Source organism: Leptotrichia hongkongensis, assembly GCF_041538065.1.
Taxonomy (GTDB): domain Bacteria; phylum Fusobacteriota; class Fusobacteriia; order Fusobacteriales; family Leptotrichiaceae; genus Leptotrichia; species Leptotrichia hongkongensis.
This window is the reverse complement of record NZ_JBGORW010000002.1, coordinates 173,014-230,684: the sequence shown is the minus strand read 5'-3', so window position 1 is coordinate 230,684 and position 57,671 is coordinate 173,014. Positions and strand designations below refer to the sequence as shown.

The 57,671-nt window shown below is 29.6% G+C and carries 57 protein-coding genes, 5 tRNA genes and 1 pseudogene (2 of these 63 only partly in view); 52 read left to right on the top strand and 11 right to left on the bottom strand.

Going from position 1 to position 57,671, the window contains the following annotated elements:
• The 13 genes from rpsQ to ACEG17_RS02615 form a co-directional block, all read left to right on the top strand.
• Nucleotides 1–198, top strand: the 3' portion of a protein-coding gene (rpsQ, locus tag ACEG17_RS02675) for a 30S ribosomal protein S17 (protein WP_018451266.1). 63 nt of this gene lie to the left of the window's left edge; only the last 198 of its 261 coding nucleotides appear in the window; the start codon falls outside the window, past its left edge; the stop codon is at nt 196–198.
• A gap of 95 nt (nt 199–293) precedes the next feature.
• On the top strand, nt 294–662 hold the full coding sequence (rplN, locus tag ACEG17_RS02670; protein ID WP_021744156.1) for a 50S ribosomal protein L14: 369 nt from the start codon (nt 294–296) through the stop codon (nt 660–662).
• Nucleotides 663–677: 15 nt separating this feature from the next.
• Nucleotides 678–1,061 (top strand): 50S ribosomal protein L24, encoded by a 384-nt coding sequence (gene rplX / locus ACEG17_RS02665; protein WP_012806358.1) that lies wholly within the window; start codon nt 678–680, stop codon nt 1,059–1,061.
• A gap of 25 nt (nt 1,062–1,086) precedes the next feature.
• Complete coding sequence (rplE, locus tag ACEG17_RS02660; RefSeq protein WP_021744158.1) at nt 1,087–1,641, top strand: 50S ribosomal protein L5; 555 nt, start codon at nt 1,087–1,089, stop codon at nt 1,639–1,641.
• Between the two features lie 30 nt (nt 1,642–1,671).
• Nucleotides 1,672–1,959: a 30S ribosomal protein S14 gene (gene rpsN / locus ACEG17_RS02655; protein ID WP_012806360.1), complete on the top strand. Its 288-nt coding sequence runs from the start codon at nt 1,672–1,674 to the stop codon at nt 1,957–1,959.
• Between the two features lie 21 nt (nt 1,960–1,980).
• Nucleotides 1,981–2,376, top strand: coding sequence for a 30S ribosomal protein S8 (gene rpsH, locus ACEG17_RS02650; protein ID WP_006806076.1), 396 nt, complete (start codon nt 1,981–1,983; stop codon nt 2,374–2,376).
• 32 nt (nt 2,377–2,408) lie between these two features.
• Nucleotides 2,409–2,942, top strand: coding sequence for a 50S ribosomal protein L6 (gene rplF / locus ACEG17_RS02645; protein WP_021744159.1), 534 nt, complete (start codon nt 2,409–2,411; stop codon nt 2,940–2,942).
• A 13-nt stretch (nt 2,943–2,955) separates the two neighbouring features.
• Nucleotides 2,956–3,318, top strand: a complete 363-nt coding sequence (gene rplR, locus ACEG17_RS02640) for a 50S ribosomal protein L18 (protein ID WP_147004755.1) — start codon at nt 2,956–2,958, stop codon at nt 3,316–3,318.
• A gap of 18 nt (nt 3,319–3,336) precedes the next feature.
• Nucleotides 3,337–3,846 (top strand): 30S ribosomal protein S5, encoded by a 510-nt coding sequence (gene rpsE, locus ACEG17_RS02635; RefSeq protein WP_021744161.1) that lies wholly within the window; start codon nt 3,337–3,339, stop codon nt 3,844–3,846.
• Nucleotides 3,847–3,867: 21 nt separating this feature from the next.
• A complete protein-coding gene (gene rpmD, locus ACEG17_RS02630; protein ID WP_006806072.1) occupies nt 3,868–4,047 on the top strand; it encodes a 50S ribosomal protein L30 in 180 nt (59 codons plus the stop codon).
• Between the two features lie 5 nt (nt 4,048–4,052).
• Entirely contained in the window at nt 4,053–4,667 is a 615-nt protein-coding gene (gene rplO / locus ACEG17_RS02625; RefSeq protein WP_372582444.1) for a 50S ribosomal protein L15, read from the top strand.
• 46 nt (nt 4,668–4,713) lie between these two features.
• On the top strand, nt 4,714–6,021 hold the full coding sequence (gene secY, locus ACEG17_RS02620; RefSeq protein ID WP_299575053.1) for a preprotein translocase subunit SecY: 1,308 nt from the start codon (nt 4,714–4,716) through the stop codon (nt 6,019–6,021).
• A gap of 319 nt (nt 6,022–6,340) precedes the next feature.
• Complete coding sequence (locus ACEG17_RS02615) at nt 6,341–7,057, top strand: outer membrane beta-barrel protein (protein WP_372582443.1); 717 nt, start codon at nt 6,341–6,343, stop codon at nt 7,055–7,057.
• 71 nt (nt 7,058–7,128) lie between these two features.
• On the opposite strand, the gene ACEG17_RS02610 is transcribed toward ACEG17_RS02615, so the two are convergent.
• The 6 genes from ACEG17_RS02610 to ACEG17_RS02585 all read right to left on the bottom strand — a co-directional run bounded on the left by ACEG17_RS02610 (nt 7,129) and on the right by ACEG17_RS02585 (nt 13,289).
• Complete coding sequence (locus ACEG17_RS02610) at nt 7,129–7,935, bottom strand: PhnE/PtxC family ABC transporter permease (protein WP_039901265.1); 807 nt, start codon at nt 7,933–7,935, stop codon at nt 7,129–7,131.
• Nucleotides 7,936–7,964: 29 nt separating this feature from the next.
• Nucleotides 7,965–8,759 (bottom strand): PhnE/PtxC family ABC transporter permease, encoded by a 795-nt coding sequence (locus ACEG17_RS02605; RefSeq protein ID WP_299570989.1) that lies wholly within the window; start codon nt 8,757–8,759, stop codon nt 7,965–7,967.
• Between the two features lie 23 nt (nt 8,760–8,782).
• The gene (gene phnC / locus ACEG17_RS02600) at nt 8,783–9,526 is read right to left on the bottom strand and encodes a phosphonate ABC transporter ATP-binding protein (protein WP_021744166.1); all 744 of its coding nucleotides are present in this window, start codon (nt 9,524–9,526) and stop codon (nt 8,783–8,785) included.
• An 84-nt stretch (nt 9,527–9,610) separates the two neighbouring features.
• Nucleotides 9,611–11,125 carry a hypothetical protein gene (locus ACEG17_RS02595; protein WP_372582442.1) on the bottom strand — a complete coding sequence of 505 codons (1,515 nt, stop codon included), beginning with the start codon at nt 11,123–11,125 and terminating at the stop codon, nt 9,611–9,613.
• A 190-nt stretch (nt 11,126–11,315) separates the two neighbouring features.
• Nucleotides 11,316–12,197, bottom strand: coding sequence for a peptidylprolyl isomerase (locus tag ACEG17_RS02590; protein ID WP_372582441.1), 882 nt, complete (start codon nt 12,195–12,197; stop codon nt 11,316–11,318).
• Nucleotides 12,198–12,317: 120 nt separating this feature from the next.
• Complete coding sequence (locus ACEG17_RS02585; protein WP_372582440.1) at nt 12,318–13,289, bottom strand: site-specific integrase; 972 nt, start codon at nt 13,287–13,289, stop codon at nt 12,318–12,320.
• A 523-nt stretch (nt 13,290–13,812) separates the two neighbouring features.
• On the opposite strand from ACEG17_RS02585, the gene ACEG17_RS02580 reads away from it, so the two are divergent.
• From ACEG17_RS02580 to upp, 39 genes and pseudogenes are all read left to right on the top strand, one after another.
• Complete coding sequence (locus ACEG17_RS02580; RefSeq protein ID WP_372582439.1) at nt 13,813–16,965, top strand: helicase-related protein; 3,153 nt, start codon at nt 13,813–13,815, stop codon at nt 16,963–16,965.
• On the top strand, nt 16,966–17,679 hold the full coding sequence (locus tag ACEG17_RS02575) for a DUF4391 domain-containing protein (RefSeq protein ID WP_372582438.1): 714 nt from the start codon (nt 16,966–16,968) through the stop codon (nt 17,677–17,679).
• Between the two features lie 15 nt (nt 17,680–17,694).
• The gene (locus ACEG17_RS02570; RefSeq protein WP_372582437.1) at nt 17,695–19,665 is read left to right on the top strand and encodes a site-specific DNA-methyltransferase; all 1,971 of its coding nucleotides are present in this window, start codon (nt 17,695–17,697) and stop codon (nt 19,663–19,665) included.
• A gap of 32 nt (nt 19,666–19,697) precedes the next feature.
• Nucleotides 19,698–20,405, top strand: a complete 708-nt coding sequence (locus tag ACEG17_RS02565) for a hypothetical protein (RefSeq protein WP_372582436.1) — start codon at nt 19,698–19,700, stop codon at nt 20,403–20,405.
• Between the two features lie 191 nt (nt 20,406–20,596).
• A complete protein-coding gene (locus ACEG17_RS02560; RefSeq protein ID WP_372582435.1) occupies nt 20,597–20,998 on the top strand; it encodes a hypothetical protein in 402 nt (133 codons plus the stop codon).
• Between the two features lie 99 nt (nt 20,999–21,097).
• The gene (locus ACEG17_RS02555; protein ID WP_006805581.1) at nt 21,098–21,280 is read left to right on the top strand and encodes a hypothetical protein; all 183 of its coding nucleotides are present in this window, start codon (nt 21,098–21,100) and stop codon (nt 21,278–21,280) included.
• Nucleotides 21,258–21,860 (top strand): GNAT family N-acetyltransferase, encoded by a 603-nt coding sequence (locus tag ACEG17_RS02550; RefSeq protein WP_372582434.1) that lies wholly within the window; start codon nt 21,258–21,260, stop codon nt 21,858–21,860. Before ACEG17_RS02555 ends, ACEG17_RS02550 begins: the two co-directional genes overlap by 23 nt.
• 79 nt (nt 21,861–21,939) lie before the next feature.
• The gene (locus ACEG17_RS02545; RefSeq protein ID WP_372582433.1) at nt 21,940–25,005 is read left to right on the top strand and encodes a restriction endonuclease; all 3,066 of its coding nucleotides are present in this window, start codon (nt 21,940–21,942) and stop codon (nt 25,003–25,005) included.
• Between the two features lie 16 nt (nt 25,006–25,021).
• Nucleotides 25,022–25,939 carry a hypothetical protein gene (locus ACEG17_RS02540; protein WP_372582432.1) on the top strand — a complete coding sequence of 306 codons (918 nt, stop codon included), beginning with the start codon at nt 25,022–25,024 and terminating at the stop codon, nt 25,937–25,939.
• A 66-nt stretch (nt 25,940–26,005) separates the two neighbouring features.
• On the top strand, nt 26,006–26,329 hold the full coding sequence (locus ACEG17_RS02535; RefSeq protein ID WP_372582431.1) for a hypothetical protein: 324 nt from the start codon (nt 26,006–26,008) through the stop codon (nt 26,327–26,329).
• 169 nt (nt 26,330–26,498) lie between these two features.
• Complete coding sequence (locus ACEG17_RS02530; RefSeq protein ID WP_372582430.1) at nt 26,499–27,149, top strand: hypothetical protein; 651 nt, start codon at nt 26,499–26,501, stop codon at nt 27,147–27,149.
• Between the two features lie 255 nt (nt 27,150–27,404).
• Nucleotides 27,405–27,509, top strand: a pseudogene (locus ACEG17_RS09965) (IS481 family transposase); the annotation flags it as partial.
• Nucleotides 27,510–27,865: 356 nt separating this feature from the next.
• Entirely contained in the window at nt 27,866–29,695 is a 1,830-nt protein-coding gene (glmS, locus tag ACEG17_RS02525; protein WP_372582429.1) for a glutamine--fructose-6-phosphate transaminase (isomerizing), read from the top strand.
• 49 nt (nt 29,696–29,744) lie between these two features.
• Nucleotides 29,745–30,056 (top strand): hypothetical protein, encoded by a 312-nt coding sequence (locus ACEG17_RS02520; RefSeq protein ID WP_299571003.1) that lies wholly within the window; start codon nt 29,745–29,747, stop codon nt 30,054–30,056.
• Between the two features lie 367 nt (nt 30,057–30,423).
• Nucleotides 30,424–31,188, top strand: coding sequence for a site-2 protease family protein (locus ACEG17_RS02515; protein WP_372582428.1), 765 nt, complete (start codon nt 30,424–30,426; stop codon nt 31,186–31,188).
• 132 nt (nt 31,189–31,320) lie between these two features.
• Entirely contained in the window at nt 31,321–32,202 is an 882-nt protein-coding gene (locus ACEG17_RS02510; protein ID WP_299571007.1) for a hypothetical protein, read from the top strand.
• A gap of 17 nt (nt 32,203–32,219) precedes the next feature.
• Complete coding sequence (locus ACEG17_RS02505) at nt 32,220–33,374, top strand: hypothetical protein (protein WP_372582427.1); 1,155 nt, start codon at nt 32,220–32,222, stop codon at nt 33,372–33,374.
• A gap of 210 nt (nt 33,375–33,584) precedes the next feature.
• Nucleotides 33,585–34,175 carry an IMPACT family protein gene (locus tag ACEG17_RS02500; RefSeq protein WP_372582426.1) on the top strand — a complete coding sequence of 197 codons (591 nt, stop codon included), beginning with the start codon at nt 33,585–33,587 and terminating at the stop codon, nt 34,173–34,175.
• A gap of 118 nt (nt 34,176–34,293) precedes the next feature.
• Nucleotides 34,294–34,368, top strand: a tRNA-Glu gene (locus ACEG17_RS02495).
• 44 nt (nt 34,369–34,412) lie between these two features.
• Nucleotides 34,413–34,488, top strand: a tRNA-Val gene (locus ACEG17_RS02490).
• 4 nt (nt 34,489–34,492) lie between these two features.
• Nucleotides 34,493–34,569 (top strand) — tRNA-Asp (locus ACEG17_RS02485).
• A gap of 6 nt (nt 34,570–34,575) precedes the next feature.
• Nucleotides 34,576–34,651 (top strand) — tRNA-Thr (locus tag ACEG17_RS02480).
• A gap of 23 nt (nt 34,652–34,674) precedes the next feature.
• A tRNA-Tyr gene (locus tag ACEG17_RS02475) sits at nt 34,675–34,759 on the top strand.
• A 67-nt stretch (nt 34,760–34,826) separates the two neighbouring features.
• Nucleotides 34,827–35,186, top strand: coding sequence for a YbaB/EbfC family nucleoid-associated protein (locus tag ACEG17_RS02470; RefSeq protein WP_021743723.1), 360 nt, complete (start codon nt 34,827–34,829; stop codon nt 35,184–35,186).
• A 29-nt stretch (nt 35,187–35,215) separates the two neighbouring features.
• The gene (locus ACEG17_RS02465; protein WP_372582425.1) at nt 35,216–35,503 is read left to right on the top strand and encodes a TM2 domain-containing protein; all 288 of its coding nucleotides are present in this window, start codon (nt 35,216–35,218) and stop codon (nt 35,501–35,503) included.
• Nucleotides 35,504–35,585: 82 nt separating this feature from the next.
• Nucleotides 35,586–36,776, top strand: a complete 1,191-nt coding sequence (locus tag ACEG17_RS02460; RefSeq protein ID WP_372582424.1) for an MFS transporter — start codon at nt 35,586–35,588, stop codon at nt 36,774–36,776.
• A gap of 80 nt (nt 36,777–36,856) precedes the next feature.
• A complete protein-coding gene (locus tag ACEG17_RS02455) occupies nt 36,857–38,575 on the top strand; it encodes a phospho-sugar mutase (RefSeq protein WP_372582423.1) in 1,719 nt (572 codons plus the stop codon).
• Nucleotides 38,576–38,728: 153 nt separating this feature from the next.
• Complete coding sequence (gene hemW / locus ACEG17_RS02450; RefSeq protein WP_372582422.1) at nt 38,729–40,105, top strand: radical SAM family heme chaperone HemW; 1,377 nt, start codon at nt 38,729–38,731, stop codon at nt 40,103–40,105.
• Nucleotides 40,106–40,161: 56 nt separating this feature from the next.
• Complete coding sequence (locus ACEG17_RS02445) at nt 40,162–40,845, top strand: YggS family pyridoxal phosphate-dependent enzyme (RefSeq protein WP_372582421.1); 684 nt, start codon at nt 40,162–40,164, stop codon at nt 40,843–40,845.
• 11 nt (nt 40,846–40,856) lie between these two features.
• Nucleotides 40,857–41,396: a cell division protein SepF gene (locus tag ACEG17_RS02440; RefSeq protein ID WP_372582420.1), complete on the top strand. Its 540-nt coding sequence runs from the start codon at nt 40,857–40,859 to the stop codon at nt 41,394–41,396.
• 264 nt (nt 41,397–41,660) lie between these two features.
• Entirely contained in the window at nt 41,661–42,854 is a 1,194-nt protein-coding gene (locus tag ACEG17_RS02435) for a M50 family metallopeptidase (protein WP_372582419.1), read from the top strand.
• A gap of 17 nt (nt 42,855–42,871) precedes the next feature.
• On the top strand, nt 42,872–44,515 hold the full coding sequence (locus ACEG17_RS02430) for an ABC1 kinase family protein (protein ID WP_372582418.1): 1,644 nt from the start codon (nt 42,872–42,874) through the stop codon (nt 44,513–44,515).
• A 70-nt stretch (nt 44,516–44,585) separates the two neighbouring features.
• The gene (locus ACEG17_RS02425) at nt 44,586–45,257 is read left to right on the top strand and encodes a DUF1269 domain-containing protein (RefSeq protein ID WP_372582417.1); all 672 of its coding nucleotides are present in this window, start codon (nt 44,586–44,588) and stop codon (nt 45,255–45,257) included.
• Nucleotides 45,258–45,783: 526 nt separating this feature from the next.
• Nucleotides 45,784–46,410 (top strand): TetR/AcrR family transcriptional regulator, encoded by a 627-nt coding sequence (locus ACEG17_RS02420; RefSeq protein WP_372582416.1) that lies wholly within the window; start codon nt 45,784–45,786, stop codon nt 46,408–46,410.
• A gap of 21 nt (nt 46,411–46,431) precedes the next feature.
• Nucleotides 46,432–47,706, top strand: coding sequence for a TolC family protein (locus ACEG17_RS02415; protein ID WP_299571157.1), 1,275 nt, complete (start codon nt 46,432–46,434; stop codon nt 47,704–47,706).
• A gap of 36 nt (nt 47,707–47,742) precedes the next feature.
• The gene (locus ACEG17_RS02410; protein WP_372582415.1) at nt 47,743–48,858 is read left to right on the top strand and encodes an efflux RND transporter periplasmic adaptor subunit; all 1,116 of its coding nucleotides are present in this window, start codon (nt 47,743–47,745) and stop codon (nt 48,856–48,858) included.
• A gap of 52 nt (nt 48,859–48,910) precedes the next feature.
• Nucleotides 48,911–51,985, top strand: coding sequence for an efflux RND transporter permease subunit (locus ACEG17_RS02405; RefSeq protein WP_372582414.1), 3,075 nt, complete (start codon nt 48,911–48,913; stop codon nt 51,983–51,985).
• A gap of 105 nt (nt 51,986–52,090) precedes the next feature.
• Entirely contained in the window at nt 52,091–52,387 is a 297-nt protein-coding gene (locus ACEG17_RS02400) for a PG0541 family transporter-associated protein (RefSeq protein ID WP_372582413.1), read from the top strand.
• 59 nt (nt 52,388–52,446) lie between these two features.
• Complete coding sequence (upp, locus tag ACEG17_RS02395) at nt 52,447–53,070, top strand: uracil phosphoribosyltransferase (protein ID WP_060918116.1); 624 nt, start codon at nt 52,447–52,449, stop codon at nt 53,068–53,070.
• Nucleotides 53,071–53,148: 78 nt separating this feature from the next.
• Here upp and ACEG17_RS02390 read toward each other — a convergent pair whose 3' ends face one another.
• The 5 genes from ACEG17_RS02390 to msrB form a co-directional block, all read right to left on the bottom strand.
• Nucleotides 53,149–54,831 (bottom strand): sensor histidine kinase, encoded by a 1,683-nt coding sequence (locus tag ACEG17_RS02390; RefSeq protein ID WP_372582412.1) that lies wholly within the window; start codon nt 54,829–54,831, stop codon nt 53,149–53,151.
• Nucleotides 54,828–55,610, bottom strand: a complete 783-nt coding sequence (locus tag ACEG17_RS02385; RefSeq protein ID WP_021743703.1) for a response regulator transcription factor — start codon at nt 55,608–55,610, stop codon at nt 54,828–54,830. The genes ACEG17_RS02390 and ACEG17_RS02385 overlap by 4 nt, the downstream gene beginning before the upstream one ends.
• Nucleotides 55,611–56,081, bottom strand: coding sequence for a redoxin family protein (locus ACEG17_RS02380; protein WP_021743702.1), 471 nt, complete (start codon nt 56,079–56,081; stop codon nt 55,611–55,613).
• Between the two features lie 113 nt (nt 56,082–56,194).
• Nucleotides 56,195–56,833: a cytochrome c biogenesis protein CcdA gene (locus tag ACEG17_RS02375; RefSeq protein ID WP_372582411.1), complete on the bottom strand. Its 639-nt coding sequence runs from the start codon at nt 56,831–56,833 to the stop codon at nt 56,195–56,197.
• A 24-nt stretch (nt 56,834–56,857) separates the two neighbouring features.
• On the bottom strand, nt 56,858–57,671 hold the 3' portion of the coding sequence (gene msrB / locus ACEG17_RS02370; protein WP_372582410.1) for a peptide-methionine (R)-S-oxide reductase MsrB. The gene runs 266 nt beyond the window's last position; the window shows 814 of its 1,080 coding nt (coding positions 267–1,080); its start codon lies off the right edge, out of view; the stop codon is at nt 56,858–56,860.

Here is a 57,671-nt window from a genome sequence, read left to right as displayed (position 1 = left end):
AAAACTGTAGTTGTTCTTGAAGAAACAATGAAATTACACAAACTTTATAAAAAGAGAGTAAAAACTTCTAAAAAATATAAAGCACATGATGAAAACAATGATTGTGGAATCGGAGATAAAGTGCAAATTATGGAAACTAGACCATTAAGTAAAGATAAAAGATGGAGAGTTGTTACAATCTTAGAAAGAGCTAAATAATTTAATCTTATTAAAAAAATTGCTTGATGTTTTATTTTCAATATTAAAACGGAAGAAGATAGTGTGAGTTAACATTTGAGAGGAGGAAATTTTAAATGGTTCAACAACAAACGATACTTAATGTTGCTGATAACACTGGAGCTAAAAAAATCATGGTTATTAGAGTATTAGGTGGATCAAGAAGAAGATTCGGTAAAATAGGAGACATCGTAGTAGCAAGTGTAAAAGAAGCTATACCAAACGGAAACGTAAAAAAAGGTGATGTAGTAAAAGCTGTAATCGTTAGAACTAGAAAAGAATTAAAAAGAGCAGACGGTTCATATATAAAATTTGATGATAATGCGGCTGTTATATTAAATACAGCATTAGAAGTAAGAGGAACAAGAATTTTTGGACCTGTAGCAAGAGAATTAAGAGCTAAAAACTTTATGAAAATAGTTTCTCTAGCACCAGAAGTATTATAGGAAGGAGAGTTAAACGTGGCTAAACCAAATTTAAAATCAGTACCTAAAAAATTACATGTTAAAACTGGAGATACAGTTATTGTGATTAGCGGTAGATCAAAAGATTTGTTGCGTAATGAAAAGAGTACACAAACTGGAGATAAAGGAAAAATTGGAAAAGTATTAAAAGTATTCCCTAAAACTGGAAAAATAATTGTTGAAGGTGTAAATATCAAAAAAAGACATATTAAACCTAATGCAATGAACCCACAAGGCGAAGTTGTAGAAAGAGAAATGCCAATCTTCTCATCTAAAGTAATGCTTTGGGATGAAGGAGCAGGGAAACCTACAAGAGTAAGAAAAGAAATAAGAGATGGTAAAAAAGTAAGAATATCAGTTGTATCTGGTAACGAAATATAATATTTTAGAGAGGAGGATGTCATAAATGGCTGAAAAATATATTCCAAGATTACAGAAATTATACAAAGATGAAATTGTTTCATCACTAATGAAAGAATTAAACTTATCTAATGTTATGCAAGTACCTAAACTTGATAAAATCGTAGTTAATATGGGGATTGGAGAAGCAGTAAGCAATTCTAAATTAATCGATACAGCAATTGCTGAATTATCACAAATTACAGGGCAACAGCCTGTACCAAGAGCAGCTAGAAAATCAGAAGCTGGATTTAAATTAAGAGAAGGACAAAAAATTGGAGCAAAAGTTACATTAAGAAAAGAAAAAATGTATGAATTCCTAGACAGATTAATTAGTATCACATTACCAAGGGTAAGAGATTTTGAAGGTGTTTCACCTAAAGGATTTGATGGAAGAGGAAACTATACATTGGGATTGAAAGAACAAATCGTATTCCCTGAAATCGAAATTGATAAAGTAGATAAAATCTTCGGATTAGGAATTACAATTGTATCTACAGCACAAAATGATGAGCAAGGAAGAGCTTTATTAAAAGCATTCGGAATGCCGTTTGCAAAATAGTATTATTTTGAAGGAGGTGTAATTTAATCAATGGCTAAAAAAGCAATGGTTGAAAGAAACTTAAAAAGACAAAAAACAGTTGATAAATATGCAGCTAAAAGAGCTGAGTTAAAAGAAAGAGCTAAAAAAGGTGATAGAGAAGCAGTTTTAGAATTATCTAAATTACCAAGAAATGCTTCGCCTACAAGAGTTAGAAATAGATGTCAAATTAACGGAAGACCAAGAGGATATATGAGAGAATTTGGTATTTCAAGAGTTATGTTCAGACAATTAGCAGGAGAGGGAGTTATCCCAGGAGTAAAAAAATCAAGTTGGTAATTTTGAGAGGAGGAAGAATTAATGTATTTAACAGATCCTATTGCTGATATGCTTACTAGAATCAGAAACGGAAACATGGCTAAACATGCACAAGTTGCAGTACCATTTTCAAGAATTAAAGAAAGTATAGCAAATATATTAAAAAATGAAGGATATATAAACGGTTACGAAATTAAAGAAGAAGGAGCTATAAAAAATATAGTTGTTTCTTTAAAAACTGTAGATGGAGAAGCTGTAATTAAAGGATTGAAAAGAATTTCAAAACCTGGAAGAAGAGTTTACACATCTGTAGAAAATTTACCTAAAGTTTTAGGTGGATTAGGAATTGCCATTGTCTCAACACCACAAGGTGTTATTACAGACAAGGAATGCAGAAAGCATAATGTTGGTGGAGAAGTTCTTTGCTACGTGTGGTAATTTACGCATTTTATAAATTAGGAGGATAAACAATGTCAAGAATAGGTAAGAAACCTATAACTATACCTGCTGGTGTTGAAGTTAAGCAGGATGGGAACACTTTTACTGTAAAAGGGCCAAAAGGACAATTAGTAAGAGAATTAAGCAGTGAAATTAAAGTAAATATTGATGGTAACGAAATTACGTTTGAAAGACCAAATGATTTACCAAATATCAGAGCTCTTCATGGAACTACAAGAGCAAACTTAAACAATATGATTGTTGGAGTAAGTGAAGGATTTACTAGAGGATTAGAATTAGTCGGAGTAGGTTACAGAGTACAAGCTAGCGGAAAAGGATTAACTTTATCTTTAGGATATTCACATCCAGTTGAAATTGAAGCAGTAGAAGGAATCACTTTTAAAGTTGAAGGAAATACTAAAATTTCTGTTGAAGGAATTGATAAACAATTAGTTGGACAAGTTGCTGCAAACATCAGAGCTAAACGTCCACCTGAACCATATAAAGGAAAAGGTGTTAAATACGCTGATGAAGTAATTAGAAGAAAAGAAGGTAAGAAAGGATAGGAGGTAGATTTTAATGGTAAAAAAACTTGATAGAAATAAATTAAGACAAAAAAAACATAGAAGTATTAGAAGAAAAATCGTTGGAACTGCTGAAAGACCTAGACTTGCTGTGTATAGAAGTTTACAAAATATCTTTGTTCAAGTAATTGATGATACTACAGGAAATACTTTAGTTTCTGCGTCAACTATTGAAAAAGGTGCAAAAATTGAAAAAGGTTCAAATATTGAAGCAGCTAAACAAATAGGAGAAAGAATTGCTAAAAAAGCATTAGATAAAGGGATTACTGCTGTTGTATTCGACAGAGGAGGATACGTGTACACAGGAAGAGTTAAAGCTGTGGCAGATGCTGCAAGAGAAGCAGGATTAAAATTCTAAAGATAAGGAGGATTTATTTTGGCTAGAGATAGAGATAACAGAGAAAGAGAAAGTGAATATAAAGAAAGACTTTTAAGAATAAGCAGAGTTTCTAAAACTGTTAAAGGAGGAAGAAGAATTTCATTCTCAGTATTAGCAGCTGTTGGAGATGAAAAAGGAAAAGTAGGTATCGGTTTAGGAAAAGCTAACGGTGTACCTGATGCAATCAGAAAAGCCATCGCAAATGCTAAGAAAAACTTAGTAAATGTTTCATTAAAAGGTGGAACATTACCACATGAGCAAATTGGTAAATATAATGCAACATCTGTATTATTGAAACCAGCTTCAAAAGGGACAGGAGTTATCGCTGGTTCAGCAACCAGGGAATTATTAGAGTTAGCAGGTGTAAAAGACGTGCTTACAAAAATTAGAGGTTCAAAAACTAAAGATAACGTTGCAAGAGCAACTTTAGAAGGATTAAAACAATTGCGTTCTCTTGAAGATGTAGCAAGACTTAGAGGAAAATCAGTTGAAGAAATTTTAGGATAATAAGGTTAGGAGGTAAAATTAATGTCTAAAGTAAAAGTAACGCTTGTAAAAGGAATTAATGGAAGAAAACCTAATCATGTTGCGACTGTAAAATCACTTGGATTAAGAAAAATCAGTCAAAGTGCAGTTCATAATAAAACTGCTGATATTGAAGGAAAAATTAAATTAGTTTCTTATTTACTTAAAGTAGAGGAGGTTTAAAATAGATGAATCTTAATGAATTAAGACCTGCTGCTGGATCGAAAAGAGAAAGAAGAAGAGTAGGAAGAGGACACGGAACTGGTTGGGGAAAAACAGCTGGTAAAGGTCACAATGGACAAAAACAAAGATCAGGTTCTTATGTATCACCTATATTTGAAGGTGGACAAATGCCTATTATTAGAAGAATCCCTAAAAGAGGATTTTCTAATTCACCATTTAAAAAAGATATAATAGCAATTACATTGGCTGATATCGTAGAAAAATTTAACGATGGAGATGTAGTTAGCTTACAAACATTAGTTGAAAATGGAATAATTAAAAACCCTAAATTTATAACAAAATATTCTGATGGAGCTTTGAGAAATGTAAAAGGTAGAAAAGCAGTAAAAGAGTATTTAAATGCAAATATTGAATCTTATGTTAAAGAAAAAGATTTTACAAGTGTTTTAAAAATTATAGGGAATACAGAAGTTAACAAAAAATTAACTGTAAAAACACATAAAATTTCTAAGACAGCTAAAGAATTAATTGAAAAAGCTGGAGGAAGTGTAGAATTAGTAGAAATAAAATCATATTCAGCTAAAGCAGGAAATAATAAAAAAGAAGATGGGAATAAGTAAGATTTAATATCTTGCTTTTTCTTCATATACTAAAGGAGTGATAGAATTGACTCTAGCTGAAGCAGTAACAAGCAGGGTAAAAGCTATTTTTAATATACCCGAACTAGAAAAAAGAGTAACATTTACATTACTTATGATAATGGTTGCAAGAGTTGGAATTCATATAGCAGTTCCGGGAATTAATACAGAAGCTTTTAAAAATTTCCAGCAGGGAAATGCAATTGCTCAATTTTTAAACTTATTTTCGGGTGGAGCTGTTGAAAGAGCTTCAATTTTTGCTTTGGGAATTGTCCCATATATTAATGCTTCCATTGTATTTCAATTGTTAGGAGTAATTTTCCCTAAAATAGATGAAATGCAAAAGGAAGGTGGAAAAGAACGTGATAAAATTACGCAATGGTCGAGATATGTAACGATTGTGCTGGCAGTAATTCAATCATTTGGAATTGCAGTATTAATGCAAAATCAAGGATTGGTTTTAGAACCAGGTCCTAAATTCATACTTAGTACAGTAGTTCTTATTACAGGTGGAACTTCGTTCTTAATGTGGATTTCTGAGAGAATTTCAATAAGAGGTATTGGAAATGGTACATCAATGTTAATTTTCTTAAATATTGTTGCAGGACTTCCATCTGTTATTAGTGCAATGTTTAATGGTTTACCTAGTGGAATGGGAAAAGTTCTATTAGTGTTATCAATCGTAGCATTTGTGGTATTTATTGCATTAATGGTAATTGTACAGCTTGCTGAAAGAAGAATTCCTATTCAATATGCAGGGAAAGGAAGTCTTGGATTTGGTGGAGGACAAAGTACTGTTGGGAAAAGAACATATTTACCATTAAAAATAAATATGTCTGGAGTAATGCCGATAATCTTTGCGTCAGTATTGATGGCAGCACCGCCGTTTTTAGTTTCAATGATGAAAGCTGGAAGTTTGAAAAACTTTTTGACAGCTCAGTTTGAACCAAAAGGTGTTTTATATCTATTATTATTTGCAATATTAATTACAGTATTTTCATTTTTCTATACTCTTACAATTGCTTTTGATCCTGATAAGGTTGCTGATGATTTGAAGCAAAGTGGAGGAACAATTCCTACAGTAAGGGCAGGAAGAGAAACTGCTGACTATTTAGAAAAAGTTGCAACAAGAGTAACATTTGGAAGTGCAATATTCTTATCATTATTAGGTATTATGCCAAATATCTGGTTTGGATATGTTTTAAAACTTCCAGTTATGCTTGGAGGAACAAGTTTACTAATCTTAGTTGGGACAGCAGTAGAATTATTGTTACAAATAGATTCTTACCTAGCGGTTAAGCAAATGAAAGGTTTTATAAACAAAAAAAATCGTTAAGAATAGTATAAATAAAATATTTTTGAAGTACACTTAATTGTGTACTTTTTTATTTTTTTGGAAGGATTATTCATTGCGGTAAATATTCATTTTTGATAATTAAACTTGTAATAAAATTATCATAGAACAGACTAATTCTTTCTATAGTTATCTATAGTTAAATAAATAAAAGTTCTGTCTACTAGTTGAAATTATATTTTAAAATAGTTAATAAGTATCAAAAAATCCCACAATAAATTTGTATATAAAAATATTTTTGAAATTTTAATTTATATATGATATACTAATAAAGTAAATAAAAAATAATAGGAGGATTATTATGAAAAAATTAATTTTATCGATTTTTATGATCACAGCATTAGCTTCTTTTGCTGAAGGAAATACAGTTGATGTTAGAGCAGGGTTTGATTTCAGTTCAAAAGCAAAAATCAAAGATGAAAATGGAAGTTTTGATTTATTAAAAAGAGGGTTTGAACTTGGTGCAGAATATAGAAAAAATTTAGGAACAGGATTTGAAGTTGGAGGAGGTATATTTTATAAGACAAACAGCTTTAAGAAAAATGCCATTGATGAAGCTCTTATTGACGATGGTACAACAGGAGATGTATATCCAACAAATGTAACAAGTAAAAAATTCAATGCATTTCCAATTTATGCAACTGCAAGATACAATTTTACTACACCTTCAGAAGATATAGTTCCTTATGTAAAAGCTAACTTAGGATACTCAATAAATTCAGGTAAATTAGAATCTAAATATACAACAAATACTTCGACATATCCAGATGTAGCAGGAAGAATAGATGAAAGTTATAAATTAAAAAATGGATTGTATTATGGACTTGGTACAGGATTAAAATACAAAAATTTCTTTGTTGATTTATCTTACAATGTAATTAGAAGTAAAGTTGAAAATAGATTTATGAGTTCTGCTCAATCTATTGGTGGTTCTACAACATATGAATATGATAAATGGAATACAAAAGTTAATAACAAATTTGTTACATTAAGCTTTGGATATAGTTTCGGATTCTAAAATAAAAAGATCTCTAATTTAGAACAATTTCTATTTTAGAGATTTTTTATTTACGATTCTTAATTGTGAATTTAATTTTTTAAATATTTTTTTCTCAAAAAATATGAAATAAATTCCAATATAATTGCTACACCAAATATTAGATATACAAATACCCCAATTTCTCTTATATCAAAGTACATGGTTCCAGCCATAAACATATCATAACCAATTCCTCCTGCTCCAGCTGCAGCTCCTACTAATACAGCATTTGTAAAGTTTATTTCAAAACGGATGAATGTCCAGGATAGAATGGAAGTTACAGTGCTTGGTAAAATTCCTTGAAAAATAATTTTCCAGAATGATGCTCCAGTTGCTTTTAGAGCTTCTATAATACCGTTATCTATTTCTTCGATACTTTCAGAATAGGCTTTTACAAGGTAGGCGACACTATGGAAAGTCATACCAATAATAGCTGCTTCAACACCAATATTTGCAACGACTGAAAATACCATAACCCATAATATTGTTGGAATTGCACGAATAAATGTAATTCCTATTTTGACAGCTTTTGATATATACGAGCTTGATAAATTTTTAGCTGCAAAAAACGAAAAAAACAATGCAATAAATGATCCGATTATTGTGGTAAGTACGGCAAGGGCGATTGTTACAGCAAGGCTAAGAAATACTTGGCTATATGTGTATCTGTCAGACAATCTTGGGGAAAAGAACATTGTCTTTAAGTCTTTAAAAAAATGTACAGTTGCTTTAGCAATATTCACATTATCAAAATCCATTGTAATTAATGTATAAATTGTAATAATTGACAAAACAGATAAAGTTGTGTATAGATAGAATCTTGATTTTGTAAATTTTCTAATTTTTATTTTTTTCAAAGGATATTCACCTTCTTTCTGTTTGATATTTACATCAGTTCATTTCTAAGTTTGTTTGAGAGCATTTCTATTCCGATTACAATAACGGTAACAACTAGAATTACCAGTCCTGCGGCATCGTAACGAAAACTTTTATAATACAGGCTGAATGTAAATCCAATTCCAGTTCCTGTTAAAATACCAACTAAAGTTGATTCACGAACTCCAGTTTCAATAAAGAAAAGAAGCCATGATACAAGTTGTGAAGAGACACTTGGAATAACTCCACAAAATATTATTTGAAAGTATGAAGCTCCTACTGATTTTAGGGCTTCAATTACGTCGCCCGCAACATCGTCAATTGTTTCAGAAAAGGCACGTGTAAGATAGCCAAATGTAATTAGGAATAATGCGAGAAAGCCTGTAAATTGGCTCTGTTTGAATGAAAATACCAGTATTAATGCCCATGCTACGATTGGAATATTCCTAAAAAAAGAAGCAATTACTTTTGTTATAACTTTGGTAAAAATATTTATTCCAGTCGAGTTTGAACCAATTATTGCAAGAAAAAGGGCAAAAATTGATGAAATCATTGTGGAAGTTATAGCAAGCAGGACAGTCTTTAATGCTGAATCTAAAATTTCAGGAAAATACTGCAGAGCATTTTGTGTAGGAATAAATTTTTGTAAAAGCCAAAAGATTCCAGCTGGAATTGAAGAAAATGCCATTCCATTCTGGAAGCCTGAAATAACAGATGAAATCCCGTAAAGTATTACAATTGTTGATAACAGTATAATTTTTGAATAAAATCGCTGTTTAAAAATATCTTTTTTTGTTAAATTCATAAAATCTCCTTATTTTATCAAATTTATTCTTCATCCTTATAAATAAATTCAACCATTTTTTCTGTAAGTTTTTCTGCCTTATCATCAAAAATTTTTTCTCCTTTGTTAAGTGCAATTATTCTATCTGAATATTTTTTTGCAATGTCAACTTGATGAAGATTTACAATACACGTAATTTTTAGTTCCGTAACAATTTTTTTTAGATAATCCATTATGTTTTCAGCAGTTTTTGGATCAAGTGAGGCGATTGGCTCATCACAAAGAAGCAATTTTGGTTTTTGCATGATTGCCCTTGCAATACCGACACGCTGCTTTTGTCCACCTGAAAGTTCACTACATTTTTGATAAGCGTATTTAGTCATATTTACTCTTTCTAGAAAGCTAAAAGCTTCTTTTTTTTCTTCCTCTGAATAAATACCCAATATTCCAGCAATTATTGATTTATAACCAAGCCGTCCATGAAGTACGTTTTCAATAACAGTTAGCCTTTCCACAAGATTATAACTTTGAAAAATCATTCCAATTTCTCGTCTTACAAGTTCGATTTGTGTTTTTTTCAAGCTCTCAATATTTTTATCTTCAAATAAAATTGAGCCTTGTGAAATATCAATCATTTTGTTGATACTTCTAAGTAATGTTGATTTTCCAGAACCTGATGGACCAATAACCGATATAAATTCTCCTTTTTCTACATCGAATGAAATATTTTTCAAGGCATTTGTTCCGTTATTATATTTTTTTGAAACATTTTTTATACTTAATAACATAAAAAATTCCTTTCTAAATGATTTTACTATACAAATAATATTTTAAAAAATAAGGCATATCAATCTTGGTATGCCTAAAAACTTTTATTTATTTCCAATATTAATTTTGCTAGTGTTCTGATTGCTATTTTGTTTTTCTGTATTATTATTTGTGTTACTGTTATTGCTATTGACAGAGCTTGGATTACTTAAAACATTAATAGTAGAATTATTATTTTGACTATTATTTTCAGCAGTTTCATTGGCTGTCTGTTCAAATGTGATAATTGTTCCTAGTGATAGCAAGTCTCTTTGAAGTTTATCAAGTTTATTTTTTTGGACATATACATTATCAATTAATGTTTCGATATTTTTGTTGTCTTCTTCATATTTAGACATAATTTGCTGATAATTATTATTTCTTAGGTTTTCAATTTTTTGAGTCAGCAATGTTTTTTCCTCGTCAGTTAATACAGTATGATTTAAATTTTTGAAATTGCTGTTTTCTAAAATAAGTTCTGAGGCAAGTTTTACAATTCTTCCTTCAAGTAAATCATTTTTTGAATATTCAATAAGAGAACTTATTTTATTGATTGCAAATAAAGTTTTGGAAGTGAAATTATCTTTGTTATAAGTAATTTCATAACCATTATTAAGCCCTTTTATCAATGCTTTTGAATTATTTTCCAATAAAACTTCTCCATTTATCTGCGAGTTGTTTCCATTTAGCCCTTTAACCACAATTTTACCATCATTAATATTTATATCCGAAATTCTTATGTTTAAATCCTTTATCTCTTTTATAAGGGAAGTAGCTTTTAAAGCTGTATTTAATGAAGTTTCTAAATTTTTTCCTTTGTCTAGGAATATATATAGATTCATATTTTGAACATTATTGTTAGAATTATTGTTAAAATCATTCAATGAAATCTCTTTTTCAAGCTTAGTCAAATTATCAGAAACATTTGCAAGTGCAATATCCCTTTCAAGCTCAATTTCAGAAATATTTTTTTCAATGTTCTCTTTTTCAGAATTGATAGATTTTATTAATGGCTTAATTTCGTTATTTAATTCTACAATTTTTTGAGCCTTGCTCTTCAAGTCTGTAAGCCCTACATAGTCTTTTTTCAGAACATTAATTTTTTCAATATTCTCTTTCCATTTGCTGTTAATAAGGTTGTTTGTATTATTTGACAATGTTGTAACCTTATCAGTTGTTTCCTTGATAAAATCTGCAGTTGTTTTGTCAGATTTTTCTTGAGAAGTAAGAGAATTTATTTTTTCAGTAAAAGTGTCAATCTGAGAATTTTTTTCTTTATATATGCTTTCAAGATTTACATCATCCAATTTCAAATTAGATAATGTTAATTTTGGTACAAGGTTAAATAGTCCGCTTTGTACAATGCCAACTGTAGCTCGACCTTTTCCAAGACTTTTTCCATTGACTACAAAATTATCGAAAGTCATTTCACTGTTTCTTACAGAAAATTTTACATTTTCAAATTCCGAATTTTTTGATTTTGTCATATATGTGACAATATTGCTGGAAAACATCACGCCAAAAAGCATCATAACCAAAGCTATTAATATAAGACTTAATAAATATTTCAAAATTTTCACAAAAAACCTCCTTTTGAGATATGTTAAAACTTTTTAATATCAAGCTTCTATAAGATTAAATAATTAACTTGAAGCTTGGGTTTAAAGAAGTTTTACTATAGTTTTTACATCAAATAAGCTGTCAAAAATAGATGTTATAAATTTATATCTATTTAAAACAGCTCCTTTCCAAATTTTTAAAAGTTTTAGATTATTTAATATTTTTTAATGCTTCATCCATATTTGATAATTTAAATTCATCAGAAATCGATTTTAGGTAAGTTTGTTGTTCAATCTGCCTTTTCTGATTTCTTAACTGAGTTTTGATACCTTCTTTAACGCTTTCAAAAGGTATCAGTCCTTTAGGATTTCTTTCAAGAACTTTCACGATATACAAACTTTTTCCATCATTTACAACTTTGTTAACAACTTGTCCTGCCTTAACATCCTTGATAGCTTCACTTACTGACCCAAATCGGCTTGCTAGCTGGCTTAGAAGAATTGATTGTGTCTGTCCGCTTTGTTCAGTTCCAGGATTGTATTGATTTACGTAAGCAGTAAAATTATTAGGATTTGCAACAGCTTCCTTTAATGCCTGCTCAGCTTTTGCTGTATCAGTAGGCTGGAATACTATAACTTGCAGTCGTACTGAATCTTCAGGCTGTGTAAAACTAGCTTGGTTGGCATCGTAGGCAGCTTTAGCATCAGCATCTGTAATTTTGGCTCTTTCGTTGATTTCGCTTAATGTTGCAAGGCTTGCCAGTAATTGTTCCTGTAAAATTTCTTGGCTTTGTGTATATTTCTTGTCTTTATCAAGTTTTTTTTCTTTTGCTTTCAGGGCAAGAGCTCTATTTAGAGCGATATTTTTAATAATAGAATGTTTCATTTGTGTAATTTGCTCAGGAGTAAGCTCTTTTTCAGAAATTCCACTAGAAAATAGACTTTTTTCCAGTTCGTTATTAACTTCCTTTTCATAAACTTTTATTTTTTTGTCTGACGATTCGAATAGTACTTTACCTCCGTTACTATTTCCACAAGATAACGCAAGTGTGCATAATGCTGTCAAGATAACTATTTTAAATTTATTTTTCATTTTTTCTTTTCCTCCAAAATGGTTTTATGTTTTTAAGATTATGTCTTTAGTATATCATAACATTACAAACATTTCAAACTTTATTAAAAAAACAACAAATGAAAATAGATTAAAGAAAATTTATTCATTTTTCAGTTTTTTGTAAATTAAATCAAGGCATTTGCGTTTATATTCAGTCTTTGGATGAACGTAAAGATTTAGAGTAGTATTCATGTTGGCGTGTCCTAAAATTTCAGAAATGGTCTTGCAGTCAATTCCAAGTTCAACGGCCTGTGTTGCGAAAGTATGGCGAAGGCTGTGAAATTTGAGTTTTGGGAGATTTAGAAAGTGAAGAAGTTTTTGATAGTAATATCGGTAGCAATGAGGCTTTAAATAATTCGTGCTATTTGTAATAAAGTAGTTATTTTTATTTTGTTGAAACGGTTTTATTAAATTTATAAAATCAATATTAAGAGGAATTATGCGATTGGAAGTTTTTGTTTTTGGAGTGCTAATAATTGTTTTAGAGTAGGATTTGTTTTTTTCTTTTATATAAATTTTCTGTAAAGTTCTGCAAATAGTCAGAGTACTTTTTTCTAAATTTATATCCTGCCATTGTAGTCCACATATTTCCCCAAGTCGCAGTCCTGTTTGCAGACAAAGTAAAATTCCCAGATTTTTTGAATTCTGATTATTTATCAAATATTTAAAAAGTATCTTTTGTTCTTCAACAGAAAAAGTTTTTAAATGTGATTTTGAAAAGGAAGAGGGGAATTTGCATTGAAAATTTTGAAAAGGTATCAGTTTATTTTGAGTTGCAGTCTTTAAAGTATTCTTTATAAGCACAGTCATATCCTTGACAGTCTTTAGTGCAAGCCCTTTTTCCAAATTTTTCTTTGAAGTGCTTAGTTTTAAGATAATAAAATTTTGTAAATCTTCATTTGTAATATTATTGATTTTCTTTTTTCCAAGCACAGGCTTTAAGTGATTTTCGATAATATTAGTATAAGTTGCATAAGTCGATTCCTTTATAAAAAATCTTTCTTTTTCCATCCAAATATCTAGCCATTCTTCGTATTTCAAGTTTTTGTTTAAATGTTTTTTTGCAGCCATATTTTCCTCCTAAATTTAGTTTTTTATATTTTACTAAATTATTGGAAAAATGTTTAGTAAATTTAATTAAGTTTATTACTTAATTCATAAAATTTATTTCACTAAGTATTATACCATAAAATCATATATTTTTGTTATTTTTTTCATACTATACAAATGAAATTAATAGTCTTTTCTACTAAATCTTATTTTTACTGTTAATAAATATTCTTCCTATAATTTTTATATTTTTTCTTTTTTATAAAGTAAAGGGGATCAATCGCCATCCCCTTTACAATCCCCGCTTGTCTCAGCATTTTTTGAAAACAAAATTGAAACTCGCTACGTTAAACTTCGCTCAAACAGTCAATTTTATTTCCAAAAAATCACGACATTCTTAATTTAACTATGAAAAATAATTTAATAAAAACAAATATTGAGCAAAATTAATTAAATATCCTTACATAAAGAATTAAGTAATAAACTTTGTTGAAAGAGGGAAATTCGAGGTTGTAAAAACTAAAATGTAGAGGATATTGAGAGAATGGGAAATTCAGCAAAAAAATTTATTGAAAAAATAAATGAAGTTTTGGCAGAAAAAGAGAATGCTGTGGTAAATATCATTAATGATAAATTAACCATATCAGTTTTTACGGCATTGGAAAAAAATTTGAAAAATGTGAAGGAAATAAATTTTATTATAAGAGATACAAAGTTTATTCCTAAAAATAATGAAATATCAAGGGAATTTGAGATAACGCCTAATGATATTTTGTATAATTCTTATGATATAAAGGAGAAAAATAAGTTAAAGCATTTTGCTAAGGCAAAGGCTATGTATGATTTTATAAAAAATAACGTAAATATCAGAAAAGTAAAGCCATATCAGAAAGTAAACGGAAATATTTTAATAATTGATGATGATTTTATGATTCAGGGAACATCATCACTTGAAATATACGAAAAAAGGACAAATCGCTATGATTTTGATACAACAATAAAAGGAGAATCAGAAAAATCCCAGATACTTGGCATGTCGAGAATATATGATGAAATTTGGAATAATAATGATGTAACACAGGATTATAAACAGGAATTATTAGAAAGCCTTGAATTTGTTTATAAAAATTATGATCCTGAATTCTTGTATTACTTTACGTTAAATGAGCTTTTTGGAGATAAGCTAGACAGTGGAGTTGAGAGATTTGAAAAAGACAGTGATAAATTTAAAAAAACTGAAATATGGAATTCGCTTTTTGATTTTCAGAAGGACTGTGTTGTTTCGGCTATACAGAAATTACAGAAATATGGAGGATGTATAATTGCTGATTCAGTGGGATTAGGAAAGACTTTTGAAGCTTTGGCAGTAATCAAGTATTTTGAAATAAGAAATGATAATGTATTAGTTCTTACACCGGCAAAACTTTATGATAACTGGCGTTCTTTTACTGGAAGTTATAAAGATAGCTTTTTGGATGAAATGTTTAATTACAAAATTATGTTTCATACAGATTTATCGAGAACTAAGGGAGAATCAAAATCAGGATATGAATTGAGCAGATTTGACTGGTCAAAATTTGATTTGGTAGTTATTGATGAGTCACATAATTTCAGAAATAGAATTGCAAAATATGATGAAAATGATGAGTTAATAATGAACAGATACTTTAAATTACTTCATAATGTAATAAAAAATGGAAAAAATACAAAAGTACTACTGCTATCGGCGACACCAGTAAATAATAGCCTTGTGGACTTGAAAAATCAGATTTCCATTATAACAGGAGATAATGACAATGCTTTTAATGAAGAAGGTATTTCAAGCGTGGGATATTTATTGAAAAAGGCGACACAAGTTATAAATGACTGGGAAAAAGAAGGAAGCCAGAAAAAAGATGAGTTACTGGATAACTTGCCATCAGATTTTTATAAACTGCTGGAAATGATGACAATATCAAGAAGCAGAAAACATATTACAAATTATTATGGAACAAAGAATATAGGAAAATTCCCACAAAAAAACAAGCCGATAACTTATTATTCTGAAATTGATAAAGAAAATGAACTTTTAGACTTTAAATATACAAATTCACTTTTGGAAGAACTGAATTTATCAGTATACACACCGACTAAATTTATAAAAAGTGAAAAATTAGCCTATTATATCAATAAATATAAGTTATCAGGAAATCGTGGCGGGAAACTGGACTTTGATACACAATCAAAAGGGCTTATTTACTTGCATAGAGTGAATTTATTTAAAAGGCTGGAAAGTTCTGTTTATTCTTTTTCTGAAACGTTGAAAAGACTGATTGAAAATATTGACAAGACAATAAATAACTTACAGAGAGGACAGCCGATTGAAGAAAATCTTGATGTGGAAAATGAAGATGAAATCTATATTGAAAGAAGTAAATATGAAATAAAGGTAGAAGATTTGAGAATAAATGCCTATCTTGAGGAGTTGTATAACGATAGAGATATTGTAAAAAAAATATATGATGAAACATTGATTTTATTGAAAGAAGATAGGGATAACAAGATTCATGAACTGGAAAAAATTGTGGAAAATAAGGTTGAAAATACACCATATAATGAAGGGAATAGAAAAATACTTATTTTTACAGCATTTGCAGACACAGCAGACTATATCTATTCTGAGCTGTTAAAAAAATTCGATTGTAAAGATATTAGCATTGCAAGTGTTACAGGTAAAGGAGTGAAAACTTCAAATAAAAAAGTAAGAGAAGACTTTCATAGCATTTTGAGTGCATTTTCGCCAAAGTCCAAAATGAAAATTGAAATTCCACAAGATGAGCAGATAGATATTATAGTAGGAACAGACTGTATTTCAGAAGGACAGAATTTACAGGACTGTGACACTGTAATAAACTTTGATATTCAGTGGAATCCTGTGTCGCTTATTCAGAGATTTGGAAGAGTGGACAGAATTGGAAGTAGAAATGACAAAATACAGATGATTAATTTCTTTCCGAATGCAGATCTGAATGAATATTTGGACTTGGAGAGAAGAGTAAAAGGGAAAATGACAACATTAAATATCGCTTCTACTGGGGATGAAGATATGCTTAATCCTGAAATGAATGATTTTAACTTTAGGAAAAGACAGCTGGAAAAACTGAAGGATGAAGTGATAGATATAGAAGATACGAATGAAAATATTTCATTGACAGACCTTAATATGAACGAATATCTGTATGAACTTTCAAATTATGTGAATAATCATAAGGAAATAAACAAAATACCAAAAGGAATTTATTCTGTAACTGAAGGTGAACAGAAGGGAGTATTGTTCTGCTTTAAACATAGTAAAAATGATGCTAAACCTAAAAATGATAGTTCCCTTTATCCTTATTACCTGATTTTTGTAGGAAATAATAAAGAAATTTTATTTAAAAACAGTCAGGCAAGGGAAGTTATAAAACTTTTCAGGCAGCTTTGCTATGAAAAAAATGAAGTTCAGGAGAAAGTTTTAAAGGAATTTTTTAAAGATACGAAAAATGCTACTGAAATGGGATTTTATTCAGAATTGCTTAATACAGCAGTAAACAGCATAAAAGGTGAAGAGGAAGAAAAGGCTGTTCAGACAGTGTTTGATTTTTCAGGATTTAACAACAATTTTAAAGATGACACAACAGATGATTTTGAGTTGGTATCTTTTCTGGTGGTGGGTTAAATGATAAATATGCCCGAAAGATATGAAGTAAATCAGGAAATAAAATTGAAAAATCTTATTCTGAAGGAATTTAAACCTATTGAAAAAAAGAAAATAAAAGAATACATAAAATCAGTAACATTGAAATATATGATAAATAATGAGGAGATTCCAAGTGTAGAAGATGAAAAATATAATTTTAAGGTAATTCAGTATTTTGATTTTGAAATAACTGATATAAAAAAAGCTGGATTTCTTGCCAATCTATATCAGGAATCAATAAAAACACCTTGTGTATTAAGATTTTACGATAATTCAAAAGAGTTGTATTCATTAGCTTTAAAAAGATTAAATCAAAATGACAGAAATGAAATAGTTGTTACAGATACTGTAATGACTGAAATATTTGACTTGTCAATGTCAAGTTCAGCAAAAAGGGAAGTGGAAGAAGTTTTAGACTATTCTAAAACACTGAATCGAACTAACAAAGTTAATTTTTATTCAGAAATATTTATAAAAAATTACATTTTAAAAAATCGGAAGTATTATCAGAAATCAGGAAATATTTTAGAAAGTTTAATATGGTATGACAGAAACAAAATGATTAATGTTTTTGAAAATTTTAAAAATCTTGTGATGTACAAGGAAAAAATAAAATCAACTATTAGAAATAGTGAGAAAATAGAAATTAATAAAAAAATCAGAGAGATAATTTCTGAATTGGATAAATATTAGAATTTTGGAGGAAAAATGGAAAATAATAAAATAAAAAAAGAGATAAATAACATAGTAAATGATAATTTAAAAGCACTGGAGCAATTATTTCCATCTGCTGTAAAGGATGGACAGCTGGATATAAAGGCATTGAAGGAAGAGCTGGGAGATTTTGAAGAAGTAGGAATTGAAAGATATGAACTGAATTGGGCAGGAAAACAAAATGCAAAGAAAGTAGTACAACAGGGAATTGGGAATAAAACGTTGAAATTTGTAGAAAAAGACAGTAAAAATGCTGACTCAACAGAAAATATCTATATCGAGGGAGATAATCTGGAAGTATTGAAACTGTTAAGACAGAATTATTACAACTCAATAAAAATGATATATATTGACCCGCCGTATAATACGGGAAATGATTTTGTCTATAATGATACTTTTAAAATGGACAAGGAAGAGAGCGACAAGGCAGAGGGAATAATATCAGAAAATAATGAAAAACTGCAGAAAAATCAGAAGTCAACTAACAGATACCATGCAAACTGGCTGAATATGATGTATCCAAGATTGAAACTGGCTAGAGATTTACTGACTGATGATGGAGTTATATTTATAAGTATTGATGATAATGAGCAGGCTAACCTAAAGAGATTGTGTGATGAGATTTTTGGGGAAGAGAATTTTGTAGTTAATATTGTGTGGCAGTCAAAAAGTGGTGGTGGACATGATGAAAAACTAGTAGTTAAAGAGAATGAATATATATTATTAATTTCTAAAAATAAAAATTTTGTAAATCTAGGTAAAAGAATTGAAGAGAATAATGATAAATATAAATTAAGTGATGAATTTGAAAAAGAAAGAGGAAAATATTTATTAAATAAATTAGACAGAAGAATGACCAGCAATCATTATTCTGCTTCATTAAATTATGAAATAATCATGCCAGATGGAAGTAAATTATGGCCTGGAGGAAAAAATGAAAAAAGTAATGAAGGCTGGAATTGGAGATGGAGTAAAACTAAATTAGAATGGGGGATAAAAAATAATTATATTGAATTTAAAAATAACAATAATACATGGAGTGTTTATTCTAAACAATACGAGTTTGTAGATAATAATGGAAATAAAATAGAAAGAAAATTACCATATAGAAATATATTGCTATCATCTGAATTTAGTACTACACAAGCCAGTAATGAAATAATCTCATTTTTCAATTATAAAATTTTTGAATATTCCAAAAGTACAAAATTATTAAATAGACTTATAAAAATTGGAAATGTGTATGATAATGATGTTATCCTAGACTTCTTCTCAGGTTCAGCAACAACAGCTCATGCTGTTATGCAGTTAAACAGTGAAGATGATGGAAATAGAAAATATATAATGGTTCAATTACCTGAAACAACTGATGAAAAATCAGAAGCATTTAAGGCTGGATATAAAAATATAGCAGAAATTGGAAAAGAAAGAATCAGACGTGCTGGAGAAAAGATAAAACAGGAAATAGAAGAATATAATTCTAATTTGAAACTGGGAGAAGAGCCTAAAAAAGTTCCAGATATTGGATTTAAAGTATTTAAAGTGGATGATACAAATATAAAATGGTACGACTTGGAGAATTTCAATGAAGAAAGTCAATATTCTTTTGATGACCCTGATTCATTGGATTTTGTACTTGGAAGCAATGATATTGATATTGTTTATGAAATAATGTTAAGACAGAATGATATTCCATTGTCAGAAAGACTGGAAGTATTGACAGATATTGGAAATAGAACATATTTTTATGCAAGTACATATTTAATTTGTCTTGAAACAGAAATAACAGAGGAAATGGTAGAAAAATTAGCTTCATTAAATCCGTTACCAATAAAGTTTGTGTTTAGAGATTCTGCATTTAAAGATAATATCTCATTGAAGGATGAAACTTTTAGGAAGTTGAGAAGTCTGATTGAGAGAAATTCGGGGGAGAGTAAGGTTAGTTATAGGGTGGAGTTTATTTAGGGGAGAGAGTTAGGAAGGAAATAGATTTAAAAATGGAAGAAAATCTTGAAAAAAAATTAGAAAATTTATTAAATGAGATTCAAAAATTTTCGGATAAAGTCAGATTTGAATATGATTTAGGAACTATGAAAATATTAGTTTGTGAAACAGAAAAAGAATTTTGGGAAAAATATTATGAATTTCATAATGAAAATGGAAACTATGCAAAATTTTTAGAATATAAAGAAAAGTTTAAAGATATGAATAATGAACTTTCTAATGAAAATAAAAATATTCAAATTAATGAAACAATAGAAAAAATATACAACACATTTGATTACATAACATATATATTAAATATATATGAAAAACAATTAAGAGAAAATGAAATAGATTACGGATTGAAAAAAATAAAGAAGTATAAAAATATTTTTCAAAATCAGAGAGCACAGATAGAATATTTAAAGAAAAATTATAAAAAAATATCAGATGAACAAAAAGAATACGATAGAAAAATATTAGAAATAATGGGGGTATTTTTAACAATTTTTTCTGTAATAGGATTTGGAGTTTCAAGTATTACTAAAGAGAATGCGAATATTTCAACTGTATTTATGATTTATGGTGTTATTTTAATGACTATGAGCAGTCTATTTTATCTAATTAATTTTGATAAAAATTTTAAAGAGAAACTTTTAAAAATATCAGTTCCATTGATGATTGGAATATTATTAATAATATTTGGAAAATATATACTATAAAGTAATCTGTCGGAGCATTTTTAGGTGCAGTCGAAACTGTTTGAGCATAGCGAGTTTTTCGACTGTGCATAAAATGTCGTAGACTAGCGTGGGTCAAGGGAGAAGGCGATGTTCTCCCTTGTTAAAGAATGGACAATGACAACTAAATAAAAAGAGACATAAAACCATTATTAAAGAAAGGAAAATTAAAAATGATTGTAAATCTATTTATGGGATTAATTTTAATGGCTTCTGTATTTCTTACAGGTGGTTTGGGTTTAGGCATAATTTATATTATGGAATATTGTAGAAAAGAAACAAAAGAGAATACAGGAAAAGAAAATGAGATGTTGTTTCTTACTTTAGGTTTAATAATTTATATGATATATCAGTTTTGGTTTTATATGATGCTTGAATCAGAAGGAATTCTTTCTTTTTACTGGTCAACATTAGGTAGCTGGATTTATTTTGAATTTTCTAAAATTGGAATGCTAGAAAATATGAAGAAAACAGGTGTAGATACAAAATTTTTTGATAAAAATAAATTTTTGCTTTATTTAATGTTGGTAATATTTTGTATTATTAATGTTATTGTGTATGAGTGCATTAAATAAGAGGTTATTTAGAAAGAGATTGAAATCTAATTGACACGCTAAAATATATATGATATTATAAAAATGAAAATAAAGTTAAAAAAGGGGAGAGTGGTAATTATGGCTACAGAAAGTATATTGCTTGATGCTTTGAGAATTCCTGCAAGATATGCAGATGAAGTACTGGAAGCAATGGAGAGTAAAAAGAAAGTTAAGAAACTTGATGTTGATTTTGAAATTGTAGATGACCCAGAAGAAATTTTGAGGATAGCAAAAAATTTTGGGTATAAAGAAAAAGAGTGAAACTATATCGTTGCAGAAATTAAGAGAAAAATTGAAAGATGATGACTTTATAAAAGAAAAAATTTTAAAGACTTTTAGAAGTAGAGATAGAAATAGTATTGAGGATTTTTTACATAACAAAGCTATAGATTTTGAGAAAAAATCACTTTCTGCAACACATATTATTTACAATAAAGAGGGAACAGAAATATTGGGGTATTTTACATTTGCAAATAAAAGTTTAATTATTGAAAAAGAAAATTTTCTTAATCTTAGTAGGACCCAACAGAAAAGATTTTCACAGAGTGGAAGAAGATTGAAAGACGGAAGTTATGTTGTGAATAGTTTTTTGCTGGCACAGATAGGGAAAAATTATAATATTTCTGATAAAAATATGATAACAGGTAATGAAATAATATCGTTAGCACACGAATTATTATTAATCGTGAAAAAAATTATAAATACGAAATATTTATGGCTGGAATGTGAAGATAACAGTTCACTAATAAGATTTTATTCAAATTATGGATTCAATCTGATAAAAAAATTTAGTTCAGAAAATAAATTAAGAACAATGATACTAAGATTAGATAATTTTTAAAAATAAAGATTTTATAAGTCTCTTTTATCAAAAAAGATAATTGAGGCTTTTTTATTACAGAACAAAAGGAGAAAATGAAATGTCAAATAAAATAATATTTCAGTTTGATGATAATTTGGAATATCAGAAAAAGGCGGTAAATTCTGTTGTAGAGTTATTTAGAGGATTGCCAAAATCGTTGGATAGTATTTATGCTGAAAGAATAAGAAAAACAAGACTTATGGAAAAAGATCCTGTGAGAAATATTGATATTGTTAGAGGGAATAAACTTTTTCAGAATTTGAAAAAAGTTCAGTTGAAAAATAGACTATTTACCGATGAAAAGGCTTACAGCAAGCACGAGAGAGATTTTACAGTTGAGATGGAAACTGGAACTGGGAAAACTTATGTTTATTTGCGTACGATATTGGAATTGCACAAGGAGTATGGATTTAAGAAATTTATGGTTGTAGTTCCGTCTGTAGCGATTCGTAAAGGAGTGGAAAAATCTATTGAACAATTAAGGGAACATTTTAAAAGACTATATAATGTGGATTTATCTAAATATAGTTTTATTTATGACAGTAATAATTTAGGAAAAGTAAATAATTTTGTGGAAGAGAATAATTTGAGTATTTGTGTTATGAATATTCAGGCATTTAATAGAGATACGAATAAAATTCGTAAGGATGATGAATATGCTAAAAATTTATGGAGAGATATAAAATTTGTAAGGCCGATTGTGTTAATTGATGAGCCACAGAAAATAGAAGGAACAGCAAATAAAAAATCACAATCATTAAAAGCAATAGACGAACTGGAGCCATTATTTACGCTTCGTTATTCGGCTACACATAAAAACCTGTATAATCAAATTTATAAATTAGATTCTTATGAGGCGTATAAAAAAGACTTGGTAAAAAAAATTCGAGTGAAAACGATAAATAGTGTGATTTCTAAAGAATTTCCATATATTAGATATACTTATTTTACAAAAGACTGCAAGGCAAGGATAGAAATATTTTCTCAAGAGCAAGGGCAAAGTATCAGATTTAGAAGTTTTGATGTGGAAAATGGTTTCTCGTTGTATGAACTTTCTGGAGGATTGCCACAGTATAAGGATATGTTTATTGCGGAACAGCCTCATAAAGAGAAGTCATTGAAAATTGCTACTAATTATGGAGATTTAGAATTAGCATTAGGAGAGAGTAATAAAAAGTTAGAGAATAAAGATATTATTCGTATTCAAATCCGTCTTGCTATAGAAAATCATTTTCAAAAGCAATTTGAGATTTTGGAAGAAGGCAAGAAAATAAAAGGTTTGACACTGTTTTTTATTGATGAGGTTAAGAAAGTTAGGGATAGTGAGGCTTCTGATGGAAGAGGAGCTTATTTGAAAATATTTGACGAAGAATATTTAAAAATTGTGCAAAAGTATAGGGGAAAAATTGAGAAATATAAAAATTATTTTCCACATTATGAAGATGTGAATTTAGTGAGAGAAGGATATTTCGCATTAGATAAGAAGAAAAAGGAAGTTGAGGTGGAATATAAGAAAGAAAACGAAGTGAAGGCAAAATCACAAGAAGATATTGATAGAGGGATTGAATTAATACTAGAGAAGAAAGATGAATTGATTTCTTTTAATGAAACACTTGCCTTTATTTTTTCCCATTCAGCACTTAGGGAAGGTTGGGATAACCCGAATGTATTTACATTGTGTACATTAAAAAATGGAAGTAGCGAAATTGCTAAAAAGCAGGAAATAGGGCGAGGACTCAGACTTCCTGTAGATGTTACTGGAAATAGAAGTTTAGATAAAAATGTAAATGAACTTACTGTGATTGCAAATGACAGCTATGAAAACTTTTCAAGAATGCTTCAGGAAGATTTTAACAAAAATATAAATAAAAACGAAGTTACCTCAGATCTTTTACTTGTCACACTTGAAAAATCAGGAATTCCTAAAATTAAGATTACTTCGGAACTGGTAGATGAATTTAAGAAAGAATTGATTGAAAAAAGAGTGATGGATTCTAACAATGTGCTTTTGAAAAATGGGAAAGAAGATATAAAAGAAATACATTTTTCAAATGAAACTTTACAGGAACATTCAATACAAATTGCTGAAAATTTTGTGAAATATATGGTGGAAAAAGGTACAAATCGGATTGAAATAGCAAATGGAGATAATGAGCCGATTATTAATAAAAGAAGAACATTTATTTCGGAAAAAGATTTTCAAAATCTTTTTGAAGAACTAGGGACAAATCTTAGTAAAAAAGCGATTTATAAGTGTAAAATCGATAAGGAAAAATATATAGAAAGTAGTGTAGAAAAAATAAATAACTATATAAGCAATTTTGATTTGAAACAAATTGTGGAGGTAGTAGAATCTAAAGGGGATTACAATGAGACAGGAAATTTTAATCTTGAAAAAGATAGCGGCGACAAAGAAATAGAAATGTCTAAAATTGAAGTGGCTACAAAAAGTGATTTTGAAATAGCAAATTATATAATGTATCACACAATGTTGCCAAGATTAGCAATATTAAAAATAATAAGTGGACTTGAAAAGGAAAAAAGAAAAGCCTTAAATATTCAAGATGTACTGGAAAATGTAACTGAAATATTGCTTGAAAACTTAAATGAAATGAAAGCTGAAAAAGTTTTTGAATATGAAGTGATAGATGGATATGTAACTGATACAGAGAAAATTTTTGAAGTGGATAATAAAATAAACGAAGAGGATTTTGAAAATAAAAGAAGGTTATTTCAAGCTAAAAAAGGTAGTAGAAGTCTAAATGATTATTATAAACTTGATAGTGATGGAGAAAAGGAATTTGCAGAAAAACTGGAAAATGATAAAAATGTATTGCTATTTACAAAACTCAAAAAAGGTGGCTTTGTAATAGATACTCCATACGGAAACTATTCTCCTGACTGGGCAATCATCTACAAAAATTCTTCAGAAAATAATGAAAACAATGTAGGAATCTATTTTATCGTTGAAACGAAGGCAGATAAAAAAGAAAAGGATTTGACAGATGTGGAAAAAAGCAAAATAAAATGTGGAAAACTACATTTTGAAGCAATTTCAAAGGAGGTAAAATTTAACTGGGTAAATAATTATGATGATTTTAAAAGGAAATTTGAAATTATATAAGGAGCAATGATATAAAATGAAAAAATTTTTAAATCAAAATTCCAAGATTAAGTCAATATTAATTTGCCTATTTTTAGTAATACTTATAGTTATTTCAGAAATTTTTTCATTTTTTAGTTATCAAAATGATAAAAAAAAATATGAAATGGAAGAAATTAAATGGAAAAAAATAGAAGCAGAAAAAGAAGAACGTGAAAAAAAGGAAGAGGCAGAAAAACTAAAAAAAGAAATGGAAGATGATTTTGCATTTTTTGAGAGATATTTTAAAGAGTTTAAAAAAACAGCAGAAAAAATTAATAATCCTAAAAATCCGGCTGAAATTCGGGCAACAATGTATTTTGTTCTAGATTCAAAATATTCATTTGCAAAAATTGCAATGTATTCAGATAAATTTATTTATATAAAAGCAAATAGAATTATGAAATATACTCTCTCTAATGGGGAAAAATTGTATGTTTTTGAGAATGCTGTAGTAAAAAGTAAGAAAACCCATAAAACAATTAATAAAAGTTCTGATGTTTATATTCTGGATGGAAATCTTTTCTGTATGATAGATTATAATGGCTCTATTGTTGACAGTATGACAACTAGATATACAGATCCAGAATCTTTGAAAGTAATCTTGAATGAGAATAAACTAGAAATTCCCAAAAAAGAAGCTTGGTGGATGGAGGTGGATAAGTATCTCTATTTACGTCGTAGTAAGGAAGAGAAAGAGGAAAAAAAATATAGAAAAAATACTTCAAGTTCCAGCCCGTATAATTACTCGCCAAATTCTTTAACACAAAAAGAACTGGAAAAAATGGAAAGAGAAGAAAATCGACGTGACAGAATGGACTCAGATGAATGGGAATATGAAGACAGCGAAGAAAGAGAATACTGGGAAAGTGAAGAATATTGGAATGAAGAGGGAATAGAAAAGGAAGTTTATTAAAAAAGGTCAATTAATTTATATAATTTTAGTAATAAATAAAAAATAATATGAAAGGAGGCAATAAAAATGGTCAACTTTGAAAAAGTGAGAGCCAATATAACTTTAAAATATGATAATGAAAATCTGTATGATTATATTTACTCTAAATTTAATTCTATAGTATGGAATGACGTAGAAAAAATTTTGAATGAAAGGGAAGAAAAGTTTAAAAATTCTATAAGTAAAGATGTGATTTTAGATGATGAATTTTGTTATGTTTTCGGTTTCATATTAGGAGAAAAAGAATTTTTGACTGAAGATATGAAAACTCTTTTTTTTGAAAACTTTAATTTATTCGAAGTATACTTATTAAGATACTTGTATAATAAGTTTGTAAAAGGTTTTGAATAAACTATTTTAAATTATAGGTATATTCAAATTGTCTCAATATCAAATTAATAAAGTTATAATATTGAGGTTTGAGTAGCATAATTAAAATTTTTAAGTTTGGTTTATTATAATTTGAGTAAGTTAAAAATGAAATACTTTAAAATTTAGAAATGAATTGGAAAGGAAAAAAATGTTAATAAAAATAGTATTTGGTATAGTAGTAATAGTATTACTTTCACTTTTCTTACAAGGAGTTGTACAAGGATTTATAATAGCAATAGAAATAGGTGGTCCAATAGGCTTAATCGTGTATACACTAATGTTAGTCGCATTAGTAATATTTTGTAAGTATTTGGTAAAAAGGGAGAAACAAAAAGAGAAAAGAGAACAAGAGATTAAAGATAATACAAAACTGACTAAACAAACAATAAATTTTGAAAAAATAAAAGCAAATTTAATTTTAAATAATTATAATGGCGATTTATATAATAATTTATATAATTATATTTATTGCGAATTTAGTTATATTATTAAATATAGAACAGATGTGAGGCGAAAAATAGAAGATTATTATGAAAGTACAGACACCGAACTTTATTGGCGGAAAGGTATATATCCAGATGTTGGAAAAATATTTGGTTATATTTTAGAACAAGAAGAATTTTTGACTGAAGAAAATAAAAAACTATTTTTTGAAAATTATCCTCTATTCTCAAAAAATTTAAGTAAATATATATATGAAAAATTTGTAAAAGATTTTGTTGAAGAAATAGAACTGGATTATTTAGAAAGAGAAGACTATTGGAGCGAAGAAGAGAGGAGAAAACGAGGAATAGAATGATGATTAAAATTATATTTCAGCAGTAAAAGTGTTTAAATAAATAATAGAATTACAACAAGTCATTTAACCGTAGTTAATCTGTATAATTTGAGATTATTTATTCTTATTGTCTTGAAAAAATGTTGTGAGATAATACATATGCGACAAGAATATACAAAAAAAGAAAGGTTTCAGATATAATGTAAATCTACCAAACCACATTAAGGAGAAACCTTTCATATAAGTAGTATATCAGAAATATACCGTGTTCGTCAACGGGCAATAAAGAAATACAATACAAGATACAACAATATATCAAGAAAAGTACTAGGTTTTAAGAGACTAAACGAAGTATTAAAAGAGTACAAGGAAAATCAGTAGGTTAAAGATACATTGGGAAAGAAATGTTTTTTTTAATATATTTTTGTCACAAACGTTTGACATCTATACAATTTACTTTTGTTTAAATCAAAGCAATGTATTGAAAAAATATAAAAAATTTGATATAATCATTTGAACTAGAAAATAAAAGTTGAAAAGCGCCAGTCCTTTTGGGATAATTAATAGGAAAAACATTGTTTTAAAAGGAGACGAGGGAAAAGAGTTATCGAATTATCGGCGGATGCTCTTTAGGTGGTTACAACCTTAATGATACACAAAAATTCTGAGTAATTGGAGTTACAAAGGTATTATAGTAGCATTTTCTAGTAATTTTAATATTATTGAAGGAGAAAATTATGTGTGGAATTGTAGGTTACATTGGAGCTAAAAATGCTCAGGAATTTGTTATTGACGGGTTAGAAAAGTTGGAGTACAGAGGATATGATTCGGCTGGAATTGCTGTTAATACTGGAAATGAGAAATTTGAGATTGTGAAAAAAGTGGGAAGATTACAAAATCTAGCTGATGAACTAGAAAAACATCCGCTTTTAGGGACGGTTGCGATAGGACATACAAGATGGGCAACACATGGTAAGCCGTCTGATGAAAATTCACATCCTCATTTTAACAAGAATAAAACATTAGTTGTTGTTCATAACGGAATTATTGAAAATTATCTGGAACTAAAAAAAGATCTAGTTGCAAAAGGGTATGAGTTTAAATCAGAAACTGATACAGAAGTTGTGGCACATTTGTTAGATGAACTTTATACAGGAGACTTGCTTGAAACAGTAAAGAAATTGTTAAAAGTTATAAAAGGTGCATATGCACTTGGAATTATGTCTGTAAATGAGCCTGACAGAATTATTGCGGCAAGAAAGGAAAGTCCGCTTATTGTAGGGCTTGGAGATGGAGAAAACTTTATTGCGTCTGATATTCCTGCAATTTTGAAATATACTAGAGATGTATATTTGATTGAAAATAATGAAATTGTGGAAATAAAAAAAGACTCTGTAAAAATTATGGATGTAGACGGAAATGAGATAAAAAGAGATGTAACTCATATTGAGTGGGATTTGGAAGCTGCTTCTAAAGGTGGATTTGAGTATTTTATGGAAAAAGAAATTTTTGAACAGCCAGAAGTGCTTATAAAAACTTTGAACAGCAGAGTTGATGAAAATTATAACATTAATTTTGATGATGCAGGACTTACAAAGGAATATTTGGAAGGAATTAATGATATTTATATTGTAGCTTGTGGAACCGCTTACCATGCTGGGCTTGTTGGAAAGCATATTATTGAGAAAAAAACAAGAATTCGTGTGGATGTCGACATTGCATCAGAATTTAGATATAGAAATCCTGTAATTAATGATAACGCTTTAGTTATCGTATTAAGCCAGTCTGGAGAAACTTTAGATACGCTTGAGGCTATGAAAGAGGCAAAAAGACATGGGGCAAGAGTTGTTGCAATTACAAACGTAGTTGGTTCTTCGATAGCAAGGGAAGCGGATCATGTTATTTACACTTGGGCAGGGCCTGAAATTGCCGTTGCCTCTACAAAGGCGTATACAACTCAGATGGTTATTTTATACTTGATGGCAATAGACTTTGCATATAAATTTGGAAAAATTACAAAAGATGAAGCTACTGAGGACATTAAGAAATTATATGAAGTGGAACAAAGCATTCAGAAAATGCTGGAATATAATGAAAAAATAAAAGATGTTGCAGATAAGATTAAAGATAATGAAAGTATGTTCTACCTTGGACGTGGGCTTGACTATGTAATTGCTGTAGAAGGTGCATTAAAATCTAAAGAAATTTCATATATTCATTCAGAAGCTTTTGCCTCTGGAGAATTAAAACACGGAACTATAGCATTAATTACAGATGGAGTGCCAGTTGTTGTAAATGTTACACAGTCGGACTTATTTGAAAAATCAGTATCAAATATAAAAGAAGTTACTTCAAGAGGAGCTTATGTTGTTGCAATTGCAAAAGAAGGAAATACAGTTGTAGAAGAAGTGGCTGATGAAGTGTTCTATATTCCAAATGTAGAAGACGACTATGCAGGATTTCCTACAATCGTAATTCATCAGTTATTGGCATATTATTTATCAAAATTAAAAGGAAATGATGTTGATAAACCAAGAAACTTGGCAAAATCAGTAACTGTGGAATAGGATAATTAGTTAATAATTATAAATAATAAAAAAAATGGAGGAAAGAATTATGAATTTTGATGATTTGAAAAAAGGAGCAGAAGATGCTCTTAAAAAAACTGTAGATGGAGCAAAGGACTTAGCTGATAAAGCTGCTGACAAAACAAAGGAAATTGCAGGAAGCGAAGTTGCTCAGAATATTAAAAAAGGAACTGAAGATGTTCTAGGTAAAACTGTGGAAGGTGCAAAAGATTTAGCAGAAAAAGCTGCAAATAACAAAATTGTTCAAGATGTGAAAAAAGGTGCTGAAGAAGCATTAGACAAAACAGTAGAAGGAGCTAAGGGATTAGCAGATAAAGTTACTGGAATGTTCAAAAAATAGTAAAAACAAAAATGTAATAAAAAAGGTTAGTTGGAGTATCAATTTTGGTACTCCATATATTTTTTATTTATTTTTTTAAAATTCTTTGTTATTTTTTATGAAATTTGGTATAATTAGCTTAAATAAAAATAAACTTGGATTATGAATTTGAAAAAAGTCAGGAGAATTGAGAATAAGAAGTATTTATCAGTTGATATAAAAGAGATTGTTAAATATAAATAAAAGAAAGCATGAAAAAGTCTAGAATACATAAACTAAAAATTATCGTTTTGGAAAATAAAGATGCGAAAGTGGGGATTGAAGAGGAGTAAAAGAGAAATGTGGCAGGAATTGGACGAAAAGCCTGCGATTTTGGAAAGGAAGTTTTGTGAAAATAGTAAAAAATTATTATGACAGGTTTAAGGTTTTAAATCCCCAATATTCAGAAATAAAACTGGGGATTATTGCTGCTATTATTATTTATTTTATTGCAAGGATTTTTTTTGTGGTAGAAATTTCAAGGGATATGATAATTTCACTTTTGGTATTTGTAATATCAATGACTCTTCACGAAGTGGCGCACGGATATGTGGCATATAAATTTGGTGATGATACTGCCAAAAGAGAGGGAAGAATTACTCTAAATCCTCTTAAACATATTGAATTGACAGGAATAATTCTTCCGGTTCTTATACTTTTGAGCGGATTCAAATTTTTGGTAGGGTGGGCAAAGCCTGTTCCGGTTAATTTTTATAATTTAAGACCACATCGGTTAGGACTATTCTGTGTCGCAGTCGCTGGAATAGTAGTAAACTTTATTCTTGCAGGAATTTCACTTGTATTTTTAAAACTAGGTAGTAAATATCTGGATACGGATAATATTTTTATGACAGTCATGATTTATGTTTATGTAATAAACCTTTTGCTTGGAATGTTCAACTTAATACCAATAACTCCGCTTGATGGAGGTAGAATAGTTTATTCTTTTTCGGGAAATAAAATTAGAGAGTTTTATAATAAAATTGAAAGATATGGAATTTTAATTATATTTGTAATTGTTTATTTTAGCGGCTCTCGTTTAACACAAGGCTTTTTAGTAATTGTTGATTTTTTTTTGAAACTTGCAGGAATAGATATTAACTTAACTTTTTAAAAAAATTATAAGAAAATTCAATAAAAAATTTTGAAAATCAAAAATATGGGATATAATATAGTATTACAATTTTGAAGGTAAGTTTAAATATTAGAAAAGGTATTTTTATCAAAGTTTAAGGATGTGGTAAAGATGAAAAAATTATTTTTGATTTTAGGAATATTTTTTGCAATAAATTTTGAGGTGTATGGATTTACACAAAAGGAAAAAATTCAGGAAACTTTATCAAAGCTTGGTATAAAGCAGGCTTTAATTGATGAAACGATAGCTTTGGATTATGAAATTAGAGATACAGAATATTTTGAAAATGATGAAAAAATTATTCGTGAAAGAGTGGCAAAACTTGAAAAACTTCTTCAGAAGGATGAGAGAAACTATATAGCTGCTCAAGCTCTAATTACTATTTTTGAATCTAAAATAAGTGGAGATTATAAAAAATATCTTGACTTATTTGTAAAATATACGCCTTATGAATACGAAAAAACTTTTTCAAAAATGATGTACGCTCTAGATAAGGGAGATATGTCAAGTTTTGAAAAATATATGGATGAAATTCCTAAAAAATATAAAGATACAGTAATAGTAACATTAGCAAAAATTTTTGTGGCAAAGAACTTTGAAGAAAAACAGATGCTTACAGAAAAAGTTTTGAAATTATTAAAAAATGAGAGCGAAAGACGAAAAATCGGAGTTTCTGATGAAGAATACTATTTTATGAAATTGACTTATTATTTGAATAAAATCCGTAATTTATTTGATAAAGGAGAGGTAAAAACTGCTGTTGCAGAGTATCTTGACAATATTGTGAACGAGAATATAAGTGAAGAAATACAAAATTATAATTTACGGGCTGAAGTTATACTTTACTTTAATGTTGTAATAATGAATGAGGAAATAAAAGAAGATTTGTTAAAAATAAGCAATGGAGCAAAATTGGAAGATACTTGGATTGCTAAGAAAATCCAGACTGAAACTGAAAAGGACAAGGATTTCTTATCAAAAATGGTAAATTAGGAAAGAGGAGAAAGTTTATGAAAAAAATTTTTGTATCATTATCATTGCCAGTATTTTTTTCTTTAGGATACGAATTACCAGCATATACTAGAGCTGAACTTATACAGGACAGGCTTTCAAAAATTGGTATAAAGCAAAGTGTTATTGATGAAACAATAAAATTTGAATATGATATTAAAGATGAAAAAAATTTTTTTACAGAAGATGGGCATGAAAATGATAACCTTTTGAAATTAAAGGAAATTTATGAAAAAGATGAAAGAAATGAAACATTAGGATCAGTTCTTGTAGGAGCCTACATAGTAGGGGGAAAGAAGGACTTTAAAAAAGCAAGGGAATATATGGATAAAATTGCTCCTTATTCAACGAGATTTGATAAACTTTCAAACGAATTTACCTATTACAAGTTAAAAGGCGATGAAAAAAAAGCAAAATTTTATTACAATCTTATAAAACGTTACTATAAAAATTCAGCAGTGATGGAACTTGTTGACACATTAAGCGAGAATTTGGATATGGTAAAGTTTATTGAAACATTAGGTGACTATTTGACTGAAGAGGAAGATAAAACTAATAATGAGGCAAATGATTTGCCTAATGGATTTTTATACGATAATAAAAAGGGAATTATTGAAAATAAGGATAAAAAAGATGATTTAGATAAGGAAGAAGTATTAGAAAATACACAAACTTATAGTGAAAGTGTAAAGGAGATTCTTGATAACGGAAAGGAAACTCTAGATACTCAAAAACAAGAAATTAGTAAATATGAACGAATAATTAATTATTTTAAAATTCCGAAAAATCAAAAGGAGTTTGGGATTCCAGATGACTATATAAGAGGATTTAAATTAAAAATCGCAGAAGTAAAAATAGCGAAAAATATGATGAACTATGGAATAGAAAATGCTGTAAAATATTATCTTGACAATGTTTCGACAAAAGATGTGAGCTATGAAGACGTTTATTTTAACGAACAGTCAGAGCTGGCATTGTATCTTGCAGTCGCACAAATGCTTTCTGTTGCTGATGATAATGTGGTATCAAAATATCGAAAAGAATTTGAAAATACAAGAGTAATTAAACTGCTGGATGAAGTTTTAGAAAATGAGAGAAAAAAGGAAAAGGAGAAGGCTGGGAAGACTCAAAATAAAAATCATATAAAAAGCTGACAGATGTCGATTATAATAGGATACAAAAGAAATTCACAAGTACAAATAAATTTAAGCAGTTGGAAGGATATGTGCAGATACAGCCAGTAACTCAATAAGAAATTATAGAAACTCAGATGAACTTGATTGCAAAAATAGGTTGTCTGAGTTTTATTTTTATGATAACATAATAAATATCATTTTAAATTTATAGAACGAAAGGAGGAAAAGTTGAAAACTGTAGCAAAAGAAACAACAATTGAATTTGAAGAAAAAAAATCGAAGTTTATCGGATACATTAAGCCAGTTTCGACAGCAATTGAAGCAGAAAAATTTATTGATTCTATCAAAAAAATGCATCCAAATGCAACTCACAATGTGCCACTTTACAGAGTAATGGAAAATGGGCAGGAATATTTTAAATATAATGACGATGGAGAACCAAGCAATACAGCAGGAAAACCAATGGCAGAAATATTAAATATTTTGGATGTATATAATGTGGCATTAGTTGCGACAAGGTATTTTGGAGGAGTAAAACTGGGAGCTGGTGGACTTATAAGAAATTATGCCAAAACAGCAAAACTAGCTGTTAATGAAGCAAAAATTATAGACTATGTTGAAAAATCTATTTTTATAATAGATTATGACTATGAATATACTTCAGAAATGGAAGCATTCTTGAATGAAAATACCCCAAAATTTGGAATTGAAATATTGGAAAAAAATTATTCAAATAGGGTAACAATGAAGATATTAGCAAATGATGAAATTGAAGATGAATTGAATAGATTACAGAAAATTATTGTAATAAAAATATAGAAAATAGTTAATTTTGAAGAGAAACAATTTTTTTTGAAAAAATTGTTGACAAATAAAATCAAATATGATATTATATTTCTTGTCTGTTAGTGATAATAACAAATAAGGGAATGAATGTGCGGCCTTCGTCTAGTGGTTAGGACCTCGGGTTTTCATCCCGGTAACAGGGGTTCGATCCCCCTAGGCCGTACCAAGTTTAAAATTGAATAATTAAAATATTAAATGGTGAATATTTATGGTCGCATAGCTCAGCTGGGAGAGCACCTGCCTTACAAGCAGGGGGTCATTGGTTCGATCCCAATTGTGACCACCATTATGGAGGTGTAGCTCAGTTGGTTAGAGTGCTTGCCTGTCACGCAAGATGTCGCGAGTTCGAGTCTCGTCACTTCCGCCATTTAATGCCGCTTTAGCTCATCTGGTAGAGCAACTGACTTGTAATCAGTAGGTGGTTGGTTCGAGTCCGACAAGCGGCACCACTATTTAAAATTTAGAATGTTGTGGAGAGGTTCCCGAGTGGCCAAAGGGATCAGACTGTAAATCTGCCGGCTCAGCCTTCGAAGGTTCGAATCCTTCCCTCTCCACCATTTTTTTTTATAAAAATAAAAATTATTATAAATATTAAATTATAATTCGCAGGAGGAATTATCAACTATGGTTAGAAAAATAAAAGGAGCAGGAAACAAATCTGGTGGAAATCAGCAGGATATAATCAAACAAGCTCAAGTGATGCAACAAGAAATGTTAAAAATTCAAGAAGGATTAAAAGATAAATTTGTAGAAACATCTGTTGCTGGTGGAGGAATTACTGTAAAAGCAAATGGACAGAAAAAAATTGTAGATTTATCAATTTCATTAGATGTATTAAAAGATGCAATTGAAGAAAATGATGCAACTATTGTTTCAGATTTAATCATAAACGCAGTAAATGAAATCTTGGATAAAGCTGAAGAAATGGCTGAAAAAGAAATGGAAGTAGTTACTGGTGGAGTAAGTATTCCAGGATTATTTTAATAAATAAATAGATTTAAGGAGGATTTGTTATGTCAGAAACTAATTTACCTGAAAACACATCAAATGAGAATCATAAGTATAATAAAGTAATTTATTGTTTACTAGCTTGGTTTTTTGGAGCTTTTGGAATCCATGCTTTTTATGCAGGTAGAAAACAGGAAGGAATATATTTTTTAATTGCAGGAATAATAGGAGTATTAACATATATTTTATTGATTGGAATGGTAATTCTTTTCGTTGAATTTGTAATATGTGTTATCCAAATAGTAAAAGCAATACAAAAACCGGCTGATGAATTTGGTAGAATATCAGATTAGTAAGTTTTAAGAATATTTAGAAAAGGAAAATCAATAAATAATTTTATTGATTTTTTTTTGGAAAAATTTAAGGGAGAAATAAATGAAAAAAAATGAAGAATTTGAAAAGAAGAAAAATATTAATAAGATGATAATATTGATGTTTTTATGCATTATTGTTTATAATTTAGGGCATCCCGCTACACCTGCACTAATTGAATTGAGAGGGTGGAAAAAGAGTATTTCAGGTGAATTATTGGCATTTATGAGTACGGCTATGTTTATTTCTTCGCCTTATTTGGGGGCTTTGGCAGATAGAGTTGGGATGAAGAGGATATTTGTATTTATGCCATTTTGTTATGGGATGTCACAGCTTATATTTGGATTTGGGACGAATTTGCCGCTTATATTTTTGGCAAGGATGATTTCGGGATTTGCTTCGGGGGGAACATTTGCTGTGGCATTTGGATATGTGAGTCAGCTATCTGAAAAAGAAGAAAAGGCTAAGAATATTGCTAAAGTAAGTTCTGCAACTGTAATCGGTGGAGCAATTGGGCAGAAAATAGGAGGATATGCTGCAACTATTACGAATGATCCGAGAACTTCTTTTGCACTACAGTTTATTGGTGGAAGCATTGTTTCGATAATTATTTTGCTGCTTATGAAGGAAATTGTGAAAAAGAATGATGATTTGGAAGAAAAAAGTAAAAAGGACTTAAACCCATTTGCAACCTTTAGATACATTAAGGAGTTAGATGAGTATTCCAAGTTCTTCTGTCTTATAATTTTACTTTCAGGAATAGGAATTTATTCTTATGGAAGCGCTTTAAACTATTTTTTGAAATTTTATGAAAAAGTTTCTTCTGATACAATTGGAACTTTTGTTATGTGTTCGTCATTACTTGCTTTTTTTGGAACTGCATTTTTGCTAGGAAAACTTTTAAAAAAATTTAAGGAAAAAAGTATTTATAAATTTTTGATTTTTGCTGGAATAATATTGATGGGAGTAATTTTGTTCAGAGTAAAATTTGGTGTAACTCCATATCTTTTGATGGCAGTTTATACCATGACTTATGAAATTGTACGCTCACTTGGAAATACGATTATTGCTCAGAGATATAAGGAAAATCAGGGGAAGATACTGGGAGTGGCATCTGCAGTGGGTTCGCTTGGAACTGCTATAGGTTCGCTGTTATCAGGGCATTTATTAAATTTTAACCCTTTTTTGCCATTTGCTGTGAATATTATTGTAATGTTTTTTGTATTAGTTTTAATTTTAGTAAAAAAATTGTAATTTTTTTCGTTTAAGTATTTGTTAAATTAAATTAATATGGTAAAATTAATAGAGAATAGAAAATTTTTAGGAGGCATACCATGGAATATATGAAAAAATATGAATACTGGTTAAATTCAGAAGCTGTTGATGAAAAAGACAAGGAAGAATTAAGAAGTTTAGCTGGAAATGAAAAGGAAATCGAAGACAGATTTTTTAAGGATTTGAGCTTTGGAACCGGTGGAATTAGAGGTGTTCGTGGGATTGGAACTAACAGAATTAATAAATATGTAATTAGAAAAGCAACTCAAGGGCTTGCAAATTATATGCTGAAATTCGATGAAAAATTGGCAAAGGAAAAAGGAATTATAATTGCTCATGACTGTAGAATTGGTTCAAGGGAATATGCTTTGAATACAGCGAGAGTTATGGCTGCTAATGGAATTAAAGCATATATTTATGAAGATTTGCGTTCTACTCCTGAATTGTCATTTGGGGTAAGATATAAAGGTACTATGGCTGGAATTGTCGTAACTGCATCACATAACCCTGTGGAATATAACGGATACAAGGTTTACTGGGATGATGGAGCTCAAGTTGTAGATCCTCATGCACCTGCGATTGTTGCTGAAGTTAATAAAATTCAGACTCTTGAAGAAATTAAAGTAATTTCTGAAGCAGAAGGAAGAGAAAAAGGATTAATTATTCAATTGGATGGAAAAATTGATGATGATTATTTAGATGCAATAAAAACACAAACTCTAAAAACAGATATTCCAGGGAAAGAAAATTTCAAAATAGTTTACACTCCACTTCATGGAACGGGTGGACGTCCAATGAAACGTATTTTATCTGATTTTGGGTATAATTTTGAAGTTGTGAAGGAACAAATTGAACCAGATGGAAACTTTCCAACTGTAACTTATGCAAATCCTGAAGAAAAAGCGGCATTTAAGCTTGGAGTAAAATTAGCTGATGAAATTGGGGCAAAAATAGTTATGGCAAATGATCCCGATGCAGATAGAGTTGGTATTGCTGTAAAAGATGATAAAAATGAATGGTATTATCCAAATGGAAACCAAGTTGGATTATTGTTACTACAATATCTTCTAAATAATAAGAAAGACATTCCTGCAAATGCAAAAGTTATAACAACAGTTGTTTCTACACCGATGATTGATGTAGTTGCACCTTCAAAAAATATTGGAGTTATGAAAACATTGACAGGATTTAAATATATTGGAGAAAAAATTAGACAATTTGAAAATAAGGAATTGGATGGAACATATTTATTTGGATTTGAGGAAAGTTACGGATATTTGATTGGAACACATGCAAGAGATAAGGATGCACTAGTAACTTCAATGGTAATCGCTGAAATGGCCACTTACTATGATTCGATCGGAAGTTCAATTTACGAAGAATTGCAAAAATTATATAAAGAATTTGGATATTATCTAGAAGGAATAAAATCTGTGACCCTTAAAGGAAAAGATGGAAGTGAACAAATGGCTGCTCTTATGACTAATTTGAGAGAAAACGTAAAAGACGAACTGATTGGTAAAAAGATTAAAATTAAACGTGATTTCTTTTCACACAAAGAATACAACTTGGAAACAGGAGCAGAAACTGAAATAAAATTACCAAAAGAAAACGTTTTACAATTTGTTCTGGAAGACGACACTTACATTACAGCCCGTCCATCTGGAACAGAGCCAAAAATCAAATTCTATTTTAGTGTAAATGCAGATTCAAATGAAAATGTAAAAGCAAAACTTGATAAGACAATGGAAGAATTTTCAAAATTTTTAGGATTATAATTTTTTAAAGAGATCAGAAGATTACTTAAACTAAATGTCTAATTTTTTGACAAAAGTTTAGTTTTTCTGATCTTTTTTATTAGAAAGCTATAGATATTTTGTAATAAAAAAAACAATAAAATTTTTAGAGAGAATTTGTGGAAAGAATAAAGTATGGAAAAAATAAAAGAGAAAAATATTGATGCGATATACATTCATATCCCATTTTGTGACAAAAAATGCGAATATTGTGATTTTTGTACGTATATTAATATGGAGAAAGAATATAGAAAATATGTAGATTATTTGATTAGGGAAATGAGAATGTATCCCAAATATAAGTATGATACGATTTATTTTGGTGGTGGAACGCCATCATTACTGCCAGTTGAGATGATAAGAGAAATAATGGATGAACTGGAGTGGAGCGAAAATGCTGAAATTACTTTGGAATTAAATCCAACGGATATGACTTTGGAAAAATTGAAGGAAATTTGGAAAATTGGGATAAATAGGTTAAGTATCGGTATACAGAGCTTTCAGAATCACGTTTTAAAATTTATTGGAAGACAGCATAGTTCAGAAGAGGCGATAAGTGTGTATAAAATGGCTAGAGAAGCTGGATTTGAGAATATAACTGTGGATTTGATGTTTGGAATTCCTAATCAAAGTATTGAGGATTTGCAGAAGGATTTGAATATTTTAAAAGAATTAAAGCCTGAAAATGTGTCAATTTACTCGCTTATCTGGGAGGAAGGGACTGTTTTCTGGAGTAAATTGCAAAAGGGGATTCTGTCGGAAATTGATCAGGATGTAGAAGCTCAGATGTATGAGATGATTATTGAATTTTTTAATGAAAATAGGTATTGTCATTACGAAATATCAAATTTTGCACGGATTGATGGGAATTTTGAGCAAAATAAAAATATTAGTGAAAATTGTGATTTAGAAAATAAAATAGGTTTTCAAAATTTTTCAGAAATTAAAAATAATGAAGAAATATTGAAAAATGTGGAAGATTTTGAAATAATTAAGAAAAAACAGAAAAATAGTGGAAGACACAATTTGAAATATTGGAGAAATATAAAGTTTGTTGGTGTAGGAATGAGCGCTGCTAGCTATTATAGCGGAAATAGGCATAGTAATGTAAGAACATTTAAGAAATATTATGATTTGATTGATAGCGGAAATTTGCCAATTGATGAAAATACAATTGAAATTGTAGATGAAATCGAAAGTGAAAAATTGAAGAAAATGCTGGGGCTAAGATTAATTCAAGAGGGAATTGAATATTTTGAGGATGAGAAAGTTGAAAAACTTATAAAAAATGAACTACTTGAAAAATTTGTTGTGAGAAAAGTTGAATTTTTAGATAAAAATACTAGAAAAGCTGAAAAAAATATCGTAACAAAAGAAAAAGAAATAAAAAATAAAGTTAAAAATAATGAAGATTTAGATGGAAATATTGTAAAAAATGCTTATGAAATAAGGCTTAGATTAACAAAAAGAGGAATGTTGCTTGCAAATGATGTATTTGTTGAATTTATTTGAAAAAAAGGTTATAATAGTGTTATTGTAAAATATGTAGCAAGTCAAAAGGAGCAGGAATGGAACTTGATAATGTAAAAATTCAGCAAAATTATAATAAAATTTTTGAAGATATAAAAAAATATTCGCCGTATCCTGAAAAAGTAAAAATTTTGTTTGTTAGTAAATATTTTGACGTGGAAAAGCATAAGCCTATAATTGATATGGGTTATGATTATTTTGGTGAAAATCGGGCTCAGCTTTATCGAGATAAGCTAAATGAATTTTCAGATGAAAAATATAAAAATATCAAATGGGATTTTATTGGAAGGTTGCAAAAAAATAAAATAAAGTATATAATTAATAGTGTGAATTTAATACATTCGATTGATTCTTATGAACTTTTAGAAGAAATAAATAAAAAAGCTATTGAGAATAATAGAGTTATAAACGGATTAATTCAAATCAATGTTTCAAAGGAAGAATCCAAAACAGGAATTTATATTGAAGACTTTAAAAAAGATAGTGAAAAATATTTTTCTATGAGTAACGTAAAAATAGCAGGTTTTATGACAATGGCTCCATATGAAGCTTCACAACAGGAAATAAACAGTTATTTTTTAAAGATGAGAGAGCTAAAGGAAGAGTATCAGAAAAAATATAATTACATTACCGAGCTTTCTATGGGAATGTCGAATGATTATATTGAAGCATTAAAAAATGGTGCGACAATAATTAGGATAGGAAGTAAATTATTTGAATAGGAGGTTATGCTTTGGGACTTAAAAGAAAATTAATGGAATTTTTTGGCGATGATATTGAAGATGATGACGATGAGTTATCTGAAGAGTTGTCAAATGATGAAAGAAAAGAAGTGGCAGTAGAACAGCCACAGCAAAATCAGCAGTCTAAAGCTCAGCAAAAAGTAGCAGTAAATCGTGTAGAACAAGAAAAACAGCCAGAAGAGAAAAAAGGAATAGGAAGTCTTTTTGGTGTAGGAAAAAAGGAGGAAATTGTAAAGATGCCATCGTCTAAAGTAAGCTATGTTTCGATTATAAGACCGAAAGTTTTTGAAGATTCAAGATTAATTGCAGATGCAATAAAAGAAAATAAAGTTGTAACATTCAGTTTGGAATTTTTAGAATACGAAGTGGGACAAAGAGTAATAGATTTTGTAAGTGGAGCTGCGTATGCAATGAATGCTCATCTATCAAAAGTTACTGATAAAGTTTTAACTTCTATTCCAGTTGGAATTGACTATGAAGATATCGATGCTTCATTAGGAGAAGAGTCAAGAGACAGTAACTTGTTATAATTAAATATCAAAATATTGTGTTAAGTTTTAAAATTTAGCTGCTTTTTTGAGATACTTTCTCATTTAAAGCAGTATTTTTTAATAGATTTATAAAAAGAAATTATTAATTATACTCAAACCTATTTTAAATTAAACTGCTAAAATTATATAAATTTATGGTTTGAGTAAAATAGTCATAGCTTTTGAGTTTAGTTTTAAATAAGTTTTACTATAAAATAGCTTGAAATAAATATAAAAACAAAAGAAAAGTAGGAGAATAGATAAATGGGAATAATTTTTACAATAGTAATTTTGGGATTAATTGTATTTTTGCATGAATTGGGGCATTTTGCAACGGCTAAATATTTTGGGATGCCTGTTACTGAGTTTGCGATTGGAATGGGGCCAAAGATTTTTTCGTTAAAAAAGAATGAGACGACTTATTCAATCAGAATTTTACCTTTAGGAGGATTTGTTAATATTGAGGGAATGCAGCCTGAAAGGTTTGATTTGGAAGTATTTAAGAAGGAAAAAATGGATGAAATTATTGAGGAATTAAAAAATGAAACAGGTAACAGGGATAACGAAATTGAAGATGAAAAATTTGTTGATGAAGTGGAAAGAAGGCTTAGCAAGGTTGTAGAAAAGGAATTAAAGAGACAGGAAAATATTCAAAAAAATGGATTTTTTGCCAAGTCGCCGTTTAGCAGATTTGTTGTGCTGATTGCGGGAGTTGTGATGAACTTTATCTCTGCATTGGCAGTATTGTTTATAATGCTTTCAGTAGCGGGAGTGCTGCCGCCTAAATATTCTCAAGCTATAGTTGGAGGAGTTGAGCAAAGTTCAAAAGCAAATGGAAGATTGAAGGTAAATGATAAGATTTTGGCAATTAATGGTAAAAATATATCCAATTGGAGTGAAATGACAAAAAGAATTGGAGAAATTAGTAAAAATTATAAAAATGAAGATATAGTTCTAAAAATCTTGAGAGATAATAAGGAAATTACTGAAAATGTAAAATTAACTTATAACAAGGAAGCAAAAGGAAACATACTTGGAGTACATCTGTTAAGCCAAAAATCAACATTTGGAGAAAGAGTAAAAATTAGTTTTTCTATGTTTGGAGATTATTTTAAAATGACACTTGATGGTGTGAGAATGCTTATAACAGGAAAAGTGGCAATGAAGGAGATGACAGGGCCTGTAGGACTTCCTAAGATAGTTGGCGAGGCTTATGGGCAAGGAGGGATTTTTGCCATGCTTGGAGTATTTGTATTAATTTCCATAAATATTGGAATTATGAACTTGCTTCCAATTCCAGCGCTTGATGGGGGAAGACTGATATTTGTCATTCCTGAATTTTTTGGAATAAAAGTAAATAAAAAAATAGAAGAAAAAATACATATGATTGGGATGATATTTTTGCTTGTATTGATGTTAGTTATTGTATTTTTTGATGTTACTAAGTATTTTCAATAGAGAGGAAAATAAATTAGATGGTAGATTTTATACAGAAAACAAAAAGGCTTGTAAAGCTTTCTTCAGTAATTGCTCAATATGGATTTGATGAACTATTTAAAAGGGGAGACTTGGAAAAGTATATTCCTGGAAATATAAAAAGAAGATATAGTGACAAAATTGATGAAATAAATTCTTATACTTTTTATGAAAGAATAAGAATGGCGATTGAGGAAATGGGGCCTGTATATGTAAAATTTGGGCAAATGTTAAGTAATCGAAAAGACATTTTACCTGAAGAAATGCTTTTACAGCTTCAAAAATTACAAGATAGTGTGGAGATTGAAGAAGTAGATGTAAAAAAAAAAATGAATCTCGAACTTGGAATAGAAGTAGATGATTATTTTTCTGAAATAGAGGAAGAGCCGATGGCATCAGCTTCAATAGGGCAGGTGTTTAGAGGAAAATTAAAAAATGGGGAAAAAGTTGTTGTAAAGATTCAAAGAGAAAATATAAAGCCTGTAATTGAAGCAGATTTGGAAATTATGAAAAATCTTGCAAAAGCTTTGGAAAATTATTATGAAGAAATGAAAAAAATGAATATTGTAGATGTTGTGGAAAGTTTTGAAAAAATGCTCAATGATGAGCTTTCACTTAGTAACGAGCTTCGTAATATAGAGCGTTTTGCAAATAATTTTAAAGGGGACGAGAGAATTCACGTTCCAATCGTATACAAACATCTTTCCAATAACCACGTTCTTACAATGGAAATGATAGAAGGCTTTAAAATTACTGATAAGGAAAAAATAGTAGAAATAGGTAAAAAACCTGAAGAAGTTGCAAGAACTGGACTTGATTTGTATTTGGTACAGTTTTTAAAACATGGATTTTTTCATGCTGATCCCCATCCTGGTAATATTTTTATAAAGGAAAATGGGCAAATTGTATTTATTGATTTTGGTGCAATGGGAAGGCTTTATCCGAATGAGCGAGAACTTTTAATAAATTTGATTATTTATTCATTGAAAAAAGATGTAAAAAAAATGATTGAAACTATACGTAAACTGGCTATAAAATTTGAAGTTGCAGATGAAAGAAAGTTTGAGCGGGAACTTTACGGATTAATTGAGATGGTGGACGGGAATTCATTAGAAAGTATAGATATTGTTACGATTTTTGAAAAGGCAAGGAAAATATTCAGCGATAACCAAATTCTGCTTTCTGAAGATATTTACCTGTTAATAAAGGGAATTGGTCAAATTGAAGGAATTGGTCGGCATTTGGATCCAAGTCTTAATATAACAAGAATTATGCAGCCATATATGGATAAAATAGCAAGAGAGCGGATGAATCCAGTAAATATTTTTAAAAAGGGAGCAGAAAAATTGGAAACCTTTTCTGATAACTGGCTAACTTTACCTACAGATTTAAAAAATATTTTGGAAAAAATTCAAAAAAATGAATTAAAACATAAGCATGAAATAATTGGTTTTGAGAAATTTCAAAAAACTTTTGAGCAATTAGTACTGGCAATTATTATTTCATCAATATTTGTGGGTTCATCAATACTAGCTCTAGCAAACATTCCTCCAAAAATATTTGGAATTTCTGGATTGGGATTATTAGGATTTGTTATTGCAGGAATTATGGGAGTAAATTTATTTTTTAAAAGTAAAAAATAAGTACTGGCAAAATAAAAACTATTTTTTTAGGACTATAATTAATCAATTTAAAAAATAAAGGAGAGCTGCCATGGAAAATAATGTTTTATTAGCAACATTTGAAAATCAGCTAAGCGCATTTGAGGTTCTAGCTGACATAAAGACAAAATATTCAGGGGAAAATTATGTAATTACTCAGGCTGCAGTTGTAAGAAAGGAAGACGATAAGCTGAGTTTCAAGGATGGATTCGAAGTAAATGCAAATGGAAATATAGGATTTTTAAACGGAGGGCTTCTTGGAGGCCTTATTGGAATTATCGGAGGTCCGTTGGGAGTTATTTTTGGTGGAGCAGTAGGAGCTATGATAGGTGAAAGCCAAGGTGAAAAGGCTGACAAAAAAATAATAAGCATATTTGAAGATGTTTCAAAACACCTTGTAAATAACCATTATGCGTTGATTTTACTAACTTCCGAATCAGGGAATACAGAACTGGATAATTTTTTGAATAAATATAATCCTGAAACAATCCTTCGAAAAGATGCCAAAGTTGTTCAGAAAGATTTAGAATTTGCAAAAGAATATGAATCAAAACTAAAAACAGATATTGAATATAAGGAATTAAAAGAAAAATTTGAAAGCAAGTCAAAAGAAGTAAAAGAAAATTTAGCTGATTTTTCAGAAAAGATAAAAGCTAATGCAGAAGCATTTACAGAAGATTTGACAAAATTTGTATTGGATTTGAAAAATAAATTTAAAAATTAAAATATGGGGATAGAATCTTATCCCTATTTTTAATTTAAAATATATTTGAAATACAGAACTGTTAAGTTTATAGAAGTAAAAAATTATACTTAATGTGGATATGTGGAGGTTTAGATACAAAAGAAAAATGTAAATTTAACAATAAAAGAGGTTGTGTTTAAAAAATTTCCTGTGGAATTGAAAGTTATTTTCGTTATTGCCATTGGTGACAGTGATACTTCAATCAATAGGAAAAGCATTATTTAAATAACTATAAAGGGTTAGAACATCTCTTAAAATTGGTAAAAAAGCAGGATTTTTTGAGATGGTCTAATAAATTTAAATAATATTGAAATTTTAGAAAAACTATTAGTAAAAATAAAAAGTAATTTTTAGAAAATAAATAAGAAAAAATGACAAAAATCTGAAAATATGATTTATATCCGTATTTTAATGGATTTCTAAGTAGAAAAATGATTGACAAAATAGAAAAAAAATTATATTATAATGACTTGTGGGTCAATCTTGATTGTTAGGTGGGAGATACTTGGAAAAAAAGAAGAGTGTAAAAATCCAAAAAAGAAAGAAAATAATAGATAAAGCATGGGAATTATTTATAAAAAATGGATATGAGGAAACAAAGGTAGAGGATATTGCAAAGGAGTTAGGGATTTCTAAAGGAAGTTTTTATACATATTTTGCAACAAAAGATGAATTATTGTATGAGATTTTGGAAAAAATAAAAAAGAAAATAATAAATGTTCTTGGGGCTATAGATGTTAGTCAGCAGCCAGATAAGGTTTTAGAAGATTATGTAAGAGCTAAAATGAATAGTGCTGTTCAACTTTTGAACAATATGAGATTAAATATTGTCGAAAAAAATGTGTTAAATCCTAAATTAAGGAATTTTTTTGAAGAATTGCGGGAAATATCTATTAATTTTATAAAAATAAATATTGTTGAAAAATTTAATAAGAAAAATGGAAATAAATATAATTTACAAATCATATCAGAATTCATATTAATATTAGTAGAAGAATTCTTATTTGACGAACTTGTCTTGAAAAGCTTTAGAAACATGAAGGAAGATGAGATAATCAATATAAAAAATACAGATAAAATTGAAATATCACTAAAGGAAATAACAAAATTTATAAATAATGCATTAAAATAGGTTCAGGAAGGAAAACAGAAAATGAAAAAAAATAAAAATAAAATAGCAGTAACAGTACTGCTCCTATTAATGTCAATTCCTAATTTTGCACAAAAAATAACTATTCAGGAAGCGGCAGAGATGGCAGTAAAAAATAATAAAGATATAAAAATCGGAATGCTGGAAGTAGATAGAGGGCAAATTGACGTGAGCAGAACTTGGAAACAGAAATTTTTCACAGTAAGCTACAATGCTTCGGCAAACGCCTACTTTAAAGATGTCATATCAAAGAAGACTGGAGAAGCGTATCAGCAATACTTATCACTATCACAGCCAATTTATACAGGCGGGAAATTAAAACTTGGAAATGAAATTAGTAAGGATAACTTAAAATTAGCAGAATTGAAACTGGATAAAACAAAAAAAGATACAGTTTTGAGTACTGTTCAAGCATACATTGATGTATATGATGCGATTAGTACACTTGGAGTTTTACAAAAGTCTAAGGAAGCGCTAGATGAGAATTATAAAATTCAGACTGAGAAATATAAATTAAGAATGGTTACAAAGCCTGAATACAGAGAAGCAGAACGAAGTATAAAGGCTATAGAGGCACAAATTGTAGAACAGCAAGGAAATATTGAAATAGCAAAGGAATCTTTAGGAATACTAATCGGAGTGTCAAATCCAAGCAGTATTGAAATAGTGCCGTTCGGGGTGGAAGATAATTTTACCAAGACAATTGACTTGTCAAAAGATATGGAAAAATTGACAACACAAAATACTGAGTATAAAATTGCACAAAAGCAAATTGATATAAGCAGAAAAAATACAAAACTTGAAAAATCAAGTTTTCATCCTACAATTAATGGAACGCTAAGATATGGGACATTACAATCACAAGGTAAATTGAAAAATGTATTTGAAACAAAGAATTTGTCATCAGCTGCGGGAGTAACGTTTACTTGGGATATTTTTGACTGGGGCAAAAGAAAAGAAGATGTAAGTTATGCTCAAAAAACTGAAGAAATTGCAGAAGTTAAATCAGGACAGACGTTAGATCAGGTAAAGGCAAATATGAGAAAAACATATTATCAGCTGCAAGCGCTTGAAAAAAGTTTGGAAGCATTGAAGGTTGCTGTGGAAAGCGCAGAAGAAACTTATGAACTGGAAAAGGAAAGATACAGCTATAACTTGATAACAATGAATAATTTACTTGATGCAGAGGCAAAATTGAGACAAAGCCGTGTAAATTATGCGACTTCAAAACTTAAGTACTATTATCTTGTGTCACAATACGGAGCTTTTCTTGATTAATCGGATTTAAAATATGAAAATAGGAGGAAATAAATAATGAAATTATATAATAAAAAAATCGTAGCGGCATTGGCAATACTTGTGATGTTTGCTATATCTTGCGGAAAGAAGAAACAGGCTGCAGCAAATAATACAAGGCCAGTAAAAGTGCAAGTTATTGGACAAAATCAAATGTCATTGGGATATACCGCAAGCGGTTCTATAAAAGGAATCGAGGAAATTCCTTATACAGCGACTTCAAGTGGAGAAATTATATCAATAAATGGAAAAAATGGAGATTATGTAACTGCTGGACAAGTAATAGTAGCAATTGATAATCAAGCAGCAAGATCAAATGTAAGAAGTGCAGCTTCAAATGTAAACACAGCTTCATCAAATATCAATTCAGCTGCGGCTGCACTTGAAGAAGCAAGAATTAATTACGAAAAATATAATATGCTTTACAAAAAAAGGCTAGTAACCGAAACAGAGTATTTAAGTGCAAAAACTAATTATGATTCAGCAAGAGCAAATTTAAATGCTTCAAAAAACAGTTTAAGCTCAGCAAAAGCTGATTTAGCTACAGCAAATGATACTAACAGTAAAACCGTTATTAAAACTAAAGTTAGCGGATATATTGCAAATATGGATTTAGAAAGACATCAACAAGTATCAGCAGGAGCAAAATTATTTACATTGGTTAATGAGAGTGAAATGAAATTGGAAATTGGAGTTCCAGCAGAGATTGTTAAAAAAATTCAAATGGGAGCACAAGCAACTATAAAAGTTGATGAATTGAATGGTAAGGAAATTGTTGGAACAGTTTATGAAATAGCGGCTTCAGCTGATTCAGCTAGTAGACAATTTATTGTAAAAGTTAAATTCCCTAATCCAGATAGAGAGTTAAAAAGTGGAATGTATGGAAAAGCAAATATTGCAACAGGAGCTGAAGATGGGTTGATTATTCCTAAAAAGGCGATTGTAGTAAGAGGAGTTCAGCAAGTTATTTATGTTATTAGAGATGGAAAAGCAGTTATGATACCGATAAATATTTCTAATCAAAATGAAACTTATGCGGCAGTGACTGGTGATGGCTTAACAGCTGGAGATCAGCTAGTTGTTGATGGACAAAATGTTGTACAAGCGAATGAAAAAGTAAATGTTGTGCAGTAATATATGAAAAATAGAGAAAGGAGTGTACGATTTTGTAATCGTATGATATAAAATGACAGTAGCAGAATTTGCAACGAAGAGAGTAGTGTCGACAACGATGATACTTATATTTATGATTTTTGCTGGTTGGGTAGCGATGACAGGTATGAAACAGGAAAGAATACCAGATTTCGATATACCGATAGTTGTTATTAATGCCACTTGGACGGGAGCAACAGCGGAGGATGTAAAAACACAAGTATCAAAAAAACTAGAAGATGCGGCATTAAATGTAGATGGAATTAAAAATATAACAACTTCCTCTTCTTATGGTTCATCAGTAGTTACGATAGAGTTTAACTATGGTGTAGATACAGATATTAAACAAGTCCAAGTTCAAACACAAATAGATAAAATAAAAGGGCAATTGCCAGATGATGATAACTTTAAAGATCCTACAGTATCAAAAATGGATGCAACAGGTAGTTCCAACATGGCACTGATGATTGGGATTACTGGGGAAAATAAACAGTTAATAACATCGTTTGTTGAAGAAACATTACAGCCTAGATTGAAGAGAAATAGAGGTATTGGTAATATTTCTGTAATGGGTAATGCGACAAGACAAATTAAAGTTTGGTTGGATCCAGCTAGATTGAAAGAATATAATTTGTCAGCGGCAGAAATTTATAGTAAAATAAAAGTGGCTAATACAGTAACACCAGCAGGTACGATAACTGATGGGACGAAAGAATTTATCTTAAAAGTTGATGGAGAGTTAAAAGAGCTCGATCAAATTCAGGATATAGTTATTTCAAATCAAAATAATCAAACAGTTAGATTGGCGGATGTGGCAAAAGTTGAGTATGGAACAGAGGATCCGACATCGTATGTAACATATAATGGAAAAGAAATGGTTGCTGTTATGATTCAAAAGAGTAAAGATGGTAACTTGGTAGAGGTTGCGAAAAAGGCTAAGGAAACTTTGAAAGAAGCAAAACCATTATTTCCAGAAGGTTCTAATTATAATATAATAGTTGATAACAGTGAAAAAGTTAGCGAATCAATAAAAAATGTTGCAAGTTCTGGGATACAAGCGGTTATCATTACAATTATAGTGCTTTTTGTATTCTTGAAAAACTTGAGAGCATCATTAGTTGTGGGAACATTGATTCCGATTTCAGCAATGTTTACATTCTTCTTACTTACAACACAAGGAATAACATTGAATATGATTTCGTTAATGGGATTGTCACTTGCGGTTGGATCACTAGTAGATAACGGGGTTGTTACGCTGGATAATATTTTTGATCACATTCAGATTAATAAGGAACCAGCAGATGTAGCAGCGGTACGGGGTACAAATGAAGTAATTCTTCCGATGATGGCGTCAACGGCGACTTCAGTTTGTGTATTTCTACCTATTATATTATTTGAAGGAATTACTAAAGAAGTATTTAAAAGTATTGCATTTTCAATGATGTTTGCGTTATCAGCTTCAATCATTGTTGCGATGTTATGGGTTCCGATGGCTTCAAGTTTATTTTTAGATGTTAAAAAAATCTCAGATAATGCTGAAAAAGCTGCTAGATTTAATGCATTTAGGGATAAATATAAAGAATTAGTGGCAAAAGTATTGGAAAATAGGTGGAAAATGGTAGTTGGAGTTGTAATAGCATTTGTAGTAGTTGTATTTGGAATAGGAAAAACAGTAAAAACTACATTCTTCCCAACGATTGATGATAATCAATATTCAGTAGTTGCGACACTTGCGACTGGGCTAGATTTAGACGTGTCAAAAGATATTGCGAATAAAATGGAGGCAGTTGTAAAAGCGGATCCAGCGACTAAAGATATAAATGTACTTGCTTCAAAAGATGCAGCGGTAATAAATGTTGATGTAAAAAAAGACACAATGAAAGCAATGAATCGTGTTAGGGAAAAATTAAAGGATTTACCAAATGTAACACTTGCAGTTTCACCACAAAAAGCAGGAGGTCGTTCATCGCAGAAAGATTATTCGTTTCAAATAGAAGGTGATGACCCACAAGAACTGAATAGAATAGCAAATGCGATAATGGCTGACATGAAAAGCCAGTCATGGTTTAAAGATGTTAAATCATCAACAGAAGGGGGATATCCTCAGGCTAAGCTGGAAGTAGACAGAGTAAAAGCTGAAAGTTATGGAATAACTGTAACGGACATTACCCAGATGTTATTTATGACAGCTTCTGGATCTGCAAATCCGATTGATGTAACTCAAAGTACAGAAACATTGGATGTAGTACTGGAATTAGAAAAAAATCAAAAAAATTCATTGAATAAAATAATGGATTTAGAGATAAAAACTAATAAAGGAACTTATGTTAGATTAGGGGATATTGCTACAATGCAGTATGAAGAAAGTGCTTCAACTATTTCAACAGAAAATGGAACAAGAATTGTAACAATTGGTGCAAACTTGGATAGTTCGAAAGGGTTTAACGATGCAGCAGCATTTATTCAACAGTCATTCAAGAAAACAAATCCAGCTGAAGGATATAAAATTGGAGTAGCAGGACAAGCTAAAAACCAATCTGAAATGGGTGGACAAATTATGAAAGACTTATTACTTGCGATTGTGTTGATTTATACAGTACTTGCGGTTCAGCTAGAATCATTTATCTTGCCACTTATGATTATGACAACATTACCACTTTCTATGATTGGAGTAATTTTAGGATTAGCAATAACTAGAGTACAACTTAGTATGTTCGTTATGATCGGTATCTTGATGTTATTTGGTATGGCGGTTAACAATGCGATTGTAATGCTTGATTTCGTTGCAGGGTTGCGAAAAAAAGGCTGGACGATACACGATGCCTTAGTAGAAGCATGTGGTTCAAGACTTCGACCAATTTTAATGACAACACTTACAACAGTGTTAGGATGGCTTCCAATGGTATTTTCAAGTAAAGGAAGTTCGGGATACTATCAAGGTATGGCGATTGCAGTAATGTTTGGACTTTCATTCTGTACGGTCTTGACATTGTTTTTTACACCGGTATTGTACTCATTAGTTGAAGAAAGAAAAGAAAGAAAACAAAAAGAAAGAGAAGAAAGAAGAAGACAAGAAAAAGAAGAAGAAAGAAAAGGGTATGCTAAATAATTCGATTCTTTGATTTACTGTAATGTTCGATAATTTGTAAATTTTAATATTTTTATGAATTATTGAATAGACTTAAATTTATAAAAATTAGAGAGGATAATTTTTGTGAAAAGATTAGAAATATATTTTGATTCATTTTATACTGAAAAAATGAAGGAAGAGCTAAAAGAGTACGGAATAGATCAATATTTTATAGTTCCAGTTGTTCATAGTTCTTGGAGCAAGGATTTTAAACATTTTAATACACATGTATGGCCAGGGACAGACAGTATTCTAATTACTTATCTGGAAGATGAGCATGCAGAAGAAATTTTACGGATTATAAAAATTATGAAAATAGACCTAGGTAGAGGGATTTCTATGGGAGCTGTTATTTTGCCTGTAGACGATATTATTTTTTAAAAAATATGAATTTTAAAGAGAAAACAGTTTGAATATAAAAAAGAACGGAGTGATTATTAATGGCAGTTTTTGAATTGAAACATCCACTAATTGAACATAAACTTTCAAATTTGAGAAATAAACATACAGATACTAAACTTTTTAGGGAAAGCCTAAATGAAATAGCAGGACTTATGGTTTATGAAGCAACAAAACATTTGCCACTCAAGGAGATTGAAACAGAAACTCCTATTCAGAAAACCACTACAAAAGTTCTAGATAAGCCAATAACATTAGTTCCCATCCTAAGAGCAGGACTTGGAATGATAGATGGAATATTGCAGCTTCTTCCAAACGCAAAAGTAGGTCATCTAGGAGTTTACAGAAACGAAGAAACTCTAGAGCCAGTCTACTACTATGCAAAAATGCCAACAAACGTTGTTGAAAGTCAAGTTTTCGTAGTAGATCCAATGCTCGCAACAGGAGGTTCAATGATTTATACACTTGATTATTTGAAAGAAAAAGGCGTAAAAAACATAACCGTGCTTTGTATCATTGGTGCTCCTGAAGGAATAAAGAAATTTACTGAAAAACATCCCGATGTTGACTTATACATTGCGGCAATTGATGATGGACTTAATGAAAATGCGTATATCTATCCAGGATTGGGAGATGCAGGAGATAGAATATTTGGAACAAAATAAAACTTTTTAATAAAAAAAAATAGGACATTCTTTAGTGGGTGTCCTATTTTTGTATTGGTTATTTCTAGCTGATGAGTTTTAAAGTAATGTATTATTACTGGATTGAAGTGGAATTTTTATAATTACTTCCGCTCCCTCGTTTTTGTTGTTTTCGTTTCTGAATACCCCATAATTTTTGCCGTAATAGAATTTTATTCTTTTATCGACATTTTGGGTTCCTACACCGCCTGTCTTGCTTTTTTTGAACTGTTTGGCTTTTTCGAAACCTATTCCGTTGTCTTTGACTGAGATATTGACAGTGCTGTTTTGTTTGTAAACGTCTATTGTGATGATTCCGTTTCCAGAAAGGTTTTTTATTCCGTGATAGATGGAGTTTTCTACAATTGGCTGGATTATGATTTTTGGAACTTCGATGGAAAGAAGGCTTTCATCTTCTATGTTGAAAAAATAGGAAAGTTTGTCTTCGTATCTCTGCTTTTGTATGAATAAATATTCTTTAGTGTGCATAATTTCATCTTTTAACGGTATTTTTTCGTGTCCGTTGCTAAGGGAAAGCCTAAAATAGTTTGCAAGTGATTTTGTAATGCTGATTACTTTTTCATTGTCTTCAAATTCTGCCATCCAAATGATTGTATCTAGCGTGTTATACAGAAAATGTGGATTAATCTGGCTGTGAAGAGCCTTTATTTCATATTCTCTCAAATATTTTATCTTTTCAACCATTACATTAAAATGTTCTACAAGGTTCTGAATTTCATAGCCTGTTTTTTCACTTAAATGAAATTCCCGTAGATTATTTTCAAAGTTTTGCATATGATTTTCCAGTTTTATTAAAGGCCTTAGAATCTTTGTTATTACGATAAATGTAATAATGGAAGAAAAAGCTAATGAAACTAGGAAAATGATAGTAACTATGTGAGAAAAATTTTTCTTTAAGGTAACCAAGTCATTTGTGTTTGCAAGACTTCTTAAATTCCAGTTTGTATTTTCAATCTGTGTTTCGTATAAGTATGTATCTTTATTTTTATTTTTTTCTGAAAATTTTGCAAGACACTTTTTATCAGCAAAGCATTTCACATCTTTGTAGTAAATAATATTGTTGTTTTTGTCTACTATAATATTGTCGATTTGTTTTCCAAAAGAAATGGAATTTAAATATCTTTCAAGAATTTCATATTTAACGTCAAAAACAATAACACCAAGATTTTCTCCCTTTGAATTTTTTATGTCACGGCTGATTGACAGAAACCAGAGGGCTGAATTCATAGAGGAGGTGGAATTTTTTCTGCTGGGATTAAAAACGGGCATATCTGAATTGTTTATAGCATCGACATACCATTTTTCCTTCATCATATTTTCTGATATTTTCATATCATTATTTTTATCACTGGATACAATGTTACCGTTTTTTCCGATTACAGTAATATTTTTAATTCCTTTATTACTATCAAGAATAGAATAAATCATTTTTTCAATGCTTTTTTTTGAATCTTCATTTCCTGATATTAAAAAGTTTCTAACATCGGCATCAACAGACAAGAGATTAATTATATTTTTCAATTTATCTGCATAGAGCGTAATATAACGGGATGTACTTATAACATTTTCGTTAGTATACTCAATTTCCTTGTTCATTATGATGTATTTTGAAGTATAGTAAAAAATACTGCTTAAAAAAAGTACAAACAGAAGATTTCCAATAATATAGTAAAAAAATAGCTGAAGCAGCATCGAGTTTTTCATAGTTCTTTTTAATTTCATAGTTTCTCCAGCACACTTTTCTTAAATTCTTTTGGTGTCATTCCAAAAGTTTTTTTAAATTTTGAATTGAAATAATTAAAGTTTTCCATTCCTACAAGCTCTCCAATTTGATAATTTTTCAGATCTGTTGTCAAAAGTAGCAGTTTTGCCTTTTCCATCCGCATATTATTCAAATAGTCCTGAAAAGGAATACCAAACAAATTTTTAAAAAGTGAACTCAAATATCCAGAAGACAAATTCATTTCGTCAGCCAGAGAATTTAAGTTAAAGGAAATATCGCTGTATTTTTCTTCAATTTTTTTTGTTAAAATATCTTTATACTTGCTATGAGAAATATTTTTATCAGATTTCTCAGCTTGGCTAATTTTATTAATAATTTTTCTTGCTTCGTTATATTTTTTATCTTCTTCCAGCTTATAGATAAGTTTTGAAATTATTTCATTTATATCTGTCTTGGAAACAGGTTTTAAAATATAGTCTTCAACTCCAATTTTTAAAGCCTTTTGAGCATATTCAAAATAGTCGTATCCAGAAATAATGGCTATTTTAACATCACTTTTCAGCTCTTTCATCTCCTCGGCAAGAGTCAGCCCATTTTTAAAGGGAATATTTATATCTAGCAAGACAAGGTCAGGCAAGACTTCAGAAAAAGTCTTAAAGGCAGAATTACCGTCTTCTGCCTCATAAACATCACTTATCTTATATTTTTCAAAATCAATAAAAGTTTTAATACCTCTTCTTATAATCGGTTCATCATCAATTATTAAAATACTATACACTTATTTAACAGCTCCTTTGATTTGTGCAGCAGTCAGATGTCCCGGCAAAGTTTTAACAATATTTAAGTTCCCATCCAGTACAATGTTTGAAGGATACCCTAAAACTTTTGCCCTTTTTAGCACTTCCCCCTTTTCATCCAGCAATACAGTAGTATTTTTATAGTTAAGCCCTTTATACCACTGAATAAATTTGGCTGTAGGTTTTTCTCCTTTTTGTCCTGGAGAAGCAATTGTTATAACTGTAAAATTCTTACTTTTATCTGCACTTAAAGAATTAATTTCGCTTAATCCCGAAAGACAGATAGGACACCATGAAGCCCACATTTTAATATATATTTTCTTCCCTTTGTACTTGTTAAGGGAAACAGGTTTATTATTTATGTCCTTTAACTGAACTCCCTGTAGTGTATTTCCAAATGAAATCGCTCCAAAACTTAATAAAGTTGCAATTGCTGCAATTAATTTTTTCATAAAAATTACTTCCTTTCTGTATTATATCAAATTTAAAATATTTTTTTAAGTTATTTTGATTATTGATTGTTTTATAAAATTTAAAAAATTATAATTTTTAAAAAATAAAATTATTAAAACTTATTCATTATTAGCAAAATTCCCATAAATATAATTAGAAATCCTCCAAAGATTTTAAAATAATTTGTGTATTGATTTAAAGATTGTACTTTTTTTAGCAATTCCTGAGAGAAAAAGGAAAACAGAACAAATGGAGTGGCAAGCCCTAAGACGTATATAAACATCATTAACCCTCCATAGACTGCAGATCCTTTTTCTCCTGCAAGAGTAAGCACTGAGGCAAGAATAGGGCCTACACATGGAGTCCACCCTAGACTAAATGTCAGTCCTAGCAAAAAAGCCTGTAATGAAGAATTTTTCCCAATTAAATTTAAATTTACAGATTTATTTTTTTCTAAAAAGTTAAATTTTAAGATACCTGTCTGATGTAGTCCCAGTATTATTACAATTATTCCTGCCAAAACTTTTACAGTATCATTAAAGAAAATTCCCGTAAGGAAACTAAAACTAAAGCCTATGCTTACAAAAGTAAGCGAAAGTCCTAAAATAAATAAAAAGGTATTAAGCACAGTTTTTTTTCCTTTGCTTAAAATTCCCAAATATACAGGAACAATGGGAAGAATACATGGAGATAGAAAACTTGCGACTCCTCCTAAAAATACGCTTCCTACTAGTAATGGCTGATTAAACATAAATTATCTCCTATCCTGTTCATTTTACTGAACTAATTTTATTAAATATCCGTAATGTTCTTTTTCCATATCTTTTAATGGGATAAATTTAATTGAAGCACTGTTTATGCAATAACGAAGCCCGCCTTTGTCTTTAGGTCCATCATTAAAAACATGTCCCAAGTGAGCCTTTCCGCTTCGACTAAGCACTTCTGTACGTACCATATTAAAACTTGTATCATTTGCATAAGTTACAACATCTTTTGAAATAGGTTTTGTAAAACTTGGCCAGCCACAGCCAGAATCATATTTATCCTTTGAGGAAAATAATGGCTCCCCTGTTGTTATGTCCACATAAATTCCAGCTTCATGATTGTCCCAGTACTCGTTTGAAAAAGAATGTTCAGTATTTTTTTTCTGTGTAACGCTATATTGAAGTGGAGTAAGCCGTTTTTTCAATTCTTCATCACTTGGTTTTGGATAATCTTTTGGATCAATGATAACTTCATCTGCTTTAGTAATATCAATGTGGCAATATCCGTTAGGATTTTTTCTTAAATAGTCCTGATGGTATTCTTCTGCGAGAATATAATTTTTCAAAGGCTGAACTTCAACTTGGATTTTATCTGTATATTTTTTCTGCTCTTCTTCAATTTCCTGTAAAATAATTTCTTTATCTTTAGGATTAGTATAATAAATCCCTGTTCTGTATTGTCTGCCTCTATCATTTCCTTGCTGATTAATGCTAGTAGGATCTACAACTTGAAAATAATATTTAAGCAGTTTGCTCAAAGAAATTTTGTTTGCGTCATATTTTACGTGAACTGTTTCTGCGTGATCCGTTGATGCGACAATGTTG

What these genes read in the sequence shown, in the direction of transcription:
- rplN (WP_021744156.1), top strand. Translation starts at nt 294, where the DNA reads ATGGTTCAACAACAAACGATACTTAATGTTGCTGATAACACTGGAGCT.
- rplE (WP_021744158.1), top strand. Translation starts at nt 1,087, where the DNA reads ATGGCTGAAAAATATATTCCAAGATTACAGAAATTATACAAAGATGAA.
- rpsN (WP_012806360.1), top strand. Translation starts at nt 1,672, where the DNA reads ATGGCTAAAAAAGCAATGGTTGAAAGAAACTTAAAAAGACAAAAAACA.
- rpsH (WP_006806076.1), top strand. Translation starts at nt 1,981, where the DNA reads ATGTATTTAACAGATCCTATTGCTGATATGCTTACTAGAATCAGAAAC.
- rplF (WP_021744159.1), top strand. Translation starts at nt 2,409, where the DNA reads ATGTCAAGAATAGGTAAGAAACCTATAACTATACCTGCTGGTGTTGAA.
- rplR (WP_147004755.1), top strand. Translation starts at nt 2,956, where the DNA reads ATGGTAAAAAAACTTGATAGAAATAAATTAAGACAAAAAAAACATAGA.
- rpmD (WP_006806072.1), top strand. Translation starts at nt 3,868, where the DNA reads ATGTCTAAAGTAAAAGTAACGCTTGTAAAAGGAATTAATGGAAGAAAA.
- rplO (WP_372582444.1), top strand. Translation starts at nt 4,053, where the DNA reads ATGAATCTTAATGAATTAAGACCTGCTGCTGGATCGAAAAGAGAAAGA.
- ACEG17_RS02615 (WP_372582443.1), top strand. Translation starts at nt 6,341, where the DNA reads ATGAAAAAATTAATTTTATCGATTTTTATGATCACAGCATTAGCTTCT.
- ACEG17_RS02605 (WP_299570989.1), bottom strand. Translation starts at nt 8,759, where the DNA reads ATGAATTTAACAAAAAAAGATATTTTTAAACAGCGATTTTATTCAAAA.
- phnC (WP_021744166.1), bottom strand. Translation starts at nt 9,526, where the DNA reads ATGTTATTAAGTATAAAAAATGTTTCAAAAAAATATAATAACGGAACA.
- ACEG17_RS02590 (WP_372582441.1), bottom strand. Translation starts at nt 12,197, where the DNA reads ATGAAAAATAAATTTAAAATAGTTATCTTGACAGCATTATGCACACTT.
- ACEG17_RS02585 (WP_372582440.1), bottom strand. Translation starts at nt 13,289, where the DNA reads ATGGCTGCAAAAAAACATTTAAACAAAAACTTGAAATACGAAGAATGG.
- ACEG17_RS02580 (WP_372582439.1), top strand. Translation starts at nt 13,813, where the DNA reads ATGGGAAATTCAGCAAAAAAATTTATTGAAAAAATAAATGAAGTTTTG.
- ACEG17_RS02575 (WP_372582438.1), top strand. Translation starts at nt 16,966, where the DNA reads ATGATAAATATGCCCGAAAGATATGAAGTAAATCAGGAAATAAAATTG.
- ACEG17_RS02570 (WP_372582437.1), top strand. Translation starts at nt 17,695, where the DNA reads ATGGAAAATAATAAAATAAAAAAAGAGATAAATAACATAGTAAATGAT.
- ACEG17_RS02565 (WP_372582436.1), top strand. Translation starts at nt 19,698, where the DNA reads ATGGAAGAAAATCTTGAAAAAAAATTAGAAAATTTATTAAATGAGATT.
- ACEG17_RS02560 (WP_372582435.1), top strand. Translation starts at nt 20,597, where the DNA reads ATGATTGTAAATCTATTTATGGGATTAATTTTAATGGCTTCTGTATTT.
- ACEG17_RS02555 (WP_006805581.1), top strand. Translation starts at nt 21,098, where the DNA reads ATGGCTACAGAAAGTATATTGCTTGATGCTTTGAGAATTCCTGCAAGA.
- ACEG17_RS02545 (WP_372582433.1), top strand. Translation starts at nt 21,940, where the DNA reads ATGTCAAATAAAATAATATTTCAGTTTGATGATAATTTGGAATATCAG.
- ACEG17_RS02540 (WP_372582432.1), top strand. Translation starts at nt 25,022, where the DNA reads ATGAAAAAATTTTTAAATCAAAATTCCAAGATTAAGTCAATATTAATT.
- ACEG17_RS02535 (WP_372582431.1), top strand. Translation starts at nt 26,006, where the DNA reads ATGGTCAACTTTGAAAAAGTGAGAGCCAATATAACTTTAAAATATGAT.
- ACEG17_RS02530 (WP_372582430.1), top strand. Translation starts at nt 26,499, where the DNA reads ATGTTAATAAAAATAGTATTTGGTATAGTAGTAATAGTATTACTTTCA.
- glmS (WP_372582429.1), top strand. Translation starts at nt 27,866, where the DNA reads ATGTGTGGAATTGTAGGTTACATTGGAGCTAAAAATGCTCAGGAATTT.
- ACEG17_RS02520 (WP_299571003.1), top strand. Translation starts at nt 29,745, where the DNA reads ATGAATTTTGATGATTTGAAAAAAGGAGCAGAAGATGCTCTTAAAAAA.
- ACEG17_RS02510 (WP_299571007.1), top strand. Translation starts at nt 31,321, where the DNA reads ATGAAAAAATTATTTTTGATTTTAGGAATATTTTTTGCAATAAATTTT.
- ACEG17_RS02505 (WP_372582427.1), top strand. Translation starts at nt 32,220, where the DNA reads ATGAAAAAAATTTTTGTATCATTATCATTGCCAGTATTTTTTTCTTTA.
- ACEG17_RS02470 (WP_021743723.1), top strand. Translation starts at nt 34,827, where the DNA reads ATGGTTAGAAAAATAAAAGGAGCAGGAAACAAATCTGGTGGAAATCAG.
- ACEG17_RS02465 (WP_372582425.1), top strand. Translation starts at nt 35,216, where the DNA reads ATGTCAGAAACTAATTTACCTGAAAACACATCAAATGAGAATCATAAG.
- ACEG17_RS02460 (WP_372582424.1), top strand. Translation starts at nt 35,586, where the DNA reads ATGAAAAAAAATGAAGAATTTGAAAAGAAGAAAAATATTAATAAGATG.
- ACEG17_RS02455 (WP_372582423.1), top strand. Translation starts at nt 36,857, where the DNA reads ATGGAATATATGAAAAAATATGAATACTGGTTAAATTCAGAAGCTGTT.
- hemW (WP_372582422.1), top strand. Translation starts at nt 38,729, where the DNA reads ATGGAAAAAATAAAAGAGAAAAATATTGATGCGATATACATTCATATC.
- ACEG17_RS02445 (WP_372582421.1), top strand. Translation starts at nt 40,162, where the DNA reads ATGGAACTTGATAATGTAAAAATTCAGCAAAATTATAATAAAATTTTT.
- ACEG17_RS02435 (WP_372582419.1), top strand. Translation starts at nt 41,661, where the DNA reads ATGGGAATAATTTTTACAATAGTAATTTTGGGATTAATTGTATTTTTG.
- ACEG17_RS02430 (WP_372582418.1), top strand. Translation starts at nt 42,872, where the DNA reads ATGGTAGATTTTATACAGAAAACAAAAAGGCTTGTAAAGCTTTCTTCA.
- ACEG17_RS02425 (WP_372582417.1), top strand. Translation starts at nt 44,586, where the DNA reads ATGGAAAATAATGTTTTATTAGCAACATTTGAAAATCAGCTAAGCGCA.
- ACEG17_RS02415 (WP_299571157.1), top strand. Translation starts at nt 46,432, where the DNA reads ATGAAAAAAAATAAAAATAAAATAGCAGTAACAGTACTGCTCCTATTA.
- ACEG17_RS02410 (WP_372582415.1), top strand. Translation starts at nt 47,743, where the DNA reads ATGAAATTATATAATAAAAAAATCGTAGCGGCATTGGCAATACTTGTG.
- ACEG17_RS02405 (WP_372582414.1), top strand. Translation starts at nt 48,911, where the DNA reads ATGACAGTAGCAGAATTTGCAACGAAGAGAGTAGTGTCGACAACGATG.
- upp (WP_060918116.1), top strand. Translation starts at nt 52,447, where the DNA reads ATGGCAGTTTTTGAATTGAAACATCCACTAATTGAACATAAACTTTCA.
- ACEG17_RS02390 (WP_372582412.1), bottom strand. Translation starts at nt 54,831, where the DNA reads ATGAAATTAAAAAGAACTATGAAAAACTCGATGCTGCTTCAGCTATTT.
- ACEG17_RS02380 (WP_021743702.1), bottom strand. Translation starts at nt 56,081, where the DNA reads ATGAAAAAATTAATTGCAGCAATTGCAACTTTATTAAGTTTTGGAGCG.
- ACEG17_RS02375 (WP_372582411.1), bottom strand. Translation starts at nt 56,833, where the DNA reads ATGTTTAATCAGCCATTACTAGTAGGAAGCGTATTTTTAGGAGGAGTC.